Below are 56,724 nucleotides of genomic sequence, written 5' to 3' on the forward strand. Positions count from 1 at the left end.
TGTCGAAGCTGCCGTCGGTTTCGCCGGCTTCCAGTTCCTTCAGGCGGGCAACCGACTGCTTGACGGTACGGAAGTTGGTCAGGGTGCCGCCCAGCCAACGCTGGTTCATGAACGGCATGCCGCAACGCTCGGCTTCTTCGCGGATCGACTCGCGGGCGCTGCGCTTGGTGCCCAGGAACAGGATGGTGCCGCGCTTCTGGGCAATGCTGGAAATGAAGTTCATCGCGTCATTGAAGAGCGGAACGGTCTTTTCCAGGTTGATGATGTGGATCTTGCCGCGGGCGCCGAAGATGTACTGGCCCATCTTGGGGTTCCAGTAACGGGTCTGGTGGCCGAAGTGGACGCCGGCTTCCAGCATCTGACGCATGGTGACCTGGGGCATTGCAATACTCCTGAGTGGGAACCGGCCGCCACGGGTAATAGATGGGCGGTCCGCCGTGAGGCGGGTGGTTCCGGGGTTGGGCTTCCCGGTCGTCTCCGTGGCCGAACTCCTTGCGGAGCACCCCGGCACGGATGGGGACGACAGGTGTGGATTCACCGGTGACGTCCGGTGTGGACGGTTTTCACGCGAAGAGCGCGGGAAATCCTGTCGATTATAGCCCGGCTGCGGCGGCCGGCGCAATTGGCGGGGTGGCCGGGGCCAGATCGGCCTGGGCGGCATCGTCCAGGCGGGCCTGGAAACGGCCGCGGTGGTAGCCGTCCGCCCGGGCCGGCAGGGACCATTGGCGCATCCGGCCCGGCAGGACGTAGCCGGCCAGGCCGGGGATCAGCGGGTGGCGCCGGCCGTGGGGGTCCACGAAGGCCAGGTCGGCCAGGCGGACATGGCGAGGGCCGTCATTGTAGAGCCGAAGGGACGGGCCGGGCAGGGCGTCGCCGAGCTGCACGGTCAGGGCGGGCGGACCTGCCGCGTCGCCGTCCGGGGCCAGGAACACCGGCAGCGAGACCTGCAGGGGCGGGCTGTCCGGCCCTGCGCGGAGCAGCAGCCGGTAGCTGCGCTCCTGCGCCAGCGGGCCGCTGTCCAGCCGCACCACGCGCAGCCGCTGCCGGCCGTCCGGGGCAATGGTGAGCCGGGTCGGGCTCAAGGCCACGTCATCGGCCGGGGTCAGCAGCTCCCGGTCGGGCGTCTGCTCCCAGCGATACAGCCGTGCGTGGCCCGTCCATGCGCCCGGGTGGGTATTGTGCAGCCAGAGTTCGCCGTCGGCGCTGCCGGCGGGGAGGGTGACCTGCAGCGGCGCGATCTCCAGCGCCTGGCCCGCCGCGACGCCGGGCAGCAGCCCTGCCAGCACGGCAAGCAGCGCCGCCCGCGGCGCGATCAGAAGATGAAGGTGGGAGGCCATGCGCGCTCCGGGCCGGGCGGTGCCGTTTCATCGGCCGGGGCCAGTGCCTGCACCTGCGCAGGTGGCGGGGTGCCATCATCGCTGCGCTGGTGGGCCGCCTGACAGGCGTCCGTCGCCGGGCCGGACGGCAGACGGCATGCCTCGACGACCCGCAGGGTGATGCGCAGGGGCGTGGCGGGGGCGCACAAGGCCGCGGGGACGGCCAGGCTGGCGAGCAGGCTCAGCGCCAGCAGCGGGACGGAACGGCGGCGGATCATCCACGTCGACAACAGGGAGGGCGACGGGGTTATCGGCGTTGTGGCGCCATGCTTGAGGGAACGCCACCGGCCTAGAACGTGATGGTGACCTGGACGCGGTCGTTGTAGCTGCCTTCGGCCACCGCACCGACCGTGGCCGGTGCGCGGCCGTACACGGTGATCGGCTGCGCGCTGCCGGTGCCCGTCTGGGCAAGGGTGTCCACGTTCTGCGTAGTGCCCCAGCGCAGGGTGCGCGCGCTGTCGCGGTACAGCTCATAGGGAATGGTGTAGGCGGCGTTGGTGACGTGCCGCATCCGCCGCACGCTGGTGCCACCGGCATACAGGCCGTTGTCCAGCGCGACCGTGAACGGCGTGCGCTTCAGGCAGGTGGTGGTGATGGTGGAGGTCTGGTCGATCGCGCTGGCGATGCTGCCGGCGCGGCTGCCGAAGTCCATGTCGGTGGCGACCGTGGCGCTGCATTGCGCGAGCACGTTGGCGGTCACGGTGAACGGGAAGGCGTCGGTGGCGGTCTTGTGCCCGGTGGTGCCGGCGGTGCAGGTCGCCGGGGTGGTCGAGCCGCCCAGGAGAACTTCGTTGTAGGCGTATTCCAGGGTGACCGCGCTGCCGGAAAAACTGCTGGTGTAGCTGCCGAAGGCCAGCGCCTGGTTGGCCGGGATCTGGCCGTAGAGGGTCAATGTGACTTCGCCATTGCCACCCAGGACAGGCACCGGGTACTTCAGATCGACGACCTGCGCCGGGGGCGTTCCGCCCGGCAGCAGTCCCCACGGGATGGTGCGCGCGGCATTGGTGTAGAGCTGGAACGACATGGTGTCGCCGAAGGTGTTGGTCATGCCGCGGAACGGGGACAGGGTGGTGCCCGTGCTGCCGGTTCCGATGCCGACACAGACCCGGACCGACGCGTCGGCGAGCAGGGACAGGCCGACGGTGCTGCACTGGATCTTGAACGACACCATCACATTGGTCGGCGCCGCTGCGCCATTGGTGATGGTGCCGAAGGCGAGCGCGCCCGGGGCGGTCGCGGTGCAGGTGGTGGCTGCCCGCGCAGGCGCCGGTACCAGCCACAGGCACGCCAGCAGCGCCGCCAGCGGCAGTCCGCTGTGCCAGGCGCTGCTCATGGGGGCACCGGCAGGCAGCGCAGCGGGCCGATGCGCAGGGGCGTGCCGTCGGCCGTGCCGACCACCGCGACCTCGACCTCGCAGCGGCCGGTCTCTGTCTCCACGCGCAGGCGGCTCTGCGCAGGCAGATCGTCGAGGTAGGCCTCGCCGTCATAGCCCACGATGGTCCGGCGGCCATCGGGCAGGTGCACGCGGCTGCCCGGGGGCAGGGCCAGGCCCAGCGGATCGTGCAGTACCACGGTGGCCTGGCGGGTGCGCCGCAGCCCGAAGGCAACGCCCAGTCCGGCGTTCTGGCGCGGCGTCACCCAGGTGTCCACCCGGTCGGCGCGCATCTCGGCCGGCAGGTCGAGGGTGTCGATGGAGAGGCGGTTGCGCTGCCAGGACAGCAGCGGGGTGACCAGCAGCAGGCCGTTGGCATCGGTCACCCCGATCAGTCGGTTCTCCAGGCGCACCGGGATGCCGCCGATACCATCGGTGGAAACCACCGCGAACGCATCCGGCACTTCGCGTGCGGCAAAGGCATGGCCCCCCATCCAGACCAGGCTGCCGGCGGCATTGGCATAAGCGAAGTTGGCATCGCCCTGGCGCGAGGCGCCGAGTGCGTAGCGGCCGACCCGGTTCAGCCAGCCCAGTTCGGCCAGTCCGCCGGCACCACCATCGCCATCGCGGGCCTGCAGCCGCCAGCCGAACCCACCCTGGCTGCCGTCCCCCGGAACCGGTTGCGAGACATCCACGGCATACAGACGGCGGTCGCCGTTGCGCTGGGCCGACACGCTGCTCTGTCGGTTGCGGCCCAGGCTGGCCGACACCGACAGGTAGACGCTGCGGTCGTCACGGTCGGACAGGTCCTGGTTGAAGGACAGGTAGGCAGACCAGCGCGCCGAGAAGGTCTTGTTCCAGAACAGGCTGGCGTAGCGGTTGTCGTCACCGTCGGGATAGGACAACCGCAGGTAGCTTGCGCTGATCGCGCCGGCGCGGCCCAGGGTCAGGCCCAGGGTGAGCTGGTCGGTGACATCGGGGGGCAGGGCCTCCTGCAGGGCGCCCAGGTCGCGGTAGTCGCCGTGGGTGCGGCGGGTGGCGGCATTGACGTTGACGCGCCGGTTGTTCCAGCTGTAGCCCAGCGCCCACTGGCCACCCTCGCGACCGTTCACACGGCTGCCGGCGTACGCTGCGTTGAACACGCCGCCGGGGCCCAGCAGCCACCAGCCGCCGGCGCCGGCGTTGGCCACGCCGCCACCGCCTTCGGCGTGGGCCTCGGCGGTGAAGCGGTTGCTGACACCGTGGCGCCAGGTGCCGCTGACCAGCACCGGGGTGTCGTAGGCGAAGGAGTGGATGCCATATTCGCGGCGCATCCGGCCCACGCCCAGTGACCAGTCGGTGAGGCCTTTGGCGAGCAGCTGCTGGGCGCCGTAGAAGGCGAAGTCCACGGTCTGCATGCGCCCGTAGGCGTCGGTGATCACCACCTGCGCGTTGCCGGCCCCGCTGATGCCGGGCTGGGCGGCGAGCTGGAACGGCCCCACCGGGACCTCGCCGTTGTACTGACGCAGTCCGTCCACGTACAGCTCCACGCTGGAGGGCACCACGGCCTCGCCAAGGAAGGTGGGCGTGGGGGTGAGCACACGGTAGGGCTGCAGTCCGTAGTTGCGGCCGATCTGCACGCCGCCCATGCGTACCGGGCGGCTCCAGTCGACGAACCCGCTGAAGAAGTCGCCCACGGTCAAGGTCGTGGCGCTGTCGGGGAAGTCCAGTTCCCAGTGGCTGTCCAGACGGACGCTTTCGCCGCGCCAGTGGCCACTGCGGCCTTCCTGGTAGGTGCGCAGCAACTGGGTGCTTTCCAGCACGCCACGGCCGAGGCCGAACACGCGCCACTGGGTGGTGAGGGCCAGGTTGCCCGCATCCTGGTTGTGGCTGGCATACACGTCGTAATTGAGCAGGGCGCCCGGCGACGCGCTGGCCACCGGCGTGGGCGCTGCCGCGCGTTCCAGCAGGGTGGTGGGCAGGGTCAGCTGCGACAGCGGCGCGTCCAGCGCCAAGGTCTGCAGCGCAGCGTCGTAGCGCACCACAACGCCGCCCAGGGCATCCAGTGGCAGCGGGGCCTCACCCCGCACGCTGAAACCGAGCTGGCGCAGGGTGGAGGCCGGGGCCATCAGGCGGCCGGCGTCCAGCGAGAACGGCAGCAGACCGCGTGGACTGCGATTGAGGGTCACATCCAGATACAGCGTCTGCGTTGCCGTCAACGGCGTGGGTGCCGGCAGCAGGGCGTCGCCGGACGCGCCGATATCGGCCTCCGCCGCGCTCGCGGCCGGGGGCAACAGGCTTGCAGCCAGCGCCATCCGCACGCACGCCTCAGCGAGACGGTGGCGCAAGGGGGAGCGGGGTCTGGGCCTGCTCGCCATTGATCTTCGCCGAAAGCGTGCCGCCCGCCATCCGGGCTGCGGTGAGTTCCAGGGGCCAGCGCATGGTCTGGCCGCTCAGTACATACCCGAGCAGGCCCGGCTGGACGATCTGCGGTCGCGCGGGGTCGCCCACGGCGAGGTCGGCGATCTGGGCATAGCTGTTGCCGCGGTTATGCACCTGCAGCGCGATGCGCCCCGCGCCGAGATCGACCACGCTGGCCTGCAGGTCCGGGGCCGGCGGTTGTCCGCCGGCCGGCTGCACGAACACCGGCAGCGAGTAGCGCAGTACGAACTGCATGCCCCGGCGGGCCGGGTCGAGCGTTGGTACCTCATCGACGATCACCCGATACGCGAGCTGCGCAGCGGGCGCTTCCGGCTGCACGCGCACCACCCGTATCAGCTGCTGCTGGCCGGCGGCCAGCGACTGCATCGGCGGGCTCACTGCCAGCTCGGTGGTGGGCTCGAGCGCGTCCTTGCCATCGCGCTGCGTCCAGCGGAATACGCGCGCCTGTACGTCCACCGGCGAGGTGCCGCTGTTGCTGACCCACAACGCGTCCGCATTCTGTCCAGGGGTGAGCTGCAGCGAGGTCGGCGCGACCTGCAGGCTCGCGGCGTGGACCATGCCGGCGATGCCGAGCCACAGCCAAGGCAACGCCCGCCATGCCGACGCCGTGGGTCGCCGTGGGCGCCCCGGTCCGAAAGTCAGCATGGCAACCTCAGTAGGAAATGGTGGCGGTGACGGTGTCCTGATAGCTGCCGGTAGCGGCGTTGTTGACGCTGGGATTGGCGATCTGGCCGTACACGTTGTAGGCCAGCGGCAGGCCGGTCCCGATGCCGGCCACGGTGTTGGTGCCGGCGGTGGCACCCCACACGGTGTTGTGGCCGGCATCCTGGTACAGCTGGTAGCCGACAAAATTGTTGGTGGTCACCGCCGCATTGGTGTTCTTCATGCGCCGGGTGGTGACGTCATTGGCCGTGCCCGCGTTGGAGCCGGCGTTGAGCGCGATGGTGTAGGGCGTCAAGGCCGAGCATTGGGCGGTGATCGTGCCCTGGGCGTTGGAGGGGCTGGTGGCGGTGGACAGCGCACTGCCGAAATCCACGTCCGTGGCGGCTGCCGCCGTGATCGTGCAGGCCTTGGTGATGATGATCTTGACGTTGAAGGTGGTCGTATCGGCGGCCAGGGCGGGGGTGGACAGGGCCGCCAGGCCGACACCGACGAGCAGGGGACGCAGGGATCGCATGGGCATTCTCCTTGGACGGGGGTCCTGGATGATCAGGTCGATGCTGACGTACTGCAGGGACGGGCGCCGGGCGGGCGCTACCCTGCTTATAGAAGCGGGGTTGTCGGGGAAACGTGAGGATTTCTGGCCGGATCTGGCGTTTTTTGCGTTCACGCGGCCTCCCCGGCGCACGGCGGCCCCGGTCAGCCAGCCCAACCTCGGCTGTCGGCGTTCCCGCCGGCCCCGTTCAGTCTGGCTCCGGATCGGCGATAATGGTCGCCATGAGCGTGAATCTGAAAACTCCCCAGGAAATCGAACTGATGCGCATCGCCGGCCGTCTGGCCAGCGAGGTGCTCGACATCGTCACCCCGCACGTCAAGCCGGGCGTGACGACCGAAGCGCTGGACCGCATCTGCCACGACCACATCATCAACGTGCAGAAGGCCACGCCGGCCAACGTCGGCTACCGGGGCTTCCCGAAGACCGTCTGCACGTCGGTGAACAACGTCATCTGCCACGGCATTCCCAGCGAAGCCAAGGTCCTCAAGGACGGCGACATCGTCAACATCGACGTAACCGTGATCAAGGACGGCTGGCACGGCGACACCAGCCGCATGTATTACGTCGGCACCCCGTCGGTGATGGCCAGGCGCCTGGTCGACACCACCTATGAAGCGATGTGGCGCGGCATCCGTGCGGTCAAGCCGGGCGCGACGCTGGGCGATATCGGCCATGCGATCCAGAGCTATGCCGAAGCCGAGCGGTTCAGCGTGGTGCGCGAGTACTGCGGCCACGGCATCGGCAAGATCTACCACGACGAACCGCAGGTGATGCACTACGGCCGCCCGGGCCAGGGGCTGGTGCTGCAGCCCGGCATGACCTTTACCATCGAGCCGATGATCAACGAGGGCACCCGCTACAACAAGGTGCTGCCGGATGGCTGGACCGTGGTGACCAAGGACCGCAAGCTGTCGGCGCAGTGGGAGCACATGATCGCGGTCACCGAGACCGGCGTGGACGTGCTGACCCTGTCGCCCGGCGAATCGCAGGTCTGAGCATGCTGCCGGCGAGCCCGATGCTGGACGCGCCGGCCACCTCCGTCGCTGACCCGGAATGGGCGGCGACAGCGCGCCAGTCCCTGCAGCAGGCCGATGCACGCCTGTACCGGCGCTTCGACCAGGGCGACAACATCGAGCGCCTGCTGGCGCTGCGCGCCCGCGCGGCCGACCACCTGATCCGTCTGGCCTGGCAGCGCTGTCTGCCGGCCGAGAGCGGGCTGGCGCTGTTCGCGGTCGGGGGGTACGGGCGCGGCGAGCTGTTTCCGCGTTCGGACATCGATCTTCTGATTCTCGGCGAGCCGCCGCGCCAGCGGGCGCAGGAGCCGGCGCTGGCACGCCTGTTCGCCCTGCTGTGGGACTGCGGCCTGCCGGTCAGTCATGCGGTGCGCTCGGCGCAGGAATGCACCGACGCCAGCGCCGACCAGACCGTGCTGACCGCGTTGATCGAATCGCGCCCGCTGGTGGCCGACGATGCCGCCCGGCAGGCGCTGAAGGCAGCAGTCAACGTCGATGGCCTGTGGCCGCCCCGCGAGTTTTTCCTTGCCAAACGCGAGGAGCTGCTGGCGCGCCACCGCCGCTTCGGTGATACCGCCGACAACCTCGAACCGGACATCAAGGATGGCCCGGGCGGCCTGCGCGACCTCAACACACTGGGATGGATGGCGCTGCGTGCGTTCGGCGTGCGCGAACTGGAGGCCCTGGTCGGCCTTGGGCATCTGGGGCTGGACGAGGCCACCGCGTTGCGGCGCGAGCGCTGCGCGCTGGCGCAGCTGCGCTTTGGCCTGCACCTGGTCGCCAACCGCCCCGAAGAACGCCTGCGCTTCGACTACCAGAAGACCCTGGCCGCACGCCTCGGCTTCGAAGACGACCCGGAGAGCCTGGGCGTCGAGAAAATGATGCAGGGGTTCTACCGCAGCGCCACGGTGGTGCGGCGGATCAGTGACCGCCTGCTGCAGCGCTTTGAAGAACAGTTCGACGGCGAAGCGGTGCCCGAGCCGGTCAGCGTGGGTTTCTCGCTGCGTCGCGGCTACCTGGCCGCCAACGATCCGCAGTGGCCGCAGGGCGATATCGAACAGGTGTTCGCGCTGTTCTCCAGCTGGGCCTACAACCCCGACGTGCGCGGCCTGCATTCGCTGACCGCACGCGCGCTGGCCGAGTCGCTGGCCGCGCTGCCGGCGTATACCGGCGCGGGCGCGGCGGCGCGCGAGCAGTTCATGGCGCTGCTGCGCAGCCCGCGCGCGGTCGACACGCTGGCGCGGATGGCCCGCCTGGGCGTGCTCGGCCAGTGGATTCCGGCGTTCGCCCAAGTGTCCGGGCGCATGCAGTTCGATCTGTTCCATGTCTACACGGTGGACCAGCACACCCTGATGGTGCTGCGGAACATCGGGCTGTTCGCCAGCAGCCGCGCCGACGAGCGCTTCTCGATCGCCCACGAGGTGTGGCCGCGCCTGCGCAAGCCGGAGCTGCTGCTGCTGGCGGGTCTGTTCCACGACATCGCCAAGGGCCGCGGCGGCGACCATTCCGAACTCGGTGCGGTGGACGCACGCGATTACTGCCAGGCGCATGCGCTGAGCGCCTCGGACACCGACCTGGTGGCCTGGCTGGTCGAGCAGCACCTGCGCATGTCGGTGACGGCGCAGAAGCAGGACATTTCCGATCCGGACGTGATCCACCGCTTCGCCACGCTGGTGGCCAGCCGCGACCGGCTGGACTATCTCTATCTGCTGACCTGCGCCGACATCGCCGGCACCAGTCCCAAGCTCTGGAACGCCTGGAAGGACCGGCTGCTGGCCGATCTGTACTTCGCTGCCCGCCGCGCGCTGCGCGACGGGCTCGAAAACCAGATGCCGGCGGCCGAGCGCGTGGCCGAGGCGCGTGACTCGGTGCGCACGCTGGTGCGCGAACGCGGTTACGACGACGCCACCATCGACCGCCAGTTCGCGGTGATGCCCGACGAAAGCTTCATCCGACTGCGCCCCGAGCAACTGGCGTGGCAGGCTGCAGCGCTGGTGCCGGTGAAGCAGGGCCAGACCCTGGTCAAGGTGCGCCGCATCACTCCTGACGACCAGGCGCTGGAAGTGTTCGTGCATTCGCCCGATCGCGATGGCCTGTTCGCCGCGATCGTGATGACGCTGGACCGCAAGGGCTACGGCATCCACCGCGCGCGCGTACTGGACGGGCCGGTGGACACCATCTTCGATACCTTCGAGGTGACGCCGGCCGACAGCTTCGCCGATGGCGACGCGCCACGGCTGGAGGCGGCGCTGCGCGATGCGCTGGCCGGTGACCTGTCCCGGCTGCGTCCCTCGCGCCGGGCCATTCCCCGCCAGTTGCGCCATTTCCGTTTCGCGCCCCGCATTGAATTCCGCGACATCGCCGACGCAGGCAGCAGCAGCACCCGCTTCAGCCTGGTCGCGCCGGATCGCCCCGGCCTGCTGGCCGATGTCGCCTACGTGCTGCGCAACCAGCGCCTGCGCGTGCACGACGCCCGCATCGCCACCTTCGGCGAGCGCGCCGAAGACATGTTCGTGATCAGCGATGAACACGACCACCCCCTGACCGAATCCGCCAGGCAGCAGCTGCACGACGCCATGCTGGCCTGCCTGGACCCTGATCGAAACGCCGGAGACCCCCGCTGATGGCCACCAAGCCGACCAAGAAGACTGCCGCTACCTCTGCGGCGGCCAAGAAGACTGCCGCCGCCAGGACGGCGCCTGCCGCGAAGGCGCCGGTGGCCGCGAAGAAGGCCGCGCCGCGCAAAGCCGCCGCCGGCAAGGCCGCCGCCAGCCCGACTGAAAGCGCCGCCAAGCGCACCGCCAGCCGGGACGCCACCATCGCCCGCAAGTCGCTGCGCAAGCCGGCCACGCCGGGCGTGGAAGAGCTGAAGTTCGGCATCGAGAGCGCCTTCGAGCGCCGTGCCACGTTGACCCTGCATGAACTGGAAGGCTCGACCAAGCCGCTGGTCGGCCGGGTCATCGACGGCCTGGAAACCGGCGAATTCCGCGTGGCCGAGCCGGATGGCCACGGCGGCTGGAAGGTCAACGAGTGGCTGAAGAAGGCCGTGCTGCTGTATTTCCGCGTCAACGACATGGCCGTGGTCGACGCACGCCCGGCGCCGTTCTGGGACAAGGTCGAATCGCGCTTCGCCGGCTTCGATGAAGCCAGGTTCCGCCGTGCCGGCGTGCGCGTGGTGCCGGGCGCCATCGCGCGCCGCGGCACCTACTTCGGCAAGGACGTGGTGCTGATGCCGAGCTTCACCAACATCGGCGCCTACGTGGGTGAAGGCACGATGGTCGATACCTGGGCCACCGTCGGTTCCTGCGCGCAGATCGGCAAACACTGCCACCTGTCCGGCGGCGCCGGCATCGGGGGCGTGCTCGAGCCGCTGCAGGCCAGCCCGACCATCATCGAAGACCATTGCTTCATCGGCGCCCGCTCGGAGGTGGTCGAGGGTTTCGTGGTGGGTCACCACAGCGTGATCGGCATGGGCGTGTTCCTCGGTCAGAGCACCCGCGTGTATAACCGCGCCACCGGCGAGATCAGCTACGGCTCGGTGCCGCCGTACAGCGTGGTGGTGTCCGGCCAGCTGCCGTCCAAGGACGGCTCGCACTCGCTGTACTGCGCCGTGATCGTCAAGCAGGTCGATGCCAAGACCCGCAGCAAGACCAGCGTCAACGACCTGCTGCGCGGTCTGGCCGACTGAGTTGGCGCCGTCGCTGGCGCAGGCGGCGCGCTACCGCCATCCCTTCCCGGGGTGGCCGGGACGCGCGTTGCAGCGCCTGCTGGACGGTACGCGCTGGACGGCCCTGCGGCGCGCGTTGACCCGCGTGCTGCCGGTGCCACCGCTGTGCAGCGATGTGCGCGATGTGATCTACATGACCTGGTGGGTGGATGCCGCCAACGCGCCCACAGCGCCACCGGGCTACCGGCTGTTCACCCACGCCGGGCGCACGCCCTACACGGTGTTGACCTATCGGCACGGCCATTTCGGCCCGGCGTTCGCCGGACGGCTGCGTGCGCTGTTTCCCTCGCCGCTGCAGAGCAACTGGCGCTGGTACCTGCTGCCCGAGGACGACACGGCGGCCACGCCGGTGGTGCTGTTCGACTGCAACGTGATCGACAGCGTGACCCACGCCGCAGGCGCTGGCATTTCTCGCCTGCCAGGACGCGGCCATCGCCGTGTGCGGCGACGGCCGTACCGCATTGACCCACATAGTCCTGCCGATCACGGTGTCACAGGTGCAGCCGCTGCGGCTGGTGGGCCAGCCGCACTGTCCGCGGGTGGCGGGCATGGGGGTCGATCCCGCCGATGCGCTCTGCTTCCGGGTGCCGCAGGTGCCGTTCCGGGTCGTGTCCGAACGCCTGGTGTGACATGCTTCGGCGGTCTTTCCTGATCGACGTTGTGCGGAGCGCGCCATGACCACCACCCTGTATGGATTGAAGAACTGCGACACCTGCAAGAAGGCCACCAAGTGGCTCGACCGCTTCCAGGTGCCGTACACCTTTGTCGATTACCGCGAGCACATCCCCTCGCCGGAAACCCTGATCGACTGGGCCGCGCAGGCCGGCGGATTCGCCGCACTGGTCAACCGCTCGTCCACCACCTGGCGGCAACTGCCGGAGAACCGCAAGGCGGCGGCCTCCGACGCGGAGTGGAAGCTGCTGCTGCGCGAGCATCCCCAGCTGATCAAGCGGCCGGTGGTGGTCACGGCCGACGGCACTGTGACCCAGGGGTTCTCGGACAACGGTTTCAAGCAGCGCTTCGGAGCCGGCGCGTGAGCGATGTCCTTGCACTGACCTGCGACCTGATCGCGCGCGCGTCGGTGACCCCCGACGATGCCGGCTGCCAGGCGCTGCTGGCCGGGCGCCTGCAGCGCGCCGGGTTCAGCTGCGAACACCTGCGCCTTGGCGAGGTCGACAATCTGTGGGCCACCCACGGGCACGGCGCGCCGGTGCTCGTGCTGCTTGGCCACACCGACGTGGTGCCGACCGGGCCGGTCGAGGCCTGGACCAGCGACCCGTTCGTGCCGCAGATCCGTGATGGCGTGCTGTACGGCCGCGGTGCGGCGGACATGAAGGGCAGCGTGGCCGCCTTCGTGGTGGCCGCCGAGCAGTTCGTCGCCGCTCATCCGGACCACCCTGGCACCCTCGCGGTACTGCTCACCAGTGATGAGGAAGGCGACGCCATCGATGGCGTGCGCCGGGTGGCCGACGTCTTCCGTGCGCGGGGGCAGGGCATCGACTGGTGCATCACCGGCGAACCGTCCTCCACCGCCGTGCTCGGCGATCTGCTGCGGGTCGGGCGTCGTGGCAGCCTGTCGGCCACGCTGACGGTCAAGGGCGTGCAGGGCCATGTGGCCTACCCGGACAAGGCGCGCAACCCGATCCACCTGGCCGCCGCGGCGCTGGCCGAGCTGACCGCACGCCAATGGGATGACGGCTACGCGAGCTTCCCGCCGACCAGCCTGCAGATTTCCAACATCCATGCCGGCACCGGCGCCAACAACGTGATTCCGGGTGAGCTGCAGGTGCTGTTCAACCTGCGCTACAACCCGCACTGGAGCGCGCCGGCGCTGGAGCAGGAGATCGCCACGCTGCTTGACCGCCATGCGTTGGACTACACGCTCGCCTGGCATCGCAGCGGCGAGCCGTTCTATACGCCGGAAGGCACGCTGCGCCAGGTCGCCCGTGAGGTACTGGGCGGGTTCGCGGGCGCGCCGCCGGAGGAAAGCACCGGCGGCGGTACCTCCGATGCGCGCTTCATCGCGCCGCTGGGGGCGCAGTGCATCGAGGTCGGGCCGGTCAACGCCAGCATCCACCAGGTCGACGAGAACGTCACAGTGGCCGATCTGGAACGGCTGCCGGCCCTGTACCAGCGCCTCATCGAGCGTCTGTTGGCCTGACCGGTCATCGCCGGCGTGGAGCGGCCCTTACACCACGATCAGGCCGAACGCGGCCAGCGCCGCGGCGGCCTGCGGGTGTGAGATCACCGCTTTCCGGAAGTGCTTGGCATCCATCACGTTGAGTCCGCTGATGTCGGTGCCGCGCAGGTCGGCGCCTTCGAAGCGGGTCAGGCGCGTCTGTGCATTGCGCAGGCTGCCGCCGTTGAACACCGCGTCGCGGAAATCGCAGCCGGACAGCTCCGCATCGGAGAAATCCATGCCGTCCAGCTGCGCTTTGCGGAACGACAGGCCGCGCAGGTCCGCACTGACCATCAGGCAGTTGCGGAACTCCAGTGCCCAGCCGCTCACCTCCTGCAGGTGCGCGCCGGTGAGCTTGCAGTCGTCGAACCGCACCGAGGACAGCGTCGCGCGACGCCAATGGCTGTTGTTCAGATCGCAGTGCGAGAACTGGCTGTCGCTGAGCAGCGCCGAGCTGAAATCGGCCTGGCTGCCCCGGCACTTGTACCACCGGCTTTCCTCCAGCGATGCGGCCAGCCAGGTTGTTCCGGCCAGCGAGCAGTGGTTGAACTGCACGCCGTCCATGTCCAGCCGCGAAAAGTCGCCGCCGTCGAATACGCAGGATTCAAATATCGCCGCGCGCGGATGCGCGGTGATGATCTCTTGCATGCGTTCACGGGTGAGGGTGTCGTTGCGGAAAGTGACGCTGTTCATGCCACCCATTCTGGGCGAGAAGCGCGTGGCGATGCAGTCTTGCGCAGCGCCGTTGGCTGTGTACAGCGCGACCGGGCCAGGCCCGGTACGTCGCTTGGCCATCATTCAAAGGTAAAGAACGGCGGTGCGATCGCCTCGCGCCAGTAGGATTCGGCTGCCATGTAGAAGCCCTGCGCTTCGGCCCGGGCGAACCAGCCGGCGGCTGCATCCACGTTCTTCTCCAGGCCACGGCCACCACGCCCCTGCACCAGCCCGGCAAGGTACTGGCCATACACGTTGCCCTGGTTGCCCGCGCGGGCATACCAGCGCAGTGCATCGGCCTTGCTCTCGGTCACGCCGATGCCGGCTTCGTACAGCGCGCCAAGATCGACCTGGGCCTCGGCATCGCCGCGTTCGGCACGGCGCTGGATGGCGGCGATCACCGGGTTCGGCGACGGCGCGCTGCTGACCGGCGTGCCGGGCTTGGCCGACCCGCTGGTCGCATCGCGCAGCGCCTGCAGCTTGTACAGCTCGCGCAGATACACCGCCGAGCGCAGGCGCCAGCGCAGTGCGCCTTCCATGTCGCCGCGGCGTTCATACCATTTCTCCAGGTCGTGCATGGCATAGGGCGAGCCGTGGTACGCGGCGCTGTGGTACCAGCGGAAGGCCTTGCGTGGCGACGGCTTCAACACGACCGTCTCGGGCTTCTGCGGCGTGTCGCTGCTGTCCAGGCGGCCGCGTTCCAGGATCGTGCCCAACTCCTCTTCGGCACCGGTGGTGCGATGCGTGCGTGGGGTGGTGGCGGCGGCGCGCGCGTACCAGTCCAACGCGCGCGGGTCATTCCAGGCCCGGTACATCCTGGCCACGCGCATCGCCGAGTCGAACTGCCCATCGGCCGCAGCGGCCAGGGCATCACGTTCGGTGTCGCTGACCGGGCGGGTAGGGGCGCTATGGCAGCCTGCCAGGACCAGCAGGGCCAGCGTCGGCAGCAGCGCGGCGCGCAGGCGGGGGAAGCAGAGGGTCATCCATGATATCCGGAACGGGGTGGGCGATTATCCCCGAGCGCGATGGCGCGCCCGCTGAATCGGTTGCCGTCGCAACAGTTGCGCCGTCGCCAAAACCGGGGTACGGTCGATCCATGTCCTCGTTCCTGGCCACCGCCGTCAACACCAATAACCGCAGCAATCTGCGCGCGAATAATCGTGCGCGGCCGATGCGGGACTGCGACCAGGGCTAGAACAGCAACACACGCCCGGACCCAGAAAACCCGCATCGGTCGATGCGGGTTTTTTGTTTTCCGGGTGCAGCACAGGCCCGGGAAAGGTGGCCGGTCGGATACAGACGTCACGTGTATTCCCCCATTCCCAGGAGCTGCTCCCATGTGTTCGATCTTCGGTATTTTCGGCCTGCAGGCCGGCGACGACCTTCCGGCCCTGCGCCGCCACAGCCTCGAGCTGTCCCAGCGGCAACGCCACCGCGGCCCGGACTGGAGCGGGGTGTACGTCGATGACGGCGCCATCCTGGTCCATGAGCGCCTGGCGATTGTCGATCCGGCCGGTGGCTCGCAGCCGCTGCTGTCCGACGACGGCGACCTGGCCCTGGCCGTCAACGGCGAGATCTACAACCACCGTGAACTCAAGGGCGAGCTGGCCCAGCCCTACGCCTTCCAGACCGGGTCGGACTGCGAGGTGATCAACGCGCTGTACCGCCAGGACACCCCCGCGTCGTTCCTCAACCGCCTCAACGGCATCTTCGCCTTCGCGCTGTGGGACCGCGCGGCGCAGCGTGTACTGATCGCACGCGATCCGATCGGCGTGGTGCCGCTGTACTGGGGCCACGACAGCGCCGGCCGCCTGGTGGTGGCCTCCGAACTCAAGTCACTGGTGGACATCTGCGCCGACGCCGCGCAGTTCCCGCCCGGCCACTGGTACGACAGCGCCACCGACACGCTGACCCGCTACTACGAGCGCCCGTGGCGCGACTACGACGCGGTGGACGGCGTGGCTGCCGACCTGACCGAGCTGCGCGAAGCCTTCGAGCGTGCCGTACACCGGCAGCTGATGACCGACGTGCCCTATGGCGTGCTGCTGTCCGGCGGTCTCGATTCCTCGCTGGTGGCTGCGGTGGCCGCACGCTATGCCCGCCATCGCATCGAGGACGGCGACCAGAGCGAAGCGTGGTGGCCGCGCCTGCACTCGTTCGCGATCGGCCTGAAGGGGTCGCCCGACCTGGCGGCTGCGGCCATCGCCGCCGAGGCGCTGGGCACCGTGCACCACGGGTTCGAGTACACCTTCGAGGAAGGCCTGGATGCGCTGCCGGAAGTGATCCGCCACGTCGAAACCTACGACGTCACCACCATCCGCGCCTCCACGCCGATGTTCCTGCTGGCGCGTCGGATCAAGGCGATGGGCGTGAAGATGGTGCTGTCCGGCGAAGGCAGCGACGAGATATTCGGCGGCTACCTGTACTTCCACAAGGCACCGAACGCACGGGAGTTCCACGAGGAGCTGGTACGCAAGCTCGACGCGCTCAACAACTACGACTGCCTGCGCGCCAATAAATCGATGATGGCCTGGGGCGTGGAGCCGCGCGTGCCGTTCCTGGACCGTGAGTTTCTCGACGTGGCCATGCGCATCGATGCCCGCCACAAGATGGTGGGGAAGGGCGGCGACGGCGCACGCCGGATCGAAAAGGCGGTGCTGCGCGAAGCATTCGAGGGGTATCTGCCGGAGTCGATCCTGTGGCGGCAGAAGGAGCAGTTCAGCGATGGCGTGGGCTACGGCTGGATCGACGGGTTGAAGGCGCATGCCGACGCGCAGATCAGCGACCGGGTCATGGCGGCCGCGGACAAGCGCTTCGTGCACAATCCGCCGCAGACCAAAGAGGCCTATTACTACCGCCACGTGTTCGAGCAGTACTTCCCGACCCAGGCGGCGGCCGAAACCGTGCCGGGCGGCAAGTCGATCGCCTGTTCGTCGCCGGCCGCCATCGCCTGGGACGCGAGCTTCGCGGCAATGGCCGACCCGTCCGGTCGCGCGGTCGCCGGTGTGCACGCCCAGGCACTGGCGTGATCGATCCGGTGCGGCGACGCCACCGTGTCGCCGCACCGCTGCCTGCTGCCGCGATGCCCCTGAACCCGTAGAATCCCTGCGTCAATCGATCGGGACCGGTCATGGAAGCGGACACCACCGGCGGCGTGCGTCGCCGCGGACTGGCATGGCGGTATCTCGGCTGGGTGGCGCTACCGTTGCTGGTGGGCCTAGGCCTTGCGCGCTTTGCCGGTCCCGGCGTGCAGGCGCAGGTCGCCCGTACCCATGCGGCCCTCGATGCCGACTGGGCAGCGCATCTGAGTACGCCACTGGGGCTGTTCCTGCTGCAGCTTCTTGTGCTGCTGCTGGTGGCCAAGGGCACCGGCTGGCTGTTCCGCCGGCTCGGCCAGCCGGGCGTGATCGGCGAAATGGCCGCGGGCCTGATGATGGGGCCGCTGGTGCTGGGCGCGCTGCTGCCGCAGCTGCACGGCGCGTTGTTCCCGCCGGCGTCGCTGGGCTCGCTGGGGCTGCTCAGTCAGCTGGGCGTGCTGATGTTCCTGCTGGTCGCCGGCGCCGAGCTGGATCTGGGCGGGCTGCGGGGGCGCCGCCGCTTCGCCGTCGTGGTCAGCCATGCCGGCATCGCCGTGCCTTTCCTGCTGGGCGTGCTGCTGGCGCTGTGGTTGTATGAGGCGCATGCGCCCGGCGACATCGGTTTCACCGGATTCGCGCTGTTCGTGGGGGTGTCGCTGAGCATCACCGCATTCCCGGTGCTGCTGCGCATCCTGGCTGACCGCGGCATGAGTGGTACGCCGCTTGGGCAGACCGCCATTGCCTGCGCCGCGCTCGGCGATGCCACTGCGTGGTGCCTGCTGGCGCTGATCGTGGCGGCCGCACAGGCACAGGGCTGGGTGCCGGCAACGATCAATCTTGTCTGCGTGGGGGTGTTCGCCGCGCTGATGCTGGGCGTGGTGCGGCCGTGGTTCTCGCGCCGTACGATCGCCGCCGGGCAGGAAGGCCGTTGGCTGCTGATCATGCTGCTGATGGCGCTGGGCTGCGCGTTGTTGACCGGGATTCTCGGTATCCACGCCTTGTTCGGCGCGTTCGCCGCCGGTGTGGCGGTATCCGGCAATGCCACCTTGCGCCACACCGTCGCCACCCGGGTCGAGCCGTTCGCCGTCACCCTGCTGCTGCCGCTGTTCTTCGCCATGACCGGCCTGCGCATGCGCGCCGACGCGCTGCAGGCGAGTGATCTGCTGCTGTCCGTGCTGGTGATCGCGGTGGCCACGCTGGGCAAGCTGATCGGTACCTGGAGCGCGGCGCGCAGCGCCGGCATGGGCAACCATGACGCCTGGACGCTCGGCGCGCTGATGAACACCCGCGGGCTGATGGAGCTGATTGTGCTCAATCTGGGCTACGAACTGGGTTTCCTTGGCGACCGGCTGTTCGCCGTCCTGGTAATCATGGCGCTGGTGACCACCGCCATGACCGGGCCGCTGCTGAACGCGATGGAGCGTCGCTGGCGCTAGCTGCGGCAGATGCGGCAGATGCGGCGGGGGCCCGCTACCGCGCGGTGCCCGGCGTCAGTTCCAGGCGGTACACCGTCCTGCCCGGCAGGAACGGTGTCGGCGTTCCCTTCACCCAGTCCTCGTGCCCTGCGCCCCAGAACGGCGACAACGGATGCCCGCTCTGGCCGCCGGGCATGTGCACCAGGTCATCGGCCTCATGGCCGGGCGCGACCACCATGCGTTGCGAGGCACCGAACGCCGGCCCCTGCACGCGGGGCATGTCGCGGTCGCCGGGCAGGGCATCGGCGGGCATGCACAGCCCGCGGCGGACGAACGCGGGCAGGGCGCGGCTGATCGGATGACAGATCGCGGCCGTGTTGCGCTCGCCCCAGGTGCGCTGCGCCAGATCGGGCCCCTGTGCGGCAAGGTCGGTCTCCAGTTGGCGGGCGGCATCGGCGAGCAGCGCGTCCCAGCTGGGATAGGTGGGCGGCAGCAGGTGGGGGGGGCGCTCGGTCACCAGCGGCCAGGCCACCCCGTCGAACTGGGCCAGCCGCGGTGCGAGGTACTGGTCGCCGAGCTGCGCCTTGGCCGGTGCCAGCAGGCCCGCCGTCAGTGCGTCCACCACCTTGCCGCGGAAGCCGCGCGCCAGCCGGTAGCTGACCGAGTCGATCCCGGCGCGCCCGTCCCAGTGACGGCTGGCCGCCTCCAGGCGTTGCAGCGCGGGGTCGTCGCTGCGTTCGACCACCTGGCGCAGCAGGGTCCACCAGCGCGCCAGGAACAGCGCACGGTCGTCGAGCTGGATCGCCAGCAGGTCGGCTTCGGTGAAGCGGTCGCGCGCGAGCAGGCCGTCGCGGATCTGCCGCCCGCGCGCGCCCAGGTCGTAGCCACCGTTGCCGGCGACGGCCAGCGCCTCGCCGTCGAGAACGCGTCCGTTGGCGGTCCACAGGCGGTGAGAGGGCGGGTCGACCAGCGCCGGTGAGCGGTCGCTGCGGATCGGCCACGGTGCGCAGTGCGCCGCCGCCGGCTGTGCGGCGCCGGCGGGCGGGCAGCCGGCGGCACGGTCGGGTCGGGCGCCGATCAGCCGCCAGGCGATACGTCCGTTGCGGTCGCCGAGCAGCAGGTTCTGGGTGGGAATACCGGCGTGGTCGGCGATGCGCAGGGCCTCGTCCAGATTCCCGGCGCGCGCCATCGCCGCGAAGTCCAGCCGCAGTGCACCGGGCAACTGCGCGGTCCAGCGCAGGGCCTCGCCGCTGCCATCCGCACGCGTGTGCAGGACCGGCCCCCAGGCGCTCTCGCGCACCTGCAGGAGGACGTCGGGCTGCCCGGCCACCTGGATGCGCTCCTCGTAGCGCCGGATGCCATCGACCGTGCCGGGCGCGGCGGCCGGCACAGGGACGAAGTCGGCGTTGTCGATGTAGCTGTTGGTGAATCCCCACGCCACGTACCCGTTGCTGCCGACCACGATCGCCGGCAACCCGGGCAGGGAAAAGCCGGTGACATCGACCTTGCCGCCGGGTGCCTGCGGGTCGGGATAACGCAGCCGCACCCGGAACCAGAGGTTCGGCGCGCGCAGGCCCAGGTGCATGTCATCGGCGACGATCGCACGGCCATCGGCGGTGAGTGCGCCGGCCACGGCCATAGTGTTGCTGCCGTGCACATCCGGCTCGGCGCGCGCGGCTGTTGTGGTGGGGGGCACGGCCAACGGCTGGCGCAGGTCCAGCACGTCGGCGCCGGGCAGCCGCGCATTGCCACGCGGTGGGCCGAACAGCGGCGCATCCCACTCGCTGCCGTCGTGGGCGAGCAGGGCATACAACGGTGGCGGCACCACGTCACGCAGGCGCGCCATCGCCAGCTCGTCCTGGTTGCCCGGGTCCTGCAGATCGGCATACATCGCCAGCCCGGTCAGCACGCTGTCCTCGGCTGCCCAGGGGGCCGGCGGCTGGCGCAGCAGCAGGTACGGCCACGGGCGCACGCGCAGCCCGGCGAGGCCGGCGTTGACACCCGCCACATAGGCCTGGATCACCTCGGGCTGCGCACCGATGGCCTCGGCCAGATGCGCGCGGGTACGCGCACGCAGACGGTGGACGCGCATCCGCTGGTCCATCTCGACGGCGGCCGGGCCGAACAGCGCGGCCAGCTCGCCGGCGGCGGTGCGGCGCATCAGGTCCATCTCGAAATAGCGTTCCTGCGCGTGCACCAGCCCCAGCGCCTGCATCGCATCGGCCTGGCTGCCGGCATCGATGGTGACCACGCCGAGCGCATCGCGGGTGACGCTCACCGGAGCCTGCAGGCCCGCCAGCGGCTGTGTGCCGTCCAGCGCGGGCAGACTGCCGCGCAGCAGCCCCCACACGATGGCGATGACAACGATGAGCAGTACCACCAACAGCCACAGCACCCGCGTGAGCCAGCGACGCATCCCGCGCCCCCCGATGACGGTGTTGGCCGATTGTAGGCGCCAACTGCGACTGATTCCGATTAGATCATTGGAACGCTGGATGCGGCACCATGTGCGCCATCGATCCACCAGGAACCCCCCACCATGAAAGGCAATCCGGACGTCATTGCGTGCCTGAAGGACCTGCTGCGCGGCGAGTTGGCCGCACGCGACCAGTATTTCATCCACTCGCGACGCTACGAAGACCAGGGCCTGTTCGCGCTGTACGAGCGCTTGAACCATGAGATGGAAGAGGAAACCCAGCACGCCGATGCGCTGCTGCGTCGCATCCTGTTCCTCGGCGGCGATCCGGATATGCGCCCGCATGCGTTCGAGCCCGGCACCACGGTCGAAGAGATGCTGCAGAAGGACCTGGACACCGAGTACAGCGTGCGCGACAACCTGGCTGCCGGCATGAAGCTGTGTGAACAGCATCAGGATTACGTGAGCCGCGACCTGCTGCTGGTGCAGCTCAAGGACACCGAGGAAGACCACGCCTGGTGGCTGGAACAGCAGCTGGGGCTGATCAAGCGGATCGGCCTGGCGCTGTACCAGACCAGCAAGATGCAGGCCAAGGGCACCGCCGCGCACTGAGGCGCGTGCGTGTTCAATCGCGCGCCAGCCAGCGTTCGCCAGCACGCCGCAGACACCCGCGTCCGCCCGCCCGCAGCCGCCAGCCAGCCGACGCAGAAGCAAACAGAAAGGCCGGGGAAACCCGGCCTTTCTGTGTCTACGTGATCGGGACCGCGTTCGATCCTCTCGGCGTTACTCCACCGCCAGTCCTTCGACCTTCTGCCAGCCACGCGGCAGCAGATGGCCGCGCGTGGCACGCGTGCCCAGGTAGGTGTCCAGGTCCTTGAACGACAGGTTCATCGTCCGCTGGCCGCTGCGCACCAGCAGGGTGTTGCCGGGGCTCACTGACACCACCGCCACCACGCGCTCGGTGGCGAGCTTGGCCTTGGGGATGTCGATGATCTTGTTGCCCTTGCCCTTGTCCAGTTCCGGCAGGTCGCTGGCCGCAATCGCCAGCAGGTTGCCCGAGCTGGTCACCGCCACGATCCGGTCGGTGTCCGGATTGGCGACCACGGCCGGGGTCAGCACCTTCGAGCCGGAGGTGAGATTGAGCATCGCCTTGCCGGCCTTGTTGCGGCCGGTGAGGTTCTCGAAGCGCGTCACGAAGCCATAGCCATGCGTGGAGGCCAGCACGAAGCGGGTGTTGTTCTCACCGCTGGCCAGGGTCATGAACGCGCTGCCCGGCGCGGGCGAGAAGCGGCCGGTCAACGGCTCGCCATTGCCGCGCGCGGAGGGCAGGGTGTGGATCAGGGTCGAGTACGCGCGACCTTCGCTGTCCAGGAACGCGACCTGCTGGGTGCTGCGTGCGCGGACCGCCCCCAGCAGCGCATCGCCGTCGCGGTAGGACAGTGTGGACGGGTCCATGTCGTGGCCCTTGGCCGCGCGGATCCAGCCCTTCTCCGACAGCACTACGGTCATCGGCTCGCTGGGCACCAGCTCGGTTTCGTCGATGGCCTGCGCCGCACCCCGCTGGACCAGCGGCGAACGGCGGTCGTCGCCGAACTTCTTCGCATCGGCCACCAGCTCGTCACGGATCAGCTTCTTCAGCTTGGCCTTGCTCTCCAGGATCGACTGGATCTTGTCGCGTTCCTTGACCAGCGCATCCTGCTCGCCACGGATCTTCATTTCCTCCAGGCGTGCCAGCTGCTTCAGCTTGGTTTCCAGGATGTACTCGGTCTGCTCCTCGCTCAGTCCGAAGCGTGCGATCAGCGCCGGCTTGGGCTCGTCCTCGGTGCGGATGATGTGGATCACCTCATCCAGGTTGAGGAAGGCAACCAGCAGGCCGTCCAGCACATGCAGGCGGCGCTCGACCTTCTGCAGGCGGTGGTTGAGGCGGCGGGTCACGGTGGTGCCGCGGAACTGCAGCCACTCGCTGAGCAGCATCTTCAGGTTTTTCACCTGCGGACGGCCGTCCAGCCCGATCACATTGAGGTTGACCCGGTAGCTGCGCTCCAGGTCGGTGGTGGCGAACAGGTGGCCCATCAACTGTTCGGCATCCACGCGGTTCGAGCGCGGCACCAGCACCACCCGCACCGGGTTGGCGTGGTCGGATTCGTCACGGATGTCTTCCAGCCACGGCAGCTTCTTGGCGCGCATCTGCGCGGCGATCTGCTCGATCACCTTCGACGGCGATACCTGGAAGGGCAGCGCGTTGACCACGATGTTGTTGTGTTCCTTCACGAACGTCGAGCGCGCCCGCACGCTGCCGTTGCCGGTCTCGTACATGTTCCGCAGGTCGGCCAGCGGCGTGATGATCTCGGCGAAGCTCGGGTAGTCCGGCCCCTTCACGTGCTCGCACAGATCGGCCACGGTCGCATCGGGATCGTCCAGCAGGTGCAGCAGGGCGCTGACGATCTCGTTGAGGTTGTGCGGCGGCACGTCGGTGGCCATGCCCACGGCGATGCCGGTGGTGCCGTTGAGCAGCAGGTGCGGCAGGCGCGCCGGCATCCAGGTCGGCTCTTCCAGGGTGCCGTCGAAGTTCGGGGTCCAGTCCGTGGTGCCCTGACTGATCTCACCCAGCAGCACTTCGGCGATGGGGGTCAGCTTGGATTCGGTGTAACGCATCGCCGCGAACGACTTGGGATCATCGGTCGAACCGAAGTTGCCCTGGCCTTCGATCAGCGGATAGCGGTAGGAGAAGGGCTGGGCCATCAGCACCAGCGCTTCGTAGCACGCGCTGTCGCCGTGCGGGTGGTACTTGCCGATCACGTCGCCGACAGTACGTGCGGATTTTTTCGGCTTGGAGCCCGCGTTCAGGCCCAGCTCGCTCATCGAATAGATGATGCGGCGCTGCACCGGCTTGAGCCCGTCGCCGATGAACGGCAGTGCGCGATCGAGCACCACGTACATCGAATAGTCCAGGTACGCCCGTTCGGCGTATTCGCGCAGGGGCAGCTGTTCAAAGCCGTGGAAGGCGGGGCGGGCGAGATCGGTCATGCGGGATTGGTACCTGTGGCAAGGGACGGCGACGGCTGTCGCCCTCGCAGGCGGACGATTATCCGGATGCGGCCGGGGATGCCAAGCCGCGTGATGGGTTCAGTGGCTGTCCGTTGCGCGCCAGATAGCGCCCGGGCGGGCAGCCGAAGTGGCGGCGGAACACCGTGACGAAGGCGCTGGGGCTGCTGAACCCCAGTTCGTGGGCGATGTCGGACACCCCCTGGCCGTCGGAAAGGCGGCGCAGGCCCTCGGCCAGGCGCGCCTGCTGGCGCCACTGGGCGAAGCTGAGGGTGGTTTCGTCGCGGAAGTGCCGGGTCAGTGTACGCGGCGACAGCCCCGCCCACTGCGCCCACTGCTCCAGGCTGCGGCCGTCTGCCGGGTTGGCGATCAGCTGCGAGGCGATCCGCAGCAGCCGCCGGTCCTGCGGCATCGGCAGATGCATGCGCTGTCGCGGGGCGTGCCGCAGTTCGTCCAGCAGGACCTCGATCATGTGCTGCTGGCGCGGACTGGCCGTCTCGGCAGGGGGCCATTCGGTGACGCGCAGCGCCAGCGCCTGCAGCAGGTCGGAGATGGCGACCACGCAGGGTTCATCGGGCAGTTCGCGGGTCAGCCCGGCACTGATGATCACGCCCCAGCCCCGCAGCGGGCCGCAGATGTCCACCGTGTGGGGTTCGGCCGGGGGCATCCAGCCGGCGCACCCGGGCGGCAGCGACCAGTTCCCGTGCCGGGTACGGATGTTGAGCAGGCCGGCCTCCACGCTGATCAACTGGCCGCGCCGATGCTGGTGCCAGTCGATCTCGCGCTCCAGCCCGTTGGCGCTCTCGACCCGGAAGCCGAGCACGCCCAGCCCATCGTCGCGCTCGAACCAGTCGAGCACGTTGTTGCGGATCATCTGGGCGGCGATGGGGTCGGGTGCTGGCCGGAATGTGTCATTCATTGGCTATATTGTAATACCGGGCCAGTGTCGGGCGCTATTAAGGTGGCGTTCCTCCATTGTTCTGTGTGCTGCAACACAGCATTTTGTTCCATATCGAATATTTCCATTGAGAAATATAATTTTTGGAAGAGAATGCTCACCATGATCTGTCCCGAAACCACGCCTCCCAGCTTCGGACTGCTGTTGCGCCAGGTGCGCGACGGCCTGGTCCGTCAGCTGGACACGTCGATGGCCGAAGAAAACCTCGGCATCGGGTTCACCCACTACCTGGGCCTGAAGGTGCTCTCGGCGCGCGCGCCGTGCACCGCCAACGAACTGGCCCAGGCCCTGGACCAGGTGCCCAGTGCCGTTACCCGGCTGCTGGACAAGCTCGAAGCGATGGGCTGCGTGCGGCGCGAGCCGCATGCCCAGGACCGTCGGGCGCTGCAGATCGTGTTGACCGACGAAGGCCGCCAGTTGTGGGCCCGGCTGAAGCAGCGCGGCGACCAGACGATGAACGACGCCATGCGCGACCTGTCCCAGGACGAGCGCGCGCAGCTGCATTCCCTCATGACCCGTGTACGTGACTCCCTCAATTCGCCATGACTCTCCCCTCTGATCGCCCCTCGTCACTGCGCCCGCTGCGGCCGGTGCTGCTGTCCGTGCTGGCGCTGGCGCTGGCTGCGTGTGCCAGCACCGGCGGCCTGGAACCCAAGGCCATGCTGCTCGACGCCGACAGCCTGCAGACCCAGCGCACCCTGGCCAACCCCGGGCTGAGCCAGCCGGGCTGGCCGTCCACCGACTGGTGGCGTGCGCTGGGCGACCCCCAGCTCGACGCCCTGATCGCTGAAGGCCTGCAGCGCAACCCGGGTCTGGACGCCGCCGATGCGCGCCTGCGCCAGGCCCGCGCCCAGATCGGCACCGCCCGTGCCGACCGCCTGCCGAGCGTGTCCGCCTCCGGCGGCTACACCGGTGTGCGCCTGCCCGAATCGATGGTGGGCGATGAGCTTGGCGGCAGCTATGCCGGCAGTGGCCAGGCCTACCTCAGCGTCAGCTATGGCATCGACCTCTGGGGTGGCAAGCGCGCGGCCTGGGAAGCGGCCGTGGACAGCGGCCACGCCGCCGCAGTGGACGCGCAGGCCGCGCGCCTGAACCTCTCGGCGGCGATTGCCGAAGCGTATGCGCAGTTGGGCTACGCATGGCAGTTGCATGATGTGGCCAGCGAAGAACTGGTACGGGCGCAGAAGACCCTGGACCTGACCCGTCAGCGGCGCGCCGCCGGCATCGACAGCGACCTGCAGACCCGCCAGGCCGAAGCCCGCATCCCGGCCGCGCAGCAGCAGCGGCAGGCCGCGCAGCAGCAGATCGACGAAGCGCGCACCGCGCTGGCCGCGCTGGTCGGGCAGGGCCCGGACCGCGGCCTGCAGATCGAACGCCCGCAGGTGCTCAACCCGCTCGCGCTGCAGCTCCCGGGCGTGCTGCCCAGCGAACTGCTCGGCCGTCGCCCGGACATCGTCGCCGCGCGTTGGCGCGTGGAAGCAGCCCAGCGCGGGATCCACGCGGCCAAGGCGCAGTTCTATCCCAGCCTGAACCTCACCGCGCTCGGCGGGGTGGTGTCCAGCGAGGTCGACCAACTGCTCAAGAGCGGTTCGACCTTCGCCTTCCTGGGCCCGGCGCTGAGCCTGCCGATCTTCGACGGTGGCCGCCTGCGCGCCAACCTGGACAAGACCGACGCGCAGTACGACCTGGCCGTGGCCGATTACAACCAGTCGGTGGTCAACGCGCTGCGCGATGTCGCCGACCAGGTCAATGCGGTGCGTTCGCTGGCCGACCAGGCCGCCGCGCAGGCCCAGGCGGTGAGCACCGCGCGGGCCGCCCACGACCTGGCCGGACAGCGCTACCGCGCCGGCATCGGCAGTTACCTGGACGTACTCAGCGTGGAAGAGCAGCTGCTGGTGTCCCAGCAGCGCCTGGCCGAGCTGCAGTCGCGTCAGATCCTTGTTTCGGTGCGACTGAGCCAGGCGCTGGGCGGCGGTTTCATCCCGTCCAGCGACACCGCCACGGTTGCCGCCACCCCCGAATCCTCGCATTCCTGAGAGTCATCCCATGAGTCAGACCTCCGCCCCCGCTGCCGAGAACGCAGCTCCCTCCCGTCGCGGCAAGCTGCTGCGCGGCCTGCTGGTCATCGTGGTGCTGCTGCTGGCCGCGCTGGCCCTGTGGTACTTCATGTTCGGCCGCTGGTTCGAGGAAACCGACGATGCCTACGTGCAGGGCAACCAGGTGCAGATCACCCCGCTGATCAGCGGCACCGTCGTGGCGATCAACGCCGATGACGGCATGCGCGTGGCGCGTGGCCAGCTGCTGGTACAGCTGGATCCGACCGACACCGAAGTGGCGCTGCAGCAGGCCGAAGCCAACCTCGCCCGGACGGTCCGCCAGGTGCGCGGCCTGTACCGCAGCGTCGAGGGCGCGCAGGCCGAGTTGAATGCCCGCCAGGTCACGCTCAATCGTGTGCGCGAGGACTTCAATCGTCGCAGGAACCTGGCCGCCACCGGTGCGATCTCCAACGAAGAGCTGGCGCATGCCCGCACCGAACTGGCCGCTGCCGAAGCCGCCGTCGCCGGTTCGCGCGAGACCTTCGAACGCAGCAGCGCACTCGTTGACGACACCGTGATCGCCACGCAGCCGGACGTGCAGGCGGCCGCCGCGCAGCTGCGCCAGGCCTACCTCAACAATGCCCGCGCCGGCATCGTCGCGCCGGTGGCCGGCTATGTCGCCCGTCGTTCGGTACAGGTCGGCCAGCGCGTGCAGCCGGGCACTGCGCTGATGGCCGTGGTGCCGACCGAACAGATGTGGGTGGAGGCCAACTTCAAGGAGACCCAGCTGCGCCACATGCGCCTGGGCCAGGAAGTGGAGCTGCGCTCGGATCTGTACGGCGGTGATGTGACCTACAAGGGCCGCATCGACAGCCTGGGCCTGGGCACCGGCTCGGCGTTCTCGCTGCTGCCGGCGCAGAACGCCAGCGGCAACTGGATCAAGATCGTGCAGCGCGTGCCGGTGCGCATCGCCATCGACGCCAAGCAGCTGGCCGAGCACCCGCTGCGCATCGGCCTGTCGATCAAGGCTGAAGTGAGCCTGCGCGACCAGAAGGGCACCGTGCTGCCGACCGAAACCGCCAAGGGCCAGGTGTTCGACACCGACGTCTACGCAAAGCAGCTGCACAGCGCCGACGACGTGATCCACCAGATCATCCAGAGCAACCTGCCGCAGCAGGCCAAGGCAAGCTGAGGCCATCATGTCCGCACAAGCTCCCGCCGCGCCCGGTATGCCGGGTGCGCCAGGGACGACCGCCGTCTTCAAGCCGGCCAACGTCGCCCTGTGTACCGCCGGCCTGGCGATGGCCTCGTTCATGCAGGTGCTCGACACCACCATCGCCAACGTGTCGCTGCCGACCATCGCCGGCAACCTCGGCGCCAGTTCTCAGCAGGCGACGTGGGTGATCACCTCGTTCGCGGTCAGTACCGCGATCGCGCTGCCGCTGACCGGCTTTCTGAGCCGTCGCTTCGGCGAGACCAAACTGTTCGTCTGGGCCACGCTGGCCTTCACGCTGGCCTCGCTGCTGTGCGGCCTGGCGCAGAGCATGGGCATGCTGGTCGTGTCGCGTGCGATCCAGGGCTTTGTGGCGGGTCCGATGTACCCGATCACCCAGAGCCTGCTGGTGTCGCTGTACCCGCGCGAGAAGCGCGGGCAGGCGCTGGCGCTGCTGGCGATGATCACCGTGGTGGCGCCGATCGCCGGCCCGATCCTGGGCGGCTGGATCACCGACAACTACAGCTGGGAGTGGATCTTCCTGATCAACGTGCCGCTGGGCATCTTCGCCGCGCTGGTGGTGGGCAACCAGCTCAAGGGCCGGCCGGAGCACACCGAGAAGCCGAAGATGGACTACGTCGGCCTGATCACGCTGGTCATCGGCGTGGGTGCGCTGCAGCTGGTGCTGGACCTCGGCAACGACGAGGACTGGTTCAGCTCGGGCAAGATCGTGGTGCTGGCCTGCGTGTCGGTGGTGGCCCTGGCGGTGTTCCTGATCTGGGAACTGACCGACAAGGATCCCATCGTGGATCTGCGCCTGTTCCGGCACCGCAACTTCCGCGCCGGCACGCTGGCGATGGTGGTGGCCTATGCCGCGTTCTTCAGCGTGGCACTGCTGATCCCGCAGTGGCTGCAGCGCGACATGGGCTATACGGCGATCTGGGCGGGCCTGGCGACCGCGCCGATCGGCGTGCTGCCGGTGATCATGACCCCGTTCGTGGGCAAGTACGCGTCGCGGTTCGACATGCGCATGCTGGCCACCATCGCCTTCGTGTTCCTGTCTTTCACCAGCTTCCTGCGTTCGGGTTTCAACCTGCAGGTGGACTTCGGCCATGTGGCCGGCATCCAGCTGATCATGGGTATCGGTGTGGCGCTGTTCTTCATGCCGGTGCTGCAGATCCTGCTGTCGGATCTGGACGGGCGCGAGATCGCGGCCGGTTCCGGCCTGGCCACGTTCCTGCGCACGCTGGGCGGCAGTTTCGCGGCGTCGTTGACGACGTGGCTGTGGGCGCGGCGCACCCAGGAGCACCATGCGCACCTCACCGAGCATGTGTCCGGCTACACGCCGGGCATGCAGGACCAGGTGACCGCGATGGGGCAGGGCGACCTGCAGCATGGCGCCGCCGTGCTCAACACCATGATCAACCACCAGGCATCGCAGATGGGCTTCAACGACATCTTCTTCCTGCTGGGCTGGATCTTCCTGGCCATCATCGCGTTCCTGTGGCTGGCCAAGCCGCCGTTCGGCGCAGGGGCCGGCGCGGCCTCTGCCGGCGGACATTGACGGCGTGACCTGATGGAACAAAAAACCCCGCTGAAGAGCGGGGTTTTTTCTATGCCGAGCCACGCGCAGCGGCAGAAACCGGCAGGCATGAAAAAACCCGCTTGCGCGGGTTTGATCATTGTCTGAGTCATGGTGCCCAGGAGAGGACTCGAACCTCCACGAAGTTGCCCCCGCTAGCACCTGAAGCTAGTGCGTCTACCAATTCCGCCACCTGGGCGACTCAGGAGGAGAATTCTGCGGGAGAACCGGGAATGTGTCAACAGCATTTCGCACGACGTGGCGTTGCTCGCTTGTCGCCGCGACATCGCGTTGCATGTCGCGTGATGCAGGCGTCCTGCGAAGCGGGTGTCATCGAACGCCGGAAACGAAAAAACCCGCTTGCGCGGGTTTGATCATGTTCTGAGTCATGGTGCCCAGGAGAGGACTCGAACCTCCACGGAGTTGCCCCCGCTAGCACCTGAAGCTAGTGCGTCTACCAATTCCGCCACCTGGGCGACTCAGGACGCGAATTATGCGGAAGCCGTTGAAGACTGTCAACGCTTTGTGACGCGCCGTGCGGTCCCGGTCGCGCTGGCGGGTGGGGCGCGGCTTGACCGGGGCAGCCGACACTGAAAATACTGGCCCCACCCTGCAGCAAGGCGTTCCCATGCCGAACCCGATCCTGCATTTTCATCCCCTGTCATCGTGCTGCCAGAAAGTGCTGATCGCCGCGCGCGTACTGGGCGCATCGCTGGATGCGCGGCTGTTGAACCTGGGCGACCCGGTCGAGCGCGAGGCGTTCCGGACGCTGTGGCCACTCGGCAAGATGCCGCTGCTGGTGGAGCAGGACACGTGCATCGGCGAGACCAGCATCATCATCGAGTACCTGCAGTGCCATCATGCCGCCCAAGGGGCGCTGCTGATTCCGCAGGACCCGGCACAGGCGCTGGAGGTGCGCTTCTGGGACCGGGTCTGCGATCTGTACGTGATGGCGCCGATGCAGGCACTGACTGCCGCCCTGCTGCAGCCGTCGGGCGATGGAGGCGGAGCCGCGGACGCCGCCGCCCGCGCGATGCTGCTGAACACCTATGCGGTGTTGGACCGGCAGTTGGGTGGGCGTCAGTGGTTGGCGGGCGACAGCTTCAGCCTGGCCGATTGCGCCGCAGCGCCGGCGCTGTTCTATGCAGTGGCCTACGTGCCGTTGCCTGCGTCACATACCGCGCTGTCCGCCTATGTGGAGCGGTTGATGGCGCATGCACCTGTGGCGGCGGTGATCGACGCCGCGCGGCCCTGGTTCAAGCACTTTCCGGGGCGGGCAGGGCTGTCGCGCCGCTACTACGACCCGGACACCTGATCCACCCGGGCTGCGCCGGACGTACCCCGGACATGAAAAAACCCGCTTGCGCGGGTTTGATCATTGTCTGAGTCATGGTGCCCAGGAGAGGACTCGAACCTCCACGAAGTTGCCCCCGCTAGCACCTGAAGCTAGTGCGTCTACCAATTCCGCCACCTGGGCGACTCAGGGGGCGAATTGTGAAGATGCCATCGGCGCTTGTCAACGGTTTTTCGACAATTCTTCACAAAGCTGCATGTGCGCATGCCATGACCGGTTCTGCACACCGTCAGCGGTTAAGATGGAGGCCAATGAAACCAAAGAAACCGACCCGGGGCGCGAAAGCCCCCAAGTCCCCGGCGCCCAAGCAGGCGTCCGGTCCGTCGGGCAAGCCCCGCGCTGCCGCGAAGAAGAAGCCCGGCAAGCTGCCACCCTGGATGCCCGAATCTCTGACTGCGCCCGCCGCGCCGCGCCCCGGTACCCGCGCCGCCGCCAAGGACGCCACCCGCCGCCGCCCGTTGCCGGGCGCGGGCGATATGACCGTGCAGGACCCGTTTGCCGCGCGTGAGGCCGAGCGTTACGCCCAGCCCATCGCCAGCCGCGAGGCGATCCTGCAGCTGCTCGACCGCTGCGATGGCCCGCAGACCGCCGATGAGATTGGCGTCCATCTGGGACTGACCGAACCGGATCGGGCCGACGCGCTGGGCAAGCGCCTGGGCGCGATGGTGCGCGATGGCCAGCTGGTGCAGAACCGCCGCGGCGGCTTCGCGCCGGTGCAGGCCACCAACCTGATCACCGGTGTGGTCATCGCCAACCCGGAAGGCTTCGGCTTCCTGCGTCCGGTGGAGGGCGGCGACGACCTGTTCCTGCCGCCGTATGAAATGCGCAAGGTGATGCACGGGGACCGTGTGCTCGCCAACGTCACCGGCATCGACCGCCGCGGCCGTCGCGAAGGCAGCATCGCCCGCGTGCTCGAGCGCGGCATGACCCGCCTGATCGGCCGTTTCAGCATCGAGTTCGGCATCAGCTATGTGGTGCCCGATGACAAGCGGGTGCAGCGCAATGTGCAGATTCCGCCGGACCAGACCGGCGATGCGCGTGATGGCCAGCTGGTCGTCTGCGAACTGACCCAGGCGCCCGATACCCGGCGCCCGCCGATCGGCCGCATCATCGCGGTGCTTGGTGACAAGCTGACCGCCTCGCTGATCGTGGAAACCGCCATCCACGGCCACGAGCTGCCGTTCGAGTTCCCGCAGGAGGTGCTGAACGAAGCCTCCGCCGTGCCGCTGGTGGTGGAACCGTCGATGATCGGCGGCCGCGTCGACCTGCGCAGCACGCCGCTGGTGACCATCGATGGCGAAGATGCCAAGGACTTCGACGACGCGGTGTACTGCGAACCGAATGCCGAGGGCTTCCGTCTCGTCGTGGCGATCGCGGACGTGTCCAACTACGTGCGGCCGGGCACGCCGCTCGACGACGAAGCGCAGAAGCGCGCCACCTCGGTGTACTTCCCGGGGTTCGTGGTGCCGATGCTGCCGGAGACCCTCTCCAACGGCATCTGTTCGCTGATGCCCAAGGTCGACCGCATGTGCTTCGTCTGCGACATGCAGGTGAACCGCGAGGGCGAGGTGATCCACTCGCGCTTCTACGAGGCGGTGATGAATTCGCACGCGCGCCTGACCTATACCCAGGTCTGGCAGGCGGTAGGCGAGAACGACGTGGCGGTGCGCAACCAGATCGCCGCGGTGCTGCCGCAGGTCGAGCGTCTGCACCAGCTGTACAAAGTGCTGGCCAAGGCGCGCAAGCGCCGTGGCGCGATCGAGTTCGAGTCCTCCGAAGTGCGCTTCGTGCTGGACAACACCGGTGAAGTCACCCAGGCCGGCATGCTGGTGCGCAACGACGCGCACAAGTTGATTGAAGAATGCATGATCGCGGCCAATGTGCAGGCGGCGCGCTACCTGCTCAGCAAGCACGTGCCGGCGCCGTTCCGCGATCACGCCAAGCCGCCGGAAGCCAAGTACGATGATCTGCTGGAGTTCCTGAAGGAATTCAAGCTGAGCCTGCCGCCGTGGTCGAAGGTGCAGCCGGGCGATTACACCAAGCTGCTCAAGAAGGTGCGCGAGCGCCCCGACGCGGCACTGCTGGAATCGGTGCTGCTGCGCAGCCAGAGCCTGGCGGTGTATTCACCGGACAACCAGGGCCACTTCGGCCTGGCGCTGGACGCGTACGCGCACTTCACCTCGCCGATCCGTCGCTACCCCGACCTGCTGGTGCACCGTGCGATCAAGTACGCGCTCAGCGGCGGTTCGCTCGACAAGTACACCTATTCCGCGCGCGAGATGGCGGCGCTGGCGCTGCAGTGCTCTGAACGCGAACGCCGCGCCGACGAGGCCGAGCGCGAGGTCGACGAGCGTTACCGGGCGGCCTGGATGGAGAAGCACGTGGGCGGCCAGTTCGACGGCGTCATCAGTGGCGTGACCAGCTTCGGGCTGTTCGTGGAACTGGACGAGTCCAAGGTCAACGGCCTGGTCCACGTCACCCAGCTCCCGCATGACTACTACCAGTTCGATGCGGTGCGCAAAACCCTCAGCGGCGAGCGCCGGGGCAAGGCCTACCGCCTGGGTGACCGGGTCCGCATCCTGGTACTGAAGGCCAGCATGGAAGAGCGCAAGATCGACTTCCGTCTGGTCGAGGAAAAGGACGACGAGGTCCCGGCGCTGCCGCCACGTGGCCAGCCGGCCAAGCGCCGGAAGCAGGCGTACTGAACCGGAGTGCCGGCCGCTGGCCGGCCCTCCGTCACCCCGGAACGGACGGGCCCCATGACTACCCTTCCCGAATACAGCGGCGGCTGCCAATGCGGTGCGGTGCGTTTTCACGTCCGCGGTGAGCTGACCGACAGCTCGATCTGCCATTGCCGGATGTGCCAGAAGGCGTTCGGGGCCTACTACGCGCCCCTGGTCTCGGTGCGCGGGGTGGCATTCGCCTGGACGCGCGGGCAACCGCGCCGCTTCGCCTCCTCCAATCTGGTCAAGCGAGGATTCTGCGCGGACTGCGGCACCCCGCTGACCTACGAGGCCCCCAACGGGATGGCGATCGCCGCAGGCGCCTTCGATACGCCCGCGCGCCTGCCGCCCACGGTCCAGTACGGTATCGACGCCAAACTGCCGTTCGTGGATGCCCTGGACCGGCTCAGCGCCATCCGCGACGAAGACGACCCGGAGGCGGTCTACCTGCAGCACCTGGTCTCCCACCAGCATCCCGACCACGACACCGGTGACTGGCCTCCGCCCGCCGCGTGAGGCGGGGGCGCCGCCGATGCTCTACCATTACCACCCCCTTTCCGGTCCCGCCCCCCGCAATGAGCAAGCAAAGCCAGTGGATTGTCGGCGTCAACGCCGTCGCGTCCTCGATTGAGAACGATGCCGAGAACGTCCGCGAGGTCCTGATCGAGGCCGGCGCGAAGAACCCGCGTCTGACCGAGATCGAAGAGAACGCGCGGCGCAAGGGCATCGACGTGCGCAAGGTGAACACCCAGGCGCTGGACGGCGTGGGGGGTTCGGTGCGTCACCAGGGCGTGGCCGCGCGTTACCAGGCTGCACGCACCTGGGGCGAGAACGAGCTGGAAGGGCTGGTCGAAGCGGCCGAGGGCAAGGCCCTGCTGCTGATCCTCGACGAGGTGCAGGACCCGCACAACCTCGGTGCCTGCCTGCGCAGCGCAGCGGCGGCCGGTGCCACTGCGGTGATCATCCCCAAGGACAAGTCGGCCACGGTGAACGCCACCGTGCGCAAGACCTCGGCCGGTGCCGCCGACCGCATCCCGGTGGTGGCCGTGACCAACCTGTCGCGCTGCCTGAAGGACCTGCAGAAGCTGGGCGTGTGGATCTACGGCCTGGCCGGCGAAGCCACCGAATCGCTGTATGCGATCGACCTCAAGGGCAACGTGGCGCTGGTGCTGGGCGGTGAGGCCGATGGTCTGCGTCGCCTGACCCGCGAGAACTGCGACGGCCTGGTCAAGATCCCGATGCCGGGCGACATCGAGAGCCTGAATGTCTCCGTCGCCACCGGGGTCAGCCTGTTCGAGGCCGTGCGCCAGCGCGGTCTGTAAGCCGCGCGCGGGCGGGCTGTGGAGCCGACCGTTGGTCGGCCGCCCTTCGTTCCGGCGTCGTGACATCCGATCCGCCTGCGCGCCGCCCGTTTCGACGCGGCCGCGCGCGGCGCGGCAGCCGCCCAACGGTCGGCGCTACATGAGGACGCGCGGCGGGCATCAGCCTGCGCTGCCGCCCAATGCCTTGAACAAGGTGACATCGTTGATCAACTGCCGCTGCCTCACCGACGCCAGCGACAGCTCCGCATCGCGCCGGGTCTGCTGCGCTTCCAGCCAGGTGCGCAGGTCGGTCGCACCGACCCGGTAGCGCACCTCGTACATCCGCTCGATTTCCACCGCTTCGTCATACGACGCCTGCGACGCCGCGACCTGCGTGGCGAACTGCGTGCGTGCCGAGAGGGCGTTGTCCACTTCCGACAGTGCGGTGTACAGCGTGCGGCGGAAGTCGTTGGCGGCGATCTGGTAATCGGTACCGGCCAATCGGGTGTCCAACTCGGCCTGGCGCACATTGAGGAACGGCAGCGACAGCCCGGCACCGAGCGTGGCCACCGGATGCTTCAACACGTCCGACAGCGAGGTGGCGCCGGTACCGACGCTGCCGGTCAGGCTCAGCGCCGGGTAGTACCGGGTGGCGGTCACCTTGATGGTCTTCAGGCTGTTGCGCAGGCGCAGTTCGGCCGCGCGCAGGTCAGGCCGGCGACCGAGCAGATCGGCCGGCAGGCCTTCGGCGATGGCCGGGCTGGTGGCACGCTCCAGCTGGCGGGGTTCGTCGGCCAGGGCCAACGGCTGGCCATCGAGCAGCACGGTCAACGCGTTGCGGGTGGCCACGCGCTGCTGTTCCAGCGCGCTCTGTGCGGCGCGCTGCGCCTCCAGGCTCTGGCTGGCCTGGCGCACTTCCAACCGCGACACCGCACCGGCATCGAAGCGGGCCTGCACCAGTTGCAGCGTGCGCTGCAGGCGCGCCAGATTGGCCTCACCGGCGCTGATGGACTGGTTGAGAAAGGCCAGCGTCCAGTACTGCGTGGCGACATCGCCGATCACCAGCAGCGCCGTGTTCTGCAGGTCCTCGGCGCTGGCCTGTGCTTCCCACTGGGCGATGTCGCGCTGGGCGCGCAGCCGTCCCCACAGATCAACCTCCCACGGCAGCCCGACACTGGCCGAACTGCTGCGGTTCCAGTCCGCAGACTGGTCGATCGCGCGGTTGCCGCTGCTGCCGACGCTGCCCGAGGGTTGCGGCCACAGCGCGTTGTCGGCCAGTCCGGCCTGCAGGCGCGCACGCTGCACGGCCAGCCCGGCAGACGCCAGGTCGGTGTTGGCGGCCAAGGCACGGGCGATCACCGCGTCCAGCTGCGGATCGCCGAATCCGGTCCACCAGGCGTCGCGGCGCACGTCGGCACCCGCCTCGGCCGGTGACACGGCGACAGCCTGCACCGGCGCGTTGCGCGCCGCATCGCCGCGACCGTAGCTGGCCGGCACCGCCGGCGGGTCGACCCGGTACTGGCTGGTGCTGACACAGGCAGACAGCGCCAGTGCGGACAGGCAGGCCAGGGCCAGCGGACGCCGGGACATCAGGAGAATCGGGAACATGGTCATTCGCGCGCCAGCGCCTCCACGGGGTCGAGTTGTGCCGCACTGCGGGCCGGCAGGAAGCCGAACGCCACGCCGATCAGGCTGGAGCAGGCGAAGGCGGCCACGATGGACGCGGTCGAGAACAGCATCAGGAAGTCGGGGGCGAACTTGCCGAACAGCCAGCCCACCACCAGCGACAGCCCCACGCCAAGCAGGCCGCCGAGCAGGCAGACCAGCACCGCTTCGATCAGGAACTGCTGGCGGATGTCGCTCTGGCGCGCGCCCACTGCCATGCGTACACCGATTTCACGGGTGCGCTCGGTGACCGACACCAGCATGATGTTCATCACCCCGATGCCGCCCACCAGCAGCGCGATCGCCGCGATGGCACTGATCAGCAGGGTCATGGTGCGCGTGGTCTGCTCGATGGTCTGGCGGATTTCGGCGCTGTTGCTGAGGAAGAAGTCCTCGGTGCCGTGGCGCATCACCAGCAGCTTGGAAATGGCTGCCTGGGCGGCATCCATCGGCGTTCTGTCGTCCACCCGGACGGTGATGCTGGAGACGTGGCTCTGGCCAAGCATGCGTGACATCACCGTGGTGTAGGGCACCCACACGCTCAGGCTGGTGCTGCCACCGAAGCCGAAGCTCTGCCGCTGTGCGACGCCGACCACGCGCGCCGGCACGTTGCCGAGCAGGATCACCTGGCCGATCGGGTCCTCGCCGTTGGGGAAGAACTGGGTGCGGGTGTTTTCGTCGATCACCGCCACCTGGGCAAGGCCGCGTACCGCATCGCGGTCGAAGAAGCTGCCGGCAACCAGGGTCACGCCCTTGACCCGGAAGAACTGCTCACCCACGCCGCTGACCTGGGCGGTGGCCGACTGGTTGCGGTACCGGGCGGTGACCGAGGAAGACACACTGGGCGTGGCACTGTCCACGTAGCTCTGCCGCGCCAGCGCATCGGCGTCGCTGGCCTTGAGCGTCTGCACCCGGGCCGAGCGCATGTCGCCGAAGCCGCGACCGGGATAGACGTCGATGGTATTGGTGCCCAGCGCGCTGATGTTCTGCAGGATCTGCTGCTGCGAGCCGTTGCCCAGCGCCACCACTGACACCACCGAGGCGATGCCGATGATGATGCCAAGCATGGTCAGGAAGGTGCGCAACCGGTGCGCGTTCATTGCCAGCAGCGCCATCCGGAACGCTTCGGTGAAGCGGTCGCGCGCGGCGCGCCAGCTGTGGCCGCGGCCGGCATCCACGGTGGGCTGGCGCTGCGCGCGGTAACGGGGGGCGTTCGCATTGGCGCGGTCGGCGATGATCTCGCCGTCGCGGATCTCGATGATGCGCTGCGCGTGTTCGGCCACCGACATGTCGTGGGTGACGATGATGATGGTGTGGCCTTCGGCATGCAGCTCGCCGAGGATCGCCATCACCTCCTCGCCGGAGCGCGTATCGAGCGCGCCGGTCGGTTCGTCGGCCAGGATCACCTCGCCGCCGTTCATCAGCGCCCGCGCGATCGACACGCGCTGCTGCTGGCCGCCGGACAGCTGGCCGGGCTTGTGGTGCATGCGGTCGCCGAGACCGAGGCGCTGCAGAAGCTGCTCGGCGCGCGCGGTGCGCACCGGCCCCGGGCTGCCGGCATAGACGGCCGGCACGGCGACATTGCCGCGCGCATCGAGGTCGCCCAGCAGGTGGTAGCGCTGGAAGATGAAGCCGAAATGCTCGCGGCGCAGCTCGGCCAGCTCGTCCGGCAGCATGCTGCCGGTTTCGCGGCCCGCCACCTGGTAGCTGCCGCGGGTCGGCCGGTCCAGGCAGCCGAGGATGTTCATCAGCGTGGACTTGCCCGACCCGGACTGGCCGACGATGGCGACCATCTCGCCCGCATCGATGTCCAGGTTGACGTCGCGCAGCACGGCGATGGTGTCTTCGCCGGCGGGAAACTCGCGGCGAAGGTCGCGCAGTCGCAGCAGCGGGGCGCGCGTGGGCTGCGCGCCGGTCGGGGCACCGCTCATCGGCGCGGCCCGCCCATGCCCGGCCCACCCATCCGGATCTGCGGGCCACCACGGCCGCCGCTGCTGCCCCCTGCGGCCGCGCCACCCTCGCCGACAATGACCTTTTCGCCCTCGGTCAGGCCGGACAGCACTTCGGCGTTGGCGCCGTTGTTGATGCCGATCCGCACCTTGCGTGGCGCCGGCATGCCGTCGGCGTCGGCGATGCGGACCACGTACTGGCCATCGCGGGTCTTCGGGCCGAGCGCCACCGCCGGGATCATGAGGACGCCCTTGGCCTGCTTGAGCATCACCGATACCTGCGCGGTCATGTCGATGCGCAGCGTGCCGTCGGGGTTCTCCACGTCGAACAGGGCGTTGTAGTACACCGCCGTACTCGAGCTGGAGCCGGAGGAACTGGAGCTTGATGCATTGTCGCTGGCGATGGAGGACGGCGCCGGATTGATCTGGCGCAGCGTGGCGTGGTACTTGCGGTCCGGCTCGCCCAGCGTGGTGAAGTACACCGGCATGCCGGCCTTGATTTTGACCACGTCCGCCTCGGAGATTTCGGCGTTGACCGTGACCAGATCCAGGCGCGCGAGCATCACGATGGTGGGCGCGGTCTGGTTGGCATTGACGGTACGGCCTTCCTCGGCCACCACCGCCACCACGGTGCCGTCCATCGGCGCGGTGATGCGGGTGTAGGCCAGGTTGGCACGGGCGGTGCCCAGTTCGGTCTCGCGACCCTTGATCTGCGCGTCGTAGGACTGGATCTGCGCGCGTGCGGTCTTCAGCCTGGCGTCGGCCGCGTCGTACTCGGCACGCGAGGTGGCTTCGGCCGCGAGCATCTGCTGCTGACGGGCGAACTCCAGTTCGGCCTCCCGCAGGCTGGCCTGCTGCACCGCGCGCTGGGCGCGGATGTTGTCCAGTGCGGCTTCGGCGTTGAGCACCTGATTCTGCTGCGTGGTGGCGTCGATCTCGGCGATCAGCTGGCCTTCCTTGACGGTATCGCCCAGCTGCACCTTCAGCGACTTGATCTGGCCGGAGGCCTGCGCACCCACACTCACCAGCTTGTAGGCATCGACCACACCGGTGGCCTCCACCGTCTGCTCGATGTCGCCACGGCTGACCGGCGTGGTCGCCAGGGCCGGGGCGGCAGGCTTGCGGGCGAACCATGCCACAATCGCGGCAATCACGACGACGAAGGCGATCAGCAGCAGGATGCGGCTGCGGCGGGTGTGGGGCAGGCGGGGCTTCACGATGATCGTCTACTCGGCAGGCCGTTGCGTCGGCGTTGTCAGCATTGTGAAGACCCACGCCGGAGGGCTCAACGCTCGCCGTGTATCAAAGGGTAACCAGACGCGCTGTCCCGCGTTTCGTTGTGTATCGTCGTCGTGTCCTGACACACGCGTACGCATTCCCATTGATGCGGTTCATCTCCGGACAGGGGATCATGACCGCATGGAGACCACCACCACCATGCATCGCCTGTTGATCGTCGACGACGACCACGATATCCGCCAACTGCTTGCCGAACAGCTGGGACGCGCCGGTTACCAGATCAGCACCGCCAGCGATGGCACCGGCATGCGTCAGGTCCTTGAACGCGAACACGTCGACCTGATCGTGCTCGACCTCAACCTGCCGCGCGAAGACGGGCTGACCCTGTGCCGTGACCTGCGTGCGCGGTCAAGCACGCCGGTGATCATGCTCACCGCGCGCAGCGAGCCGATCGACCGCGTGCTGGGCCTGGAAATGGGCGCCGACGACTACCTGGCCAAGCCCTTCGAGCCGCGCGAACTGCTGGCGCGCATCCGCAACGTGCTGCGCCGGACCGAGGCGCTGCCGGCCAATCTGGAGCCGCTGGCGATCCGCCGCGCGCGGTTCTCGCACTGGATATTCGATCTTGAACACCGGCACCTGGTCGACCCCGATGGCCGGGTGGTGGTGCTGTCCGGTGCCGAGTTCCGCCTGCTGCGGGTGTTTGTCGGACATGCCAACAAGGTACTGTCGCGCGAGCAGCTGGTGGCGCTGAGCAGTGGCCGCAGCTACGAGTCGCAGGATCGCGCGATCGACCTGCAGGTCAGCCGCCTGCGCAACAAGCTGGGCGATGACGGCGGCAGCGACGGGCTGATCAAGACCGTGCGCAACGAAGGTTACGTACTGGCCACGGCGGTGGGGCTGGAATGAAACGCCTGCGGCGCTTCTTCGCTTCGATGGTGGGGCGCCTGTTCCTGATTCTGCTGCTGGGCATGGCGGTGGCCGCGATAGGCGCCACCGTGCTGGCCAGCGCCAAGCGCCAGCAGGAATTTGAACGGCAGAACCTCAACCGCATCGCCGACCGGCTGCAGGGCTACGTCAACCTGCTGGACGGCAACCCCGAGCTGCGCGAGCGCCTGCTGGCCGTGGGCGGCCCCAGCGTGCGCGAGCTGCCCGACGGCGCGCGCCAGGGCCGCAGGGACACCGCGATGATGGCCGTGCTGGATGACCGGCCCGGCCCGGTGGCGCACGCCCAGGTCCATTTCACCTCGTTCCGCTCCTGCCTGCCGCGGCTGCCGGAGCTGTTGCCGCCGCCGCCGCACAAGATGGGCGCGCCCAAGCGCCCGCGCGAGCGCGATCCGGCGTTCATCCCGCCCAAATGCCGCGCCGTTTCGGTGGTACTCAGCGACGGCACGCCGCTGCGGCTTGCCCTGGATTCCCCGGCCGTGGCGCACAACGGCATCCTGGCGGTGGACCCGCTGTTCCTGACCCTGCTGGTGATCGCCATCGCGATCCTGGCCTACATCGTGGCGCGCATGGCCAGCGCGCCGCTGCAGCGCCTCGCCGCTGCCGCCGCGGCGCTGGGCGACGACCTGCAGGGCGCGCCGATGCCCGTGACCGGGCCATTGGAAGTCAGACGCGCTGCCGAAGCCTTCAACGCCATGCAGCAGCGCCTGCAGCGGCACCTGGGCGAGCGCACGCAGATGCTGGCCGCGATCACCCACGATCTGCAGACGCCGGTGACCCGGCTGCGGCTGCGGCTGGAGAACGTGACCGACGAGGCGCTGCGTGAGCGCCTGATCGGCGACCTGGGCGCGATGCAGGCGCTGATCCGCGAGGGTCTGGAGCTGGCCCGCAGTGCCGAAAGCGCCGAACAGCGCGCTGCCCTGGTGCTGGATTCGCTGCTGGAGAGCATCGTGGAGGACGCCGCCGAAGCCGGCGCCGACGTGCGCTTCGACCAGGCCAGTGGCGCGGTGATGATGCTGCGCCCGCTGGCCATGCACCGGTTGTTCTCCAACCTGGTGGACAACGCGGTGATGTACGGGCAGTCGGCACGGGTGAGTGTGGAGCAGACCGAGCATGACGTGGTGGTCCGCATCCGCGACAGCGGACCGGGCCTGGCCGAGGACGAACTGGAGGCCGTGTTCGATCCGTTCGTGCGGCTGGAGACCTCGCGCTCGCGCGATACGGGCGGCGCCGGGCTGGGCCTGACCATCGCCCGCGCGCTGGCCGAGAAGGACGGTGCCACGTTGCACCTGCGCAATCATCCGCAGGGGGGATTGGAGGCCGTGGTGCGTTGGCCGGCCACCTGGCGGGTTGCACCCGGAAGCCGCACCGGATAGATCTTCACGACCGTTCGGGCGCGGATTTGCCTACTATGGGCACCTCTTTGCCAGCTTCTCCCCCATGAGAGCGCACGAATCAACCGGCCTGCGGGCCGGGGCTTCCCTTCCCAACGCCATGCGGGCAGGCCTGCACGGATGAGGGAACGGGGGGGCGTCAACCGGCGGCGGCCGGTCCAATCCCGAGGACGCGTCCTGCCGTGGCTGCAGGCCGCAGGGCTGTGCCTGCTGCTGTGGCTGGCGGCCATTCCGTCGCTGTCGGCGCAGGATGGGCCACCTCCGCTGCGCGACTACGCGATCGACGTGTGGACCTCGCGCAACGGCCTGCCGCACAACTCGCTGCGCGACATCGCGCAGACGCCCGAAGGCCACCTCTGGTTCGCCACCTGGGAGGGTCTGGTGCGCTACAACGGGCTGGACTTCACCGTGTTCGACCGCAGCACGCGGCCGGGCCTGCGCGACAATGGCGTGGGCGCCCTGTATGTCGACCACGCCGGCAACCTGTGGATCAGCGACTCGCGCGGCAACGTCACCCGCCGCGGCAGCGATGGCCAGTGGCGGGTATGGGAACACCAGCCGGGGACGCCGCAGGTGCTGATCCAGGCGATGCAGATGGACAGCCATCGGCGCCTGTGGCTGCTGTACGAAGGCAAGGGCATCGGCAGCCTCGACCCGGACGGCCGCATCGCATACACACCGCCGGCGGCCGACGTGCCGATGGCGATGAGTTTCACCAAAATGGTGGTGGACGCCCAGGACCGCGTGTGGGTGGGGACCCTGGATGGCCTGGTGGTGCGCGACAACGACGGCGTCCTGCGCCGCGCGCCGGAGAGCTTCGGGCTGGGGCGTGGCCTGGTGTGGCCGTACCGGGCGCCCGACGGGGTGATGTGGATCGTGGCCGGCGAGCGGATCTACCGCATGCAGGACGGCGTGCCCGAGCTGCAGCACCGCCTGCCTGGCCAGATGCACATGACCGCGATGCTGCAGGACCGCCACGGCGACCTGTGGCTGGGCACCGAGAACCAGGGCCTGCTTCGGCTCTCGCGGCATGGGCTGGAGCGGCTGCCGGCCGGTCTTTCGCTGCCGGGTGGACGTGTGGTCAGCCTGCGGGAGGATGCGGAGGGCAGCATCTGGGTCGGCGCCAACGGCGGTCTGTACCGCCTGCGCGAAACGCTGTTCAGCAGCTACACCGAACGCGATGGACTCAGTGGCGACTACGTGCGCACCGTGTATGAGGACCGGCAACGCCAGATGTGGATCGGCAGTGCCAGCGGCCTGGACCGGATGGACGGCGATGGCCGCTTCCATGCGATCGCGCTGCGCAATCAGGGCGGCAAGCCGCCGTCGGTGTTGAGCCTGGCCCAGGACCGTGCAGGTGATCTGTGGGTGGGCACCTTCGGCGACGGGGTGTTCCGGGTGGACGCACAGGGCCGGGTGCTGCGCACCTACGGCACCGCCGATGGGCTGCCGGGGGGCAACATCCGTGCGATGAGCGTGGACCGTGACGGCGGGGTCTGGGCCGGCACGCAGAAGGGCGTGGTGCGCATTGATGCGCGTGGCGTGGCCGTGCCGACCGTGCCCGGCATGCCGTCCGGGCTGATCACCGCCTTGGCCCACGACGCCGAGGGCAATCTGTGGATCGGCACGATCGAAGGCATCCGCGTGCTGCGCGGCAACCGCGCGCAGGCCATCGACCTGGAGCGCATGGGCGGCGGCCGCAGCGTGTTCGGCTTCCAGCAGATCGGCGATGCGATGTGGGTAAGCACCGACCGTGGGCTGTACCGCTGGCAGAACGGCCGGTTGGCGCGGGTCGGGCTGGAGCAGGGCATGCCCGTGGATACGGTGTTCCAGCTGGTGCCCGACCGCGTCGGCAATGTGTGGATCAGCAGCAACCGCGGCGTCCTGCGCACCGACATGGCGATGCTCAACGATGTGGCCGACGGACGCGCGCCGCACATCGACGTGGAGCACTACAACGAAATCGACGGCATGGCCAATTCGCAGGCCAATGGCAGTTCCGGCCCGTCGGCGATCCTGCGCCAGGACGGGACGTTCTGGGTGGTCACTGCCGGTGGCCTCAGCACGGTCGATCCGCTGCGGCTGCAGCGCTTCCGCGAGCGCCTGGCGCCGCCGGCGGTGATCGAGAACGTGCAGGTGGATGGCACGCCCCTGCACTGGCAGGGCAACGACTACAACCGCATTCCCGGCGGCAAGCGCCTGAGCGTGAGCTATGTGGGGCTGAGCTATCTGCTGTCCGAACGGATCCGCTATCGCACCCGCCTGGAGGGCCTGGACAGCGGCTGGATCGAGCGCGGGCAGCAGCGCAGCGTCGAATTCATCGGTCTGCCGCCGGGCGACTACACGCTGCATGTGTCGGCCGCCCACCCCGGCGGTGCATGGAGCGACAGCGAGGCGGTCTGGGCGTTCACGGTCGAGCCGTTCCTGTGGCAGCGGCGCAGCGTGCAGGTGATCGCTTCGCTGCTGCTGTTGGCCGGCCTGGTGGCGCTGTACCGCTATCTGATCAATCGCTACAAGGCCAGCAACATCCGCCTGGCGCGGAGGGTGAATGAGGCCACGCGCGACCTGCAGGCGCAGACCGTGCACCTGCAGGCCTTGAACGAGGAAAAGACCGCGCTGGCCGAACGTCTGGCCGTGCAGGCCGAAGCCTTTGAACGCCAGGCGCGCGAAGACGCGCTGACCGGCCTGGCCAACCGGCGTGCATTCGACGAAGCGTTGGCCCGCGATTTCGCCCGGTCGCAGCGCAGCCGTCACCCGATGTGCCTGGTGGTGCTGGACATCGACCACTTCAAGGAGGTCAACGACCGGCACAGCCATAGCGTCGGCGACGTGGTACTAGTGGAAGTGGCGCGCCTGATCGCCTCGGCATGCCGCGATTCGGACATGCCGGCACGCACCGGTGGTGAGGAGTTCGCCCTGCTGCTCAATGACACCCGCCTGGACGAAGCGGCGCAGGTCTGCGCACGTCTGCGTGGCCTGTTCCACGACCACCCCGACTGGGCCGGTGTGGCGGGTCTGAAGGTGACCTTCAGCGCCGGACTGGTCGAACTGGATGCGGCCGACCGTACCCCGATGCTGCTGTATCAGCGCGCGGACCGCGCGCTGTACCGCGCCAAGAGCGAAGGCCGCGACCGCACCGCCATCGGGTGACGATCAGGCCGGGGCGGAGCAGGGTTCGGCCGCCCCGCGCGGGTGCGTCAGGGACGTGGCCAAGCGTTGGCGATCGTGCAGAACAGCTTGGCGGTCTGCTCGGTGTCGTACACCGCGCTGTGCGCTTCGTCGGCGTCCCAGCCGAGCCCGGCGGCGTTGGCCGCGCGCGCCAGCACGGTCTGGCCGTAGGCGACGCCGGCCAGAGTCACCGTGTCGAACACGCTGAAGGGGTGGAACGGATTGCGCTTGTGGCCGGTGCGGTTGACCGCGGCGTTGACGAAGCCCAGGTCGAAATGCGCGTTGTGGCCGACCAGGATCGCACGCTGGCAGCCGTACTTTTTCACGGCGGCGCGGACCGGCGCGAAGATGTGGTCGAGCGCGTCCTTTTCAGACTTGGCCAGCCGGAACGGGTGGTCGAGGATGATGCCGGTCACTTCCAGCGATTTCGGGTCGATCTCCAACCCGTCGGCCGGAATCACGTGGGCGCTGGCGGTCGGGCCGGGATAGAGCAGGCCGTTCTCGTCCATTTCGATCGGCACCGCGGCGATTTCCAGCAGTGCGTTGCGGTTGCAGTCGAAGCCGCCGGTTTCCACGTCGATCACGACAGGCAGGAAACCACGGAAGCGTTGGGCCATTGCCAGGTTCGCCGCAGGGGCAGTCGTTTCGGCGGCGGCAGGGGGCAAGGCGGCATCGTTCATCCGTGGATTCTAGCAGAGGGGGCCTGTATGCCCCCGCCACTCAGGCGTCTGCGGGACGGCGCCCCGGCTGCCGGCGCAGCAGGTGGTCCACGCTCAGCGGGCCGGCGCCCTGCAGCGCCAGGGGCAGCAGCATGGCCATGAACAGCAGCGGCAGCTTGAAGTTGCCAAACCCCTGGTCGGTGATGGCATAGCCCTGCCACAGCTCGGCCAGTCCGTCCCAGTGCATCGGCCAGTGCACCGCCCAGGTCGCCACCACGGTCAGGACAAGCAGGCTGCCGGCGGCCAGCCGGGTACCCAGCCCCAGCAGCAGGCAGAGCGCGCCGACCAGCTCCAATCCGATGGCCAGGTGCCAGTTGAGGCTGGCCGGGAGCTGGTCGAACGGAAACGGGAAGGCCTGTTGCAGGTCGCCGAACCAGTTCTGTCCGTGCAGCTTTTCGCGGCCGGACTCCAGGTACTCCCAGGCCAGCAGCAGACGCAGGCCCAGCGGGGCGATCCACGGCGCAAGCCGATCCAGCCGGTCGCGCAGGGCGACCCGGTGCAGTGTGTTCATCAAAGGGGAACTCCTGGAAAAAGGGTCAGGCAGGCGGAGGGGACGGGGCGATCACGGCGTGGCGCAGGAACTGCTGCAGCAGCGCGGTTCCCTCGGTCAGCAGGACATCGGGGGGCAGGCCGTGGGCCTGCGCCAACGCCTGCAGGTGCTCAGCGCCGGTCTGGCCGGGCGACTGGCCGATGCGCTCGAGCAGGTGGGCGGCCAGTGGACTGATCGTCGCGAAGCGCACCTGGCCGTCCGCGTCGCGCCGAACCAGCAGTCCGGTCGGTTCGGTGGGGGGCTCGGCCGGCGCGTCGGCGCTGCCGAGCCGATGGACCGGCCAGTGGTAGAGCAGGGGCCACGCCAAGGGCGAGCGCTGCAGCGGCACAACCTGCGGGTCGATGCCCGTGGCAATCGGCAGCGGACAGGCGTCGAGCTGATAGAGCGCGGTCTCCACCCATTCGTAGTGCGCCAGTTCGGCCAGTGCCGGATGCGGCAGTACCGGGCGTTCCTGCAGCCATTGCACGAATTCGGCGGCCAGCGCGGTGAACAGCGGCGTCTGCGCGCGATGATCGGCAAGAAAGCGGCGTACCAGCGCTGCCCAGGCCGCCTCGCCGAGCAGCCGCGCGCACACCGGGAAGCCGTTGCCGAGCAGCCCCAGCACATTGTTGAACACCAGCCGCCGGTAGATGCCCATCCGGCGCGGGTCCAGGCCGGTCGGCGCGGCGACACGCTCCGGATCGCGCAGATGCGCGGTGAACGCGCGTTGCTGTGCGTGCAGGCGAGGGGATGTGTCAGCCATTGGACACCGCTCCGTGCGCGGCCATCAGGCCTCGGATGATGCGCAGTTCTTCGCGCAGCTCCGGATAGGGGGGGAAGTTGAAATCGCGTTCGAGCAGGGTGGGGCGCGGGCCAATGCGTGCATAGGTGCGGCCGAGCAGGTCCCATACCGGATCGATCACCGCGCTGCCGTGGGTATCGATCTTGAGGTCGTCGGCGTCGTCGAGGTGGCCCGCCACGTGCAGGCAGGCGATGCGATGCGCGGGCAGCCCGGCGATGAAGGCGTCCGCGTCGTAACCGTGGTTGAAGGCGTTGACGTAGACGTTGTTGACGTCCAGCAGCAGGTCGCAGTCGGCCTCGGCCAGCACGGCGTTGGTGAAGGCCAGCTCATCCATTGCCGGTTCCGGCGCCAGGTAGTAGGACACGTTCTCCACCGCGATGCGCCGTCCCAGCAGATCCTGCACGCGGGCGATGCGGGCGGCGGTATGGCGCACGGCCTCGTCGGTGAAGGGAATCGGCAGCAGGTCGTACAGATGGCCCTCGTCGCTGCAGTAGCTCAGGTGTTCGCTGTACAGCGGCACCCGATGCTGGTCCAGGAAGCGACCCACCTGCTCCAGCAGTGACGTGTCCAGCGGCGCGGTGCCGCCCAGCGACAGCGACAGGCCGTGGCAGCTCAGCGGATGGCGCCGTGCCAGCTCGGCCAGCTGTTCGCCGGCCAGGCCGCCCACGCCGATCCAGTTCTCCGGCGCGCACTCGAGGAAATCGACATCGCCCTCGGGTGCCTCGCGCAGGTCCTGCAGCAGCGCACGGCGCAGCCCCAGTCCGGTCGCCGCCGCAGGCAGCGGCGACCGGGGCAGCGCGGTGGCCGGGGCGTCAGTGCTTGGCACCGCACTTGCCTTCGCCGCACTTGCCTTCGGCGGTCTTGCCGGCCGCGGTCGGAGCCTTGGCGTCGTCCGCCTTGGATTTGGCCTTGCCCTTGTCGGCGCCACACTTGCCTTCCCCACACTTGCCCTCGGCGGTCTTGCCGGCCGCTGCGGCGCCGGCCTTCTCCCCACCCTTGGCACCATGCGCCCCGCACTTGCCTTCGCCACACTTGCCTTCGGCGGTCTTGGCGGCGGCTTGGCCGGCAACCAGGTAGCCCTGCGCCAAGTCGGTCATGCTCAATGCAGAGGCCGACGTGGTGGCGCCCAGGCCGGCGGCCAGGGCGGTGGCCGCCAGCAGGGACAGCGAACGGGTGGATGTGCTCATCGATGGTGCTCCTTGGGTATGGGCCAGTGCCCGGAATGGCTGCTGGTGGGGCAGCAGGTGCGGCCATGATGGCCGGTCCTCGCTCAACGAATCCTCACACAGCATTCAACATTTCGTGAAGTGTGGGAGATTCCCATCGTGGCAATGCAACAGGACCCTGCGTACACGGCGGTCGCTCCGCGCGGGCCCCGCGCGGCCCAGCGGCCCCCGGCCGTCCATCCCCCGCGTGCGCCCCGGCACTCGATGGGGCGCATCTCGCGGATTCAAAAAAAAAGCCGCGACCCGAGGGCCGCGGCGTCTGCTCCCTGCATTGGCAGGATGCCTCAGACGTGATCGGTGCTGCTGGTTTCGTCGCGCTTCTCGCGCGGCGGCAGGGCCTGCTCGCCGTGCACCAGGAACCAGACGTTCTCGGCGATGTTGGTGGCATGGTCGCCCACGCGCTCCAGGTTCTTGGCCATGAACAGCAGGTGCGTGCAGGGGGTGATGTTGCGCGGGTCTTCCATCATGTAGGTGAGCAGCTCGCGGAACAGCGCGGTGTACTGTGCATCCAGGCGCGCATCGTCATCACGCAGGGCGAGGGCGGCGGCGGCATCGTTGTCGCGGTAGGCCTCGATGGCACGGCGGACCTGCTGTGCGGCCAGCCGGCCCAGCGAGCGCAGGCCCTGGATCTGCGGCAGCGGCGGGACCTTGCTCAGGGCGATCGAGCGCTTGGCGACGTTGGCGGCATAATCGCCGATGCGTTCGATGTCGGCCGGGATGCGCAGGCCGGCCAGGATCTCGCGGAGGTCGCGCGCCATCGGGCCGCGCAGCGCCAGACGCATCACATCGTGGCTGATCTGCTGTTCCAGGCTGTCGATGGCTTCGTCGTTGGCGATGATGCGCTGTGCCGCGTTCTCGTCGCGTTTCTCGATGACGTCCATCGACGCATCGAGCTGCGCCACGGCCATCTCGCCCATGCGCACGATCTCGGCCACCAGCCGCTGCTGCTCTTCGTCGTAGCTCTTGACGATATGGTCGTTGGGAAAGTTCATGATGATTCTCGTAGAGCCGGGCTCTGCCCGGCTGGATGATGTGGAGACGCAGGCGCTCAGCCAAACCGCCCGGTGATGTAATCCTCGGTCTGCTGCTTGTTGGGCTGCGAGAAGATCACTTCGGTGCGGTCGTGTTCGATCAGGTCGCCCAGATACATGAAGGCGGTGTAGTCGGACACGCGCGCGGCCTGCTGCATGTTGTGGGTGACGATCACGATGGTGTAATCGTGCTTGAGCTCTTCGACCAGCTGTTCGATGCGGCTGGTGGAGATCGGGTCCAGTGCCGACGTCGGCTCATCCAGCAGCAGCACGTCCGGGCGCAGCGCAACGGCACGGGCGATGCACAGGCGCTGCTGCTGGCCGCCGGACAGCCCCAGCGCGCTCTGGTTGAGCTTGTCCTTGACCTCGTCCCACAGCGCGCCCTGGCGCAGCGCCTGTTCGACGCGGTCGGTCATCTCCGACTTGGACAGCTTTTCGTGATGGCGGATGCCGTACGCGACGTTCTCGAAGATGGTCATCGGGAATGGCACCGGCTTCTGGAACACCATGCCGACCTTGCTGCGCAGCCGGTTCATCGGATACTTCGGCGAGAGGATGTTCTCACCGTCCAGCAGCACTTCGCCGCGTGCTTCCAGCTTGGGGTACAGCGCATAGATGCGGTTGAAGATGCGCAGCAGCGTGGACTTGCCGCAGCCGGACGGACCGATCAGCGCGGTGACGCGCTTCTCCGGGATCTCCAGGTCGATGCCCTTGAGCGCATGGAATTTGTCGTAGTAGAAGTCCAACCCGCGCGCGGCCAGCTTGATCGGCGCCGGGGTGTGCAGGCTTTCATGCGACGCCGGGACCACGATGCGCTGCATCGGTACGGCGTTGGAGAGATCGTTCATGGCGATGTCCGTGGAAAGGTCAGTCATGGGAGATACGGTTGCGCAGCAGGATGCCGCGCGCAGAGAGGCTGACCAGCAGCACGAACACGGTCAGCACCAGGGCGCCGGCCCAGGCGAGCACCTGCCAGGATTCGTACGGGCTGCCCGCGAACTGGTTCATCACCACCGGCACCGAGGCCATCGGCTGGAACACGTTGCTGTTCCAGTACTGGTTGCCGAAGGCGGTGAACAGCAGCGGCGCGGTCTCGCCGGAAATGCGGGCCAGGGCCAGCAGGATGCCGGTGACGATGCCGGCGGCGGCGCTGCGATACAGCACCTGCACGGTCACCTTCCACTGCGGGATGCCGAGCGACAGCGCCGCCTCACGCATCTGCGACGGCACCAGTCGCAGCATCTCGTCGGTGGTGCGCACCACCACCGGCAGCACGATGAACGCCAGCGAGAGTGCACCGGCGAACGCCGAGAACTGTCCGCCGGTCTGCATCACGTACAGGGTGTAGACGAACAGGCCCAGCACGATCGACGGCGCCGAGAGCAGGATGTCGTTGACGAAACGCACCACCGTGCCGGCCTTGCGGAAGTTGCCGTATTCGGCCAGCCAGGTGCCGGCCAGCACGCCCAGCGGGGTGCCGATCGCGATCGCCAGACCGCACATCACCGCGCTGCCGAAGAAGGCGTTGGCGAGGCCGCCCTCCTGCATGGGGGGCGGGGTCATCCTGGTGAACAGGTCCAGGTTGATCCCGGCCAGGCCCTTGGAGGCCAGCGTCCACAGAATCCAGCCGAGGAAGAACAGGCCGAACAGCGCGGTCAGGCAGGACATCAGCAGCGCGACCACGTTGACGATGCGGCGGCGCAGGTACAGCGGTTGCGCGGCGGACGGGGCGATGGTGGACATCAGTTGCCCTCCTTGCGGGCGAGGCGCATCAGCATCAGGCGGGCAATGGCCAGCACAACGAAGGTCACGATGAAGAGCACGAAGCCGAGCAGCAGCAGTGCCGAGCGGTAGGTTTCGGTGGCCTCACCGAAATCATTGGCAATCAGCGCGGCGATGGTGGTGCCCGGCTCGAGCAGCGAGGGCGACAGGCGCACGCTGTTGCCGATCACGAAGGCCACCGCCATCGTTTCGCCCAGGGCGCGCCCCAGGCCGAGGAAGATGCCGCCGATCACCGCCGAGCGGGTGTAGGGCAGCACGATGTCCCAACTCACTTCCCACTTCGTGGACCCCAGCGCGTATGCCGATTCCTTCAGGCGGGTGGGTACGGTCAGGAACACTTCGCGCATGACCGAGGAGATGAAGGGGATCACCATGATCGCCAGCACGAAGCCGGCCGTGAGCACGCCGATGCCCAGCGGCGGGCCCTGGAACAGCGGACCGATGACCGGCAGTGTGCCGAGGTGGTCGTTGAGGAACGGGGTGACGTATTCGGTCATCACCGGCACCAGCACGAACAGGCCCCACATGCCGTAAATGATCGACGGAATGCCGGCCAGCAGTTCGATGGCGGTACCGACCGGACCACGCATCCACCGCGGGGCGACTTCGGTCAGAAAGAAGGCGATGCCGAAGCTCACCGGCACGGCGATGATCATCGCGATCAGCGCGGTGACCAGGGTGCCATAGATCGGCGCGAGCGCACCGAACTTGTTTTCGACCGGATTCCATTCGGACGAGTAGAAGAAGCTCAGGCCCTGCTCCTGCAGGGCATGGCGGCCGCCCCACAGCATCGAGAGCGCGGCGCAGGCCAGGGCGACCAGCACCAGAACGACGGTGGTGATCAGTACCCAGCGGAACAGTGTGTCGTTGCGGGCATCACGCAGGTCGCGGAGGGACGGTGCGGGAACAGGCTGGGCAATGGCATTCATGGGAAAGGCAGGGGCCCGAGAGGTGGGGTGCGGCGTGGTGGCGACAAGGGAGGGCCCGCGCGGCGCGCGGGCCCGGGTTGTCATTTGAATTCAGCGGCCCAGTAGGCTTCGATCTGCGTCACCAGTTCGGCGGGCAGCGGCACGTAGTGCAGTTCGTTGGCCTGCGTCTGGCCCTTTTCAAAGGCCCACTTGAAGAACGCCAGGGTGTCCTTGCTGCGCTGGGCATCCTTGGGCTGCTTGTGCATCAGCATGAAGTTGGTGGCGGTGATCGGCCACGCCTGGTCGCCCGGGGCGTTGGTGATGACCAGGTTGAAGTCCTTGGCGCTGGCCCAGTCGGCGCTGGCGGCCGCGGCGGCGAAACTCTCCGCACTCGGCTGCACCCAGTTGCCGGCGGCGTTCTGCATCGAGGCGTACGGCATGCCGTTCTGCAGCGCGTAGGCCAGTTCGACGTAGCCGATCGAGCCCTTGATCTGCTTCACGTACGAGGCCACGCCTTCATTGCCCTTGCCACCCACGCCGTCCGGCCACTGCACCGAGGTGCCTTCGCCGACCTTGCTCTTCCAGTCCGGGCTGACCTTGGACAGGTAATTGGAGAAGTTGAAGGTGGTGCCCGAGCCATCCGAGCGGTGGACCAGGGTGATCTTGCCGTCGGGCAGTTTCACGCCCGGGTTGGCGGCAACGATGGCCGGATCGTTCCAGGTCTTGACCTTGCCGAGGAAAATGTCGGCCAGCAGCGCGCCGCTCAGGCGCAGCTTGCCGGCGTCCAGGCCCTCGATGTTCACCACCGGGACCACGCCGCCGATGGCGGACGGGAACTGGCCCAGGCCGGCCTGGGCCAGCTCTTCGCTGCTCAGCGGCTTGTCGGAGGAACCGAAGTCGACGGTGCCGGCCTTGATCTGGGCGATGCCGCCACCCGAACCAATGGACTGGTAGTTGATTTTGGCGCCGGTTGCCGCGTTGTAGTCGGCCGACCACTTGGACACCAGCGGGAAGATGAAGGAGGCACCGGCACCGGAGATCTCGGCGGTGAGCCTGTCGCCGGCGGCAGGCGCGGCGGCGGGGGTGTCGGCGGCCGGCGCGGCAGCCTGGCCTTCAGCGCCCGGCTTGCAGGCGGAAAGGCCCAGCGCGATGGCCAGGGTAAGGGCGGTCAAGCCAGCCGTGTGCAGTTTCATGCGTCACTCCGTAGCGGGATGGGGGCCGGTCTCTCCGGCGACGCTGCTATGAAATGATGTTTTTGTTACAGCCGTATGACGACGTGACCGGACGCACGGGAAAGCCCGGTGGGACGGGGGCCGGCGATGGCACGTGCGGAAAAAGAAAAGGCGCGGATCTTGCGATCCGCGCCCGGCGGCGGCAGGGGGAGAGAGGACCTGCCGCCGCCATTGCCTTGTCCGTCGATCCGGCCGGGTACCGGCCAATGGCGGTACCCGACCGGGGTGGGTCACGACCGTGGTCGTGACCGCACCTCAGTACTTCAGATTCTGCGACCAGTACGTCTCGATCTGCTTGACCAGAGTGTCCGGCAGCGGCACGTAATCGAGCTGCTTGGCCTGGGCGTCGCCGTTCCGGTAGATCCAGCGGAAGAACTCCTGCGTGGCCTTGGCGTTGGCGACGTTCTTGGGCTGCTTGCGGACCAGGATGAAGTTGGTGGCGGTGATCGGCCACGCATCGGCGCCCGGCGCGTTGGTCATGACCAGGTAGAAGTCCTTGGCGCTGCCCCAGTCGGCGCTGGAGGCTGCGGCGGCGAAGGAGGTGTCGCTCGGCAGGACGATCTTGCCGGCGGCGTTCTTCATGGCGGCGTAGGACATCTTGTTCTGCAGCGCGTAGGACAGCTCGACGTAGCCGATGCCACCCTTGATCTGCTTGACGTACGCGGCGACGCCTTCGTTGCCCTTGCCACCGATGCCGACCGGCCACTGGACCGAGGTGCCTTCACCAACCTTGCTCTTCCACTCCGGGTTGACCTTGGAGAGGTAGTTGACGAAGTTGAAGGTGGTGCCGGAGCCGTCCGAGCGGTGCACGACGGTGATCTTGCCGTCCGGCAGCTTGACGCCCGGGTTCAGCGCGGCGATGGCCGGGTCGTTCCAGGTCTTGATCTTGCCCAGGAAGATGTTGCCCAGGGTCGGCCCATCCAGCTTCAGTGCGCCCGGCGCGATGCCGGCCACGTTGATCACCGGGACCACGCCGCCGATCACCGACGGGAACTGGGCCAGGCCGGCCGAGGCCAGCTCTTCCGGCTTCAGCGGGGCGTCGGAGGAGCCGAAGTCCACCGTCGCCGCCTTGATCTGGGCAATGCCGCCGCCCGAACCGATGGACTGGTAGTTGACCTTCTTGCCGGTAGCGGCGCTGTAGTCGGCCGACCACTTGGACATGACCGGATAGATGAACGAGGCGCCCGCGCCGGTGACATCGGCGGCATTGGCGGCAAACACGGACGACGCGGCGAGGACGACAACGGCGGCGCGCGACTTGAAGGCGTGGATCACGGGATGGCTCCTGGGATGGATGACGGTGCGGGGTGTCCCGCCCGGCGCCCATTCCATAACGGTTCGATGACAGCGCAGCGTCTGTCATATGACGCAACCGTGACAGGGTGCGGCATCGCCCCGCGACGCCCGGAGCAGGGGCGTTGTCGGCGTCATAAAGTGCACTGCGTCACGCAGGTTCGCGCAGACCGGGTGCCCCCCTCAGTAGGGACTGAGGGCATCCAGGAAGGGGTAGGCGCGGCCATCGTGGCGCAGCCGGTAGCTGCGTTGGACCGCGGGCGCGTCGCTGTCCACGCAGGTCTTGTCGTGCACGGCGCTGCGTCGCGCCACCTGCCGCTCGCGGACGATCAGGTCGGCAAATCCCGGTGGGCGCGGTGCGCCGACCTCCAGGGTGCGAGTGGTGGTCTGGAACTCGCCGGCGCAGCGGGTATCCCACTCTCCCTGGGCGATGTCCACGCTGATCGGCTGGGTCAGTACCTGCAGGTGGCCCGGCGTGTAGGCGATCAGGCGCAGCCGGGTTTCCGAATACGGGTTGGGGCTGGACGCGCCGGTGAAGCGGGTACGCACGCCGAAGGTCCAGTGTGCGTCGTCGAGCCGATAGCGGGCGGTATCCAGGGCAACGCCGTCGAAGCGGACGGCGTCGCTGTCGACCGCGCCGCGCAGCACGCTCCAGGCGCGCGGGGTGGCGCTGGCCGTATCGATCACCATCAGTTCCAGGTCGCCGTCGGGCGCGTCCGGCAGGCTGTCGCGGTCATTCCAGACCGGCACGGCCAACAGCGTCAGCTCCGGGTGTGCTGGCCAGACGCGGCAGGTGCCCGCCTGCGGCGCGCGGCGCCAGCCCGCGCGGTCGGGAAGCACGGTGCCTGGGCGGACAGCGTAGGCGTGCTCGATCACCGCGATGGCGTCGGTGCACTGCTGGGCATGGGCGGCTGGCGTGGCGCTCGCAAGCACAGGCAGGAGCAGCAGGGTGGGGCGCATCGGGCCGTCCGTGGGAAAGTGGCCGCACAGCATACGCAGGCGACACGGCATGCCGGCCCAACGAAAAGGGGCGCAGCCTGCGCTGCGCCCCTGGAGTGCATCGATGCCGCAGGGCTTACCAGAAGAACTGCAGGCGGGCTTCGAGGATGTTCGGGTCGTCGTTGACGAAGCCGCGGGCCGACGAGCTGTACTTCTTGCTGTCCACCATCACGTAGTTCAGGGCGAACTTGGTGTTGGAGCGCCAGTAGTAGTTCACGCCGACGGTCCAGATGTTCATCTTGCCGCCGAGCACGCCGTCGACGATCGGCGGACGGCCGGCCACCGGGTTGGCAGTGAGGTTGCCATCGTTGAGATCCATCTGGTCGTAGCGCGCGCCCAGCTGCCACATGCCGCGGCCCGGTTCGTCCGGCAGGCCGGTGGTCGGGGTGCCGCCCTTGTAGCCCCAGCTCTCGCCGGTGATGTTCCACAGGCCGCTCACGTAGAAGCCGTCGCTGCTGTAGTTGTCGTGGCTGTAGCGCTTGGCCTTGCTGGTGTAGTACTCGGCCTGGGCCTTGAACGGGCCGCCGATGTACATCGCTTCGGCACCCAGCGTGCTGACGCGGTCGGTATCGACCAGGTTGCCGCTGTCCACCAGACGCACGGTGGCCAGGTCGGCGTTCGGACGGGCGCGCACGCGCAGGGTGTCCGCATCGGTGTCGTAGTCGACGTAGCTCAGGCCGAAGTGCAGCACCTGGCCCTTCTCGT

General features: G+C 68.5%; 48 protein-coding genes and 3 tRNA genes (1 of these 51 only partly in view). 20 read left to right on the forward strand and 31 right to left on the reverse strand.

Going from position 1 to position 56,724, the window contains the following annotated elements; all coding sequences use genetic code 11:
• The 7 genes from rpsB to ACPEH1_RS01430 all read right to left on the reverse strand — a co-directional run.
• On the reverse strand, positions 1–382 hold a 382-nt coding region (gene rpsB / locus ACPEH1_RS01400), incomplete at its 3' end, for a 30S ribosomal protein S2 (RefSeq protein ID WP_423715110.1).
• Positions 383–593: 211 nt separating this feature from the next.
• Positions 594–1,337: a fimbrial biogenesis chaperone gene (locus ACPEH1_RS01405; RefSeq protein WP_423715111.1), complete on the reverse strand. Its 744-nt coding sequence runs from the start codon at positions 1,335–1,337 to the stop codon at positions 594–596.
• Entirely contained in the window at positions 1,313–1,594 is a 282-nt protein-coding gene (locus tag ACPEH1_RS01410) for a hypothetical protein (RefSeq protein WP_136004255.1), read from the reverse strand. The genes ACPEH1_RS01405 and ACPEH1_RS01410 overlap by 25 nt, the downstream gene beginning before the upstream one ends.
• Before the next feature lie 71 nt (positions 1,595–1,665).
• Positions 1,666–2,709, reverse strand: coding sequence for a Csu type fimbrial protein (locus tag ACPEH1_RS01415; RefSeq protein WP_136004253.1), 1,044 nt, complete (start codon positions 2,707–2,709; stop codon positions 1,666–1,668).
• Positions 2,706–5,042, reverse strand: a complete 2,337-nt coding sequence (locus tag ACPEH1_RS01420) for a fimbria/pilus outer membrane usher protein (protein WP_423715112.1) — start codon at positions 5,040–5,042, stop codon at positions 2,706–2,708. The genes ACPEH1_RS01415 and ACPEH1_RS01420 overlap by 4 nt, the downstream gene beginning before the upstream one ends.
• 13 nt (positions 5,043–5,055) lie before the next feature.
• On the reverse strand, positions 5,056–5,814 hold the full coding sequence (locus ACPEH1_RS01425; protein WP_026070699.1) for a fimbrial biogenesis chaperone: 759 nt from the start codon (positions 5,812–5,814) through the stop codon (positions 5,056–5,058).
• A gap of 7 nt (positions 5,815–5,821) precedes the next feature.
• Entirely contained in the window at positions 5,822–6,346 is a 525-nt protein-coding gene (locus ACPEH1_RS01430; protein ID WP_017355581.1) for a Csu type fimbrial protein, read from the reverse strand.
• A gap of 260 nt (positions 6,347–6,606) precedes the next feature.
• Between ACPEH1_RS01430 and map the strand changes: the two genes are divergently transcribed.
• From map to dapE, 6 genes are read left to right on the forward strand one after another with little or no spacing between them, the layout of a single operon-like run.
• Complete coding sequence (gene map / locus ACPEH1_RS01435) at positions 6,607–7,380, forward strand: type I methionyl aminopeptidase (RefSeq protein WP_026070700.1); 774 nt, start codon at positions 6,607–6,609, stop codon at positions 7,378–7,380.
• A gap of 20 nt (positions 7,381–7,400) precedes the next feature.
• Positions 7,401–10,022 (forward strand): [protein-PII] uridylyltransferase, encoded by a 2,622-nt coding sequence (locus ACPEH1_RS01440; protein WP_423715167.1) that lies wholly within the window; start codon positions 7,401–7,403, stop codon positions 10,020–10,022.
• Complete coding sequence (gene dapD / locus ACPEH1_RS01445; protein WP_153164421.1) at positions 10,022–11,086, forward strand: 2,3,4,5-tetrahydropyridine-2,6-dicarboxylate N-succinyltransferase; 1,065 nt, start codon at positions 10,022–10,024, stop codon at positions 11,084–11,086. The genes ACPEH1_RS01440 and dapD overlap by 1 nt, the downstream gene beginning before the upstream one ends.
• 1 nt (position 11,087) lies before the next feature.
• Positions 11,088–11,777, forward strand: coding sequence for a hypothetical protein (locus ACPEH1_RS01450; RefSeq protein ID WP_423715114.1), 690 nt, complete (start codon positions 11,088–11,090; stop codon positions 11,775–11,777).
• A 22-nt stretch (positions 11,778–11,799) separates the two neighbouring features.
• Positions 11,800–12,162, forward strand: coding sequence for an arsenate reductase (locus ACPEH1_RS01455; protein ID WP_017357482.1), 363 nt, complete (start codon positions 11,800–11,802; stop codon positions 12,160–12,162).
• On the forward strand, positions 12,159–13,286 hold the full coding sequence (gene dapE / locus ACPEH1_RS01460) for a succinyl-diaminopimelate desuccinylase (protein WP_313241697.1): 1,128 nt from the start codon (positions 12,159–12,161) through the stop codon (positions 13,284–13,286). Before ACPEH1_RS01455 ends, dapE begins: the two co-directional genes overlap by 4 nt.
• A gap of 27 nt (positions 13,287–13,313) precedes the next feature.
• Here the strand turns inward: dapE and ACPEH1_RS01465 are convergent, their stop codons facing one another.
• Positions 13,314–13,997: a pentapeptide repeat-containing protein gene (locus ACPEH1_RS01465; protein WP_312710418.1), complete on the reverse strand. Its 684-nt coding sequence runs from the start codon at positions 13,995–13,997 to the stop codon at positions 13,314–13,316.
• A gap of 101 nt (positions 13,998–14,098) precedes the next feature.
• Positions 14,099–15,001, reverse strand: coding sequence for a tetratricopeptide repeat protein (locus tag ACPEH1_RS01470; RefSeq protein WP_423715116.1), 903 nt, complete (start codon positions 14,999–15,001; stop codon positions 14,099–14,101).
• A 354-nt stretch (positions 15,002–15,355) separates the two neighbouring features.
• On the opposite strand from ACPEH1_RS01470, the gene asnB reads away from it, so the two are divergent.
• Complete coding sequence (gene asnB / locus ACPEH1_RS01475) at positions 15,356–17,047, forward strand: asparagine synthase B (protein WP_136004235.1); 1,692 nt, start codon at positions 15,356–15,358, stop codon at positions 17,045–17,047.
• Positions 17,048–17,148: 101 nt separating this feature from the next.
• Positions 17,149–18,531 carry a cation:proton antiporter gene (locus tag ACPEH1_RS01480; protein WP_423715117.1) on the forward strand — a complete coding sequence of 461 codons (1,383 nt, stop codon included), beginning with the start codon at positions 17,149–17,151 and terminating at the stop codon, positions 18,529–18,531.
• A 34-nt stretch (positions 18,532–18,565) separates the two neighbouring features.
• Here the strand turns inward: ACPEH1_RS01480 and ACPEH1_RS01485 are convergent, their stop codons facing one another.
• Positions 18,566–20,926: a penicillin acylase family protein gene (locus tag ACPEH1_RS01485; protein WP_423715118.1), complete on the reverse strand. Its 2,361-nt coding sequence runs from the start codon at positions 20,924–20,926 to the stop codon at positions 18,566–18,568.
• 123 nt (positions 20,927–21,049) lie between these two features.
• Here ACPEH1_RS01485 and bfr point away from each other — a divergent pair, with 123 nt between their 5' ends.
• Complete coding sequence (gene bfr / locus ACPEH1_RS01490; RefSeq protein WP_017357360.1) at positions 21,050–21,538, forward strand: bacterioferritin; 489 nt, start codon at positions 21,050–21,052, stop codon at positions 21,536–21,538.
• Between the two features lie 171 nt (positions 21,539–21,709).
• Here bfr and parC read toward each other — a convergent pair whose 3' ends face one another.
• The gene (gene parC / locus ACPEH1_RS01495; RefSeq protein WP_017357361.1) at positions 21,710–23,953 is read right to left on the reverse strand and encodes a DNA topoisomerase IV subunit A; all 2,244 of its coding nucleotides are present in this window, start codon (positions 23,951–23,953) and stop codon (positions 21,710–21,712) included.
• A gap of 58 nt (positions 23,954–24,011) precedes the next feature.
• On the reverse strand, positions 24,012–24,890 hold the full coding sequence (locus tag ACPEH1_RS01500) for a helix-turn-helix transcriptional regulator (RefSeq protein WP_313217048.1): 879 nt from the start codon (positions 24,888–24,890) through the stop codon (positions 24,012–24,014).
• 141 nt (positions 24,891–25,031) lie between these two features.
• Between ACPEH1_RS01500 and ACPEH1_RS01505 the strand changes: the two genes are divergently transcribed.
• From ACPEH1_RS01505 to ACPEH1_RS01520, 4 genes are read left to right on the forward strand one after another with little or no spacing between them, the layout of a single operon-like run.
• Positions 25,032–25,475: a MarR family winged helix-turn-helix transcriptional regulator gene (locus ACPEH1_RS01505; protein ID WP_026070989.1), complete on the forward strand. Its 444-nt coding sequence runs from the start codon at positions 25,032–25,034 to the stop codon at positions 25,473–25,475.
• Positions 25,472–26,965, forward strand: coding sequence for an efflux transporter outer membrane subunit (locus ACPEH1_RS01510; protein ID WP_313160079.1), 1,494 nt, complete (start codon positions 25,472–25,474; stop codon positions 26,963–26,965). The genes ACPEH1_RS01505 and ACPEH1_RS01510 overlap by 4 nt, the downstream gene beginning before the upstream one ends.
• A gap of 10 nt (positions 26,966–26,975) precedes the next feature.
• A complete protein-coding gene (gene emrA / locus ACPEH1_RS01515; RefSeq protein ID WP_423715119.1) occupies positions 26,976–28,157 on the forward strand; it encodes a multidrug efflux MFS transporter periplasmic adaptor subunit EmrA in 1,182 nt (393 codons plus the stop codon).
• Positions 28,158–28,164: 7 nt separating this feature from the next.
• Positions 28,165–29,742 carry a DHA2 family efflux MFS transporter permease subunit gene (locus tag ACPEH1_RS01520; RefSeq protein ID WP_423715120.1) on the forward strand — a complete coding sequence of 526 codons (1,578 nt, stop codon included), beginning with the start codon at positions 28,165–28,167 and terminating at the stop codon, positions 29,740–29,742.
• A 130-nt stretch (positions 29,743–29,872) separates the two neighbouring features.
• Here the strand turns inward: ACPEH1_RS01520 and ACPEH1_RS01525 are convergent.
• Both ACPEH1_RS01525 and ACPEH1_RS01530 read right to left on the reverse strand, forming a co-directional pair.
• Positions 29,873–29,959, reverse strand: a tRNA-Leu gene (locus ACPEH1_RS01525).
• A gap of 190 nt (positions 29,960–30,149) precedes the next feature.
• Positions 30,150–30,236 (reverse strand) — tRNA-Leu (locus ACPEH1_RS01530).
• Positions 30,237–30,388: 152 nt separating this feature from the next.
• Between ACPEH1_RS01530 and ACPEH1_RS01535 the strand changes: the two genes are divergently transcribed.
• On the forward strand, positions 30,389–31,075 hold the full coding sequence (locus ACPEH1_RS01535) for a glutathione S-transferase family protein (protein WP_166472795.1): 687 nt from the start codon (positions 30,389–30,391) through the stop codon (positions 31,073–31,075).
• A 75-nt stretch (positions 31,076–31,150) separates the two neighbouring features.
• On the opposite strand, the gene ACPEH1_RS01540 is transcribed toward ACPEH1_RS01535, so the two are convergent.
• Positions 31,151–31,237: transfer RNA gene (locus ACPEH1_RS01540), tRNA-Leu, on the reverse strand.
• 86 nt (positions 31,238–31,323) lie between these two features.
• Here ACPEH1_RS01540 and rnr point away from each other — a divergent pair.
• Genes rnr through rlmB form a run of 3 tightly spaced genes read left to right on the forward strand, consistent with a single transcriptional unit; the run spans position 31,324 to position 35,159 of the window.
• Entirely contained in the window at positions 31,324–33,819 is a 2,496-nt protein-coding gene (rnr, locus tag ACPEH1_RS01545) for a ribonuclease R (protein ID WP_423715122.1), read from the forward strand.
• 54 nt (positions 33,820–33,873) lie between these two features.
• Positions 33,874–34,353 (forward strand): GFA family protein, encoded by a 480-nt coding sequence (locus tag ACPEH1_RS01550; protein ID WP_166472796.1) that lies wholly within the window; start codon positions 33,874–33,876, stop codon positions 34,351–34,353.
• A 59-nt stretch (positions 34,354–34,412) separates the two neighbouring features.
• Positions 34,413–35,159, forward strand: a complete 747-nt coding sequence (gene rlmB, locus ACPEH1_RS01555; RefSeq protein WP_017357418.1) for a 23S rRNA (guanosine(2251)-2'-O)-methyltransferase RlmB — start codon at positions 34,413–34,415, stop codon at positions 35,157–35,159.
• A 159-nt stretch (positions 35,160–35,318) separates the two neighbouring features.
• Here rlmB and ACPEH1_RS01560 read toward each other — a convergent pair whose 3' ends face one another.
• From ACPEH1_RS01560 to ACPEH1_RS01570, 3 genes are read right to left on the reverse strand one after another with little or no spacing between them, the layout of a single operon-like run.
• On the reverse strand, positions 35,319–36,752 hold the full coding sequence (locus tag ACPEH1_RS01560) for an efflux transporter outer membrane subunit (RefSeq protein ID WP_423715123.1): 1,434 nt from the start codon (positions 36,750–36,752) through the stop codon (positions 35,319–35,321).
• Entirely contained in the window at positions 36,749–38,734 is a 1,986-nt protein-coding gene (locus ACPEH1_RS01565; RefSeq protein WP_423715125.1) for a MacB family efflux pump subunit, read from the reverse strand. The genes ACPEH1_RS01560 and ACPEH1_RS01565 overlap by 4 nt, the downstream gene beginning before the upstream one ends.
• On the reverse strand, positions 38,731–39,969 hold the full coding sequence (locus ACPEH1_RS01570) for an efflux RND transporter periplasmic adaptor subunit (protein ID WP_423715126.1): 1,239 nt from the start codon (positions 39,967–39,969) through the stop codon (positions 38,731–38,733). The genes ACPEH1_RS01565 and ACPEH1_RS01570 overlap by 4 nt, the downstream gene beginning before the upstream one ends.
• 202 nt (positions 39,970–40,171) lie before the next feature.
• Between ACPEH1_RS01570 and ACPEH1_RS01575 the strand changes: the two genes are divergently transcribed.
• From ACPEH1_RS01575 to ACPEH1_RS01585, 3 genes are all read left to right on the forward strand, one after another.
• Positions 40,172–40,900 carry a response regulator gene (locus ACPEH1_RS01575; protein ID WP_017356981.1) on the forward strand — a complete coding sequence of 243 codons (729 nt, stop codon included), beginning with the start codon at positions 40,172–40,174 and terminating at the stop codon, positions 40,898–40,900.
• On the forward strand, positions 40,897–42,312 hold the full coding sequence (locus ACPEH1_RS01580) for an ATP-binding protein (RefSeq protein WP_136004215.1): 1,416 nt from the start codon (positions 40,897–40,899) through the stop codon (positions 42,310–42,312). The genes ACPEH1_RS01575 and ACPEH1_RS01580 overlap by 4 nt, the downstream gene beginning before the upstream one ends.
• Before the next feature lie 138 nt (positions 42,313–42,450).
• On the forward strand, positions 42,451–45,480 hold the full coding sequence (locus ACPEH1_RS01585; protein ID WP_423715127.1) for a two-component regulator propeller domain-containing protein: 3,030 nt from the start codon (positions 42,451–42,453) through the stop codon (positions 45,478–45,480).
• 47 nt (positions 45,481–45,527) lie between these two features.
• On the opposite strand, the gene rnt is transcribed toward ACPEH1_RS01585, so the two are convergent.
• From rnt to ACPEH1_RS01650, 13 genes are all read right to left on the reverse strand, one after another.
• Positions 45,528–46,115 carry a ribonuclease T gene (gene rnt / locus ACPEH1_RS01590; protein WP_136004413.1) on the reverse strand — a complete coding sequence of 196 codons (588 nt, stop codon included), beginning with the start codon at positions 46,113–46,115 and terminating at the stop codon, positions 45,528–45,530.
• A gap of 103 nt (positions 46,116–46,218) precedes the next feature.
• A complete protein-coding gene (locus tag ACPEH1_RS01595; protein ID WP_313241706.1) occupies positions 46,219–46,728 on the reverse strand; it encodes a DoxX family protein in 510 nt (169 codons plus the stop codon).
• 25 nt (positions 46,729–46,753) lie between these two features.
• Entirely contained in the window at positions 46,754–47,509 is a 756-nt protein-coding gene (locus tag ACPEH1_RS01600; RefSeq protein ID WP_423715128.1) for a DNA-binding domain-containing protein, read from the reverse strand.
• Positions 47,502–48,374: a DUF692 domain-containing protein gene (locus ACPEH1_RS01605; RefSeq protein ID WP_017356812.1), complete on the reverse strand. Its 873-nt coding sequence runs from the start codon at positions 48,372–48,374 to the stop codon at positions 47,502–47,504. Before ACPEH1_RS01605 ends, ACPEH1_RS01600 begins: the two co-directional genes overlap by 8 nt.
• Positions 48,361–48,735: a hypothetical protein gene (locus tag ACPEH1_RS01610; RefSeq protein WP_017356813.1), complete on the reverse strand. Its 375-nt coding sequence runs from the start codon at positions 48,733–48,735 to the stop codon at positions 48,361–48,363. Before ACPEH1_RS01610 ends, ACPEH1_RS01605 begins: the two co-directional genes overlap by 14 nt.
• 323 nt (positions 48,736–49,058) lie before the next feature.
• Positions 49,059–49,766, reverse strand: coding sequence for a phosphate signaling complex protein PhoU (gene phoU / locus ACPEH1_RS01615; RefSeq protein ID WP_017356814.1), 708 nt, complete (start codon positions 49,764–49,766; stop codon positions 49,059–49,061).
• Between the two features lie 56 nt (positions 49,767–49,822).
• Positions 49,823–50,653, reverse strand: coding sequence for a phosphate ABC transporter ATP-binding protein PstB (pstB, locus tag ACPEH1_RS01620; protein WP_017356815.1), 831 nt, complete (start codon positions 50,651–50,653; stop codon positions 49,823–49,825).
• A gap of 19 nt (positions 50,654–50,672) precedes the next feature.
• On the reverse strand, positions 50,673–51,548 hold the full coding sequence (pstA, locus tag ACPEH1_RS01625) for a phosphate ABC transporter permease PstA (protein WP_017356816.1): 876 nt from the start codon (positions 51,546–51,548) through the stop codon (positions 50,673–50,675).
• Entirely contained in the window at positions 51,548–52,516 is a 969-nt protein-coding gene (gene pstC / locus ACPEH1_RS01630; protein ID WP_017356817.1) for a phosphate ABC transporter permease subunit PstC, read from the reverse strand. The genes pstA and pstC overlap by 1 nt, the downstream gene beginning before the upstream one ends.
• A gap of 80 nt (positions 52,517–52,596) precedes the next feature.
• Positions 52,597–53,688, reverse strand: coding sequence for a phosphate ABC transporter substrate-binding protein PstS (gene pstS / locus ACPEH1_RS01635; protein WP_017356818.1), 1,092 nt, complete (start codon positions 53,686–53,688; stop codon positions 52,597–52,599).
• 294 nt (positions 53,689–53,982) lie between these two features.
• Entirely contained in the window at positions 53,983–55,002 is a 1,020-nt protein-coding gene (pstS, locus tag ACPEH1_RS01640; protein ID WP_153164403.1) for a phosphate ABC transporter substrate-binding protein PstS, read from the reverse strand.
• A 201-nt stretch (positions 55,003–55,203) separates the two neighbouring features.
• Entirely contained in the window at positions 55,204–55,980 is a 777-nt protein-coding gene (locus tag ACPEH1_RS01645) for a hypothetical protein (protein ID WP_423715129.1), read from the reverse strand.
• 115 nt (positions 55,981–56,095) lie between these two features.
• Positions 56,096–56,724, reverse strand: the 3' portion of a protein-coding gene (locus ACPEH1_RS01650) for an OprO/OprP family phosphate-selective porin (protein WP_026070827.1). It continues 583 nt past the right edge of the window; the window shows 629 of its 1,212 coding nt (coding positions 584–1,212); its start codon lies off the right edge, out of view; the stop codon is at positions 56,096–56,098.

Source organism: Stenotrophomonas sp. NPDC077421, from assembly GCF_049545505.1.
In the GTDB taxonomy this organism is placed as follows: domain Bacteria; phylum Pseudomonadota; class Gammaproteobacteria; order Xanthomonadales; family Xanthomonadaceae; genus Stenotrophomonas; species Stenotrophomonas nematodicola.

What these genes read in the sequence shown, in the direction of transcription:
- ACPEH1_RS01645 (WP_423715129.1), bottom strand. Translation starts at nt 55,980, where the DNA reads ATGCGCCCCACCCTGCTGCTCCTGCCTGTGCTTGCGAGCGCCACGCCA.
- emrA (WP_423715119.1), top strand. Translation starts at nt 26,976, where the DNA reads ATGAGTCAGACCTCCGCCCCCGCTGCCGAGAACGCAGCTCCCTCCCGT.
- ACPEH1_RS01585 (WP_423715127.1), top strand. Translation starts at nt 42,451, where the DNA reads ATGAGGGAACGGGGGGGCGTCAACCGGCGGCGGCCGGTCCAATCCCGA.
- ACPEH1_RS01610 (WP_017356813.1), bottom strand. Translation starts at nt 48,735, where the DNA reads ATGAGCACATCCACCCGTTCGCTGTCCCTGCTGGCGGCCACCGCCCTG.
- ACPEH1_RS01485 (WP_423715118.1), bottom strand. Translation starts at nt 20,926, where the DNA reads ATGCGTCGCTGGCTCACGCGGGTGCTGTGGCTGTTGGTGGTACTGCTC.
- bfr (WP_017357360.1), top strand. Translation starts at nt 21,050, where the DNA reads ATGAAAGGCAATCCGGACGTCATTGCGTGCCTGAAGGACCTGCTGCGC.
- pstC (WP_017356817.1), bottom strand. Translation starts at nt 52,516, where the DNA reads ATGAATGCCATTGCCCAGCCTGTTCCCGCACCGTCCCTCCGCGACCTG.
- ACPEH1_RS01415 (WP_136004253.1), bottom strand. Translation starts at nt 2,709, where the DNA reads ATGAGCAGCGCCTGGCACAGCGGACTGCCGCTGGCGGCGCTGCTGGCG.
- ACPEH1_RS01430 (WP_017355581.1), bottom strand. Translation starts at nt 6,346, where the DNA reads ATGCGATCCCTGCGTCCCCTGCTCGTCGGTGTCGGCCTGGCGGCCCTG.
- ACPEH1_RS01580 (WP_136004215.1), top strand. Translation starts at nt 40,897, where the DNA reads ATGAAACGCCTGCGGCGCTTCTTCGCTTCGATGGTGGGGCGCCTGTTC.
- rlmB (WP_017357418.1), top strand. Translation starts at nt 34,413, where the DNA reads ATGAGCAAGCAAAGCCAGTGGATTGTCGGCGTCAACGCCGTCGCGTCC.
- phoU (WP_017356814.1), bottom strand. Translation starts at nt 49,766, where the DNA reads ATGAACTTTCCCAACGACCATATCGTCAAGAGCTACGACGAAGAGCAG.
- asnB (WP_136004235.1), top strand. Translation starts at nt 15,356, where the DNA reads ATGTGTTCGATCTTCGGTATTTTCGGCCTGCAGGCCGGCGACGACCTT.
- ACPEH1_RS01550 (WP_166472796.1), top strand. Translation starts at nt 33,874, where the DNA reads ATGACTACCCTTCCCGAATACAGCGGCGGCTGCCAATGCGGTGCGGTG.
- ACPEH1_RS01420 (WP_423715112.1), bottom strand. Translation starts at nt 5,042, where the DNA reads ATGGCGCTGGCTGCAAGCCTGTTGCCCCCGGCCGCGAGCGCGGCGGAG.
- rnr (WP_423715122.1), top strand. Translation starts at nt 31,324, where the DNA reads ATGACCGGTTCTGCACACCGTCAGCGGTTAAGATGGAGGCCAATGAAA.
- ACPEH1_RS01500 (WP_313217048.1), bottom strand. Translation starts at nt 24,890, where the DNA reads ATGAATGACACATTCCGGCCAGCACCCGACCCCATCGCCGCCCAGATG.
- ACPEH1_RS01565 (WP_423715125.1), bottom strand. Translation starts at nt 38,734, where the DNA reads ATGAGCGGTGCCCCGACCGGCGCGCAGCCCACGCGCGCCCCGCTGCTG.
- ACPEH1_RS01510 (WP_313160079.1), top strand. Translation starts at nt 25,472, where the DNA reads ATGACTCTCCCCTCTGATCGCCCCTCGTCACTGCGCCCGCTGCGGCCG.
- rnt (WP_136004413.1), bottom strand. Translation starts at nt 46,115, where the DNA reads ATGGCCCAACGCTTCCGTGGTTTCCTGCCTGTCGTGATCGACGTGGAA.
- pstB (WP_017356815.1), bottom strand. Translation starts at nt 50,653, where the DNA reads ATGAACGATCTCTCCAACGCCGTACCGATGCAGCGCATCGTGGTCCCG.
- ACPEH1_RS01465 (WP_312710418.1), bottom strand. Translation starts at nt 13,997, where the DNA reads ATGAACAGCGTCACTTTCCGCAACGACACCCTCACCCGTGAACGCATG.
- ACPEH1_RS01455 (WP_017357482.1), top strand. Translation starts at nt 11,800, where the DNA reads ATGACCACCACCCTGTATGGATTGAAGAACTGCGACACCTGCAAGAAG.
- ACPEH1_RS01595 (WP_313241706.1), bottom strand. Translation starts at nt 46,728, where the DNA reads ATGAACACACTGCACCGGGTCGCCCTGCGCGACCGGCTGGATCGGCTT.
- ACPEH1_RS01520 (WP_423715120.1), top strand. Translation starts at nt 28,165, where the DNA reads ATGTCCGCACAAGCTCCCGCCGCGCCCGGTATGCCGGGTGCGCCAGGG.
- ACPEH1_RS01410 (WP_136004255.1), bottom strand. Translation starts at nt 1,594, where the DNA reads ATGATCCGCCGCCGTTCCGTCCCGCTGCTGGCGCTGAGCCTGCTCGCC.
- dapD (WP_153164421.1), top strand. Translation starts at nt 10,022, where the DNA reads ATGGCCACCAAGCCGACCAAGAAGACTGCCGCTACCTCTGCGGCGGCC.
- ACPEH1_RS01600 (WP_423715128.1), bottom strand. Translation starts at nt 47,509, where the DNA reads ATGGCTGACACATCCCCTCGCCTGCACGCACAGCAACGCGCGTTCACC.
- ACPEH1_RS01470 (WP_423715116.1), bottom strand. Translation starts at nt 15,001, where the DNA reads ATGACCCTCTGCTTCCCCCGCCTGCGCGCCGCGCTGCTGCCGACGCTG.
- ACPEH1_RS01505 (WP_026070989.1), top strand. Translation starts at nt 25,032, where the DNA reads ATGATCTGTCCCGAAACCACGCCTCCCAGCTTCGGACTGCTGTTGCGC.
- map (WP_026070700.1), top strand. Translation starts at nt 6,607, where the DNA reads ATGAGCGTGAATCTGAAAACTCCCCAGGAAATCGAACTGATGCGCATC.
- ACPEH1_RS01560 (WP_423715123.1), bottom strand. Translation starts at nt 36,752, where the DNA reads ATGACCATGTTCCCGATTCTCCTGATGTCCCGGCGTCCGCTGGCCCTG.
- ACPEH1_RS01480 (WP_423715117.1), top strand. Translation starts at nt 17,149, where the DNA reads ATGGAAGCGGACACCACCGGCGGCGTGCGTCGCCGCGGACTGGCATGG.
- ACPEH1_RS01405 (WP_423715111.1), bottom strand. Translation starts at nt 1,337, where the DNA reads ATGGCCTCCCACCTTCATCTTCTGATCGCGCCGCGGGCGGCGCTGCTT.
- parC (WP_017357361.1), bottom strand. Translation starts at nt 23,953, where the DNA reads ATGACCGATCTCGCCCGCCCCGCCTTCCACGGCTTTGAACAGCTGCCC.
- ACPEH1_RS01425 (WP_026070699.1), bottom strand. Translation starts at nt 5,814, where the DNA reads ATGCTGACTTTCGGACCGGGGCGCCCACGGCGACCCACGGCGTCGGCA.
- pstS (WP_017356818.1), bottom strand. Translation starts at nt 53,688, where the DNA reads ATGAAACTGCACACGGCTGGCTTGACCGCCCTTACCCTGGCCATCGCG.
- ACPEH1_RS01575 (WP_017356981.1), top strand. Translation starts at nt 40,172, where the DNA reads ATGGAGACCACCACCACCATGCATCGCCTGTTGATCGTCGACGACGAC.
- pstA (WP_017356816.1), bottom strand. Translation starts at nt 51,548, where the DNA reads ATGTCCACCATCGCCCCGTCCGCCGCGCAACCGCTGTACCTGCGCCGC.
- ACPEH1_RS01535 (WP_166472795.1), top strand. Translation starts at nt 30,389, where the DNA reads ATGCCGAACCCGATCCTGCATTTTCATCCCCTGTCATCGTGCTGCCAG.
- ACPEH1_RS01440 (WP_423715167.1), top strand. Translation starts at nt 7,401, where the DNA reads ATGCTGGACGCGCCGGCCACCTCCGTCGCTGACCCGGAATGGGCGGCG.